Source organism: Bacillus bruguierae (assembly GCF_037104725.1).
In the GTDB taxonomy this organism is placed as follows: domain Bacteria; phylum Bacillota; class Bacilli; order Bacillales; family Bacillaceae_G; genus Bacillus_A; species Bacillus_A bruguierae.
The window spans coordinates 173,014-230,684 of the sequence record NZ_JBAWSX010000003.1; the positions used below are offsets into that span (position 1 = coordinate 173,014).

The following is a 57,671-nucleotide window of genomic DNA, read 5'->3' on the forward strand; positions in this document are numbered from 1 at the left end:
CAAGAATAATGAAACGTTACGAACGAAAGTGGAAACATATTTGTTTAAAGCGTGCTACACAACGAGCGGTACATGAAAACGCAGAGCAGAAAATAGAGAAAACTACAGAAGAGCGAGAAAAGCAACTTGTCTCGCAAAAGTAGCATCCACTTTTTTTCGTATATATTATAAGAAAGTATTACGTTCATTGGGGGATGGGCGTGAAGTAACTTTCAACTAAGGGGTATTAGTTCGATATATAAGTTTTACGGCTAAAAATAAGCGCAGAGCATACGGCAGCTCTGCGCTTATTTTTTTAACTTTTCCTATATATAAGTTAAAAAACGAAATAAAAAACCCCTTTCTTTTTAGGGAAGGATGAGAGCATCTGGCCGTGCATAGAAACTCCTGCTACATGCGAGGTTAGAACAAAGGAAGCAAGCAAGTAGCGGTTATGTTGTATTCTACATAGCGGCGATTTATATGTCGAAAAATTAAAATGGATATAGATAAGAATCAAGTGTAGATAAAAAGTCCCTCTTAAGTTAAAAATGAACTTAAGAGGGACTTGTTGATTTATTAAAACATCATACCTGCTACAGCAGCGTTTAAGAAGTTTGCTAATGTACCTGCAATTACCGCTTTAATTCCCAATTGCGCAATTTGTTGACGGCGTGAAGGAGCAAGTGTACCTGTCACACCTAATTGAATCGCAATAGATGAGAAGTTTGCAAATCCGCAAATTGCAAACGCTAAAATAATGTTTGTTTTATCAGAAAGCTCTGCCATATGCTTAGCTAAGTTTCCGTATGCAACGAATTCATTTACTGCAAGCTTTTGTCCGATATAGCCAGCAGCTTGAATCGCTTCATGAGGCGGAACCCCGATTAGTATAGCGAATGGAGAAAGGATGTAACCAAAAATTAAGTCAAGGCTTAATTTGATATCAAACAAAGAACCGATCCATCCTAGTAAACCGTTTAATACAGCGATTAATGCGATAAACGCCATAAGCATTGCTGCAACGTTAATAACAAGTTGCATCCCTTCAGATGCACCGCGTGCTGCTGCGTCAATAACGTTTGCATCTGTACGCTCTGTAGAAAGCTCTACGTCGTTATTTACTTCTTCTGTTTCAGGCATCATTAATTTTGCGATTAGTAAGCTTGAAGGTGCAGCCATAATAGCAGCTGCAAGTAAGTGTTCAAGTGGAATTCCCATTGCCGCATAACCAACAAGAACTGATCCGGCAACAGCTGTCATACCGCTCACCATAATAGCGAAGAATTCACTATTTGTTACGCGATCTAAGTAAGGTTTAATTAAAATCGGTGCTTCCGATTGTCCTAAGAAAACAGTTGTAACAGCATTTAAGCTTTCTGTTTTTGAAGTTCCAAGAAGTTTGCTTAACCCGCCGCCAATAATTGTAATAAACCATTGCATAATACCAAAATAATATAATACGGCTACGAGTGAACTAATAAATACAATTGGAAGTAATGCTTGAATAATAAAGACGAAGCCCCAAGGCCCTTTTGGGTTAGCTAAACCACCAACAATGAATCCAATTCCTTCATACGAGAAATTAATAAGAGTTTGTACGCCGTCAGCAGCATGCTTTAAAGCTGCTTTTCCTGCGTCCCATCTTAAGACGATGAAGGAGAAAGTAATTTGAAGTGCAAGCGCAATTGAAATTGTGCGCCAATTAATAGCTTTGCGATTGGAAGACAGTAAAACTGCAATTACCAAAATTCCAAGCACGCCGCCAATTCCCCATAAAACATTCATGCTTGTAAATCTCCTCTCTGAATTATCGAAACATTACAAATAGTAGAATTGCTCCGTTTCTCTGAAAACATTATCTTATGTAACTTATCACACCAGACATCAGAGGTCAAACGTCTGTAAAAAAGTCAGAATAGGAAAACAATAATTGGAGTAAACACATATACGATGAACAATTGAGATATAAATCCATTTTGATTTTTCAACATATAAGTTGCTGCTATACAGAAGTAATTTGCACTCGCTTTCCTCCTTTGTTTTAACTCGTGCCAGGAAAACCATCTAAAAGGAAAAGGGTTTTATATTAGTTTTTCCATTTGTCCTTATATATATACTGATTTTTATTTTTCATCATCTGAATCGCTGCCACGCAGAACGAAACAGGATCTGCACTCGCTATCTCCCTGTGTTTTAGCCCGTGCCCGTGGCAGGAAAAGATCCTGACCGCTTCTATGCATGGCCAGATGCTCTTGTCCATCTAAAAAAGAGGGGTTTCTCCATTTGTATATATAACAAAAGAGCCTTCTAGTAATCTAGAAGGCTCTGAAACTATTAATTAATAAGGCTTAGAATATCCTAAGAAATGGCTGCTCCAATATGAGTTACTTAATGATGCTACTTTAACTCCATTGTCCCCAGCTTGAATAAATCTGCCGCCGCCAAGGTAAATACCCATATGAGATGGACCAGATTTATATGTGTTTTTGAAGTAAATCAAATCGCCTGGCTGTGGGTTAGATGTATGTTGGAAGCTGCTCCAATATCCAGCCACGCTTTGACGACTGATTGAATAACCAAACTTTTTATATACGTGATAAATGTAACCACTGCAGTCAACACCGTTTGCAGAAGTGCCGCCCCATACATATGGAACACCTTCCATTGATTGTGCGTATGCAAGTAGTGATGAAGTATCACGAGAGTTATTGCTTGTATTGTTATTATTGTTGTTGTCAGATGGTTTATTACTTTGTGCACCATTTACAAGCGTTTTAGATAAGAAGCGAGTTCCTACATAGCCAGTGCGGCCGTTATAGTTAATTTTGCTCCAGCCGTATTCGTTTGCAAGTACTTGTACTTTTTGTCCTTGCGGCAACGCGCCGATTACACTGTAGTCCATCCCAGCGCCGCCACGTACATTTAGTGCGCTTGCATTGACGTAATATTCTCCGCTTCCTTGAGATGAAGTTCCGTTGTTATTGTTGTTATCAGCTGGTTTATTATTTTGTGCACCATTTACAGGTGTTTTAGATAAGAAGCGAGTTCCTACATAGCTAGTACGGCCGTTATAGTTAATTTTGCTCCAACCGTATTCGTCTGCAAGTACTTGTACTTTTTGTCCTTGCGGCAATGCACCGATTACATCGTAGTTCATCCCAGCGCCGCCGCGTACATTTAGTGCACTTACATTGACGTAATATTCTCCGCTTCCTTGAGATGAAGTTCCGTTGTTGTTTGCTGGCGGATTAGATGTAGAAGTACCGCCTTTTACAAATTTCACAAATTCGCTGCTAACATAACCTGTATTTCCGTTGTGCTTCACTTTGAACCAACCATTTTCAGCGCCAATAACGTTTAATGTTTGTCCGTTTAATACGCCGCCAATGATACTATGGTATGTAGCTGGGCCTGTACGAACACGTAAAGATGTAGCGTTTACAACATAAGTACCGCCTGTTTGAACTGTAACATTGTTGTTATTTTGTACAACGTTTGTATTAGAACCGCCTTTTGTTACATAGTCTTTGCTAACATAAGCGTTTTGTCCACCGTAGTTAATTTTGAACCAATCCTGTACTTCACCAATGACTTGTACAACTTGTCCTTTATGTATAGAGCCTAATTGTGTGTGTGACGTGCTAGGGCCTGTACGAACACGAAGGGAAGATACATTTACTGTATAGTTTCCACTTGCTTCTTTAACAGTTGAATTGCCTTGTGATTGAGAGCCTGTATTTACAAATTCGCCGCTAACGTAGCCGATTTTTCCATTATAGCTAATTTTGTACCAGCCGTTTTCTTGTCCAATTACGTTTAGTGTTTGTCCTTCATATACACGAGACGCAATGTCATAAGAGGTGCTAGGACCTGTACGAACGTGTAATACGTCTGCATTTACTGTGAATTTTGCATTACTTTTTGGAGCTGCTTGAGCTGTTTGCGTTGCGGGTTGTTGTGCATTTTGGTCAGGAGGTGCTGCTTGAGCTGTTCCCATTGCTGGGACTGCTGCACCTGCTACAGACACTGCTGCGAGACCAGCAAGATATTTTTTCATAGTTTGTCGATTCCTTTCTGTCTGTGTTTTAGGTGATGAAAAAATTACCAACTATAAAAAATTCTAAAATGGTTGTCGACTGATGTCAATGTTTATAACAAAATCCATATATGGTAAAAAAGGATATAAAAAAAGAAAGGTGCTAAATTGCACCTTATCTTGGGAATTAAATCTATATATTTACAAGAAATAGATATATCATTATTCGTTTTTAAGGTAAAAAGGCGTTGGAAGTCGAAAAGCTTTGCATAAATGTCTTTTGCAATAATTTTGTGACAGGACCTACTTGTCCGTTTTGAATAGGGGTTCCATCTAGATGGGTAAGTGGCATTACTTCAAAGGTTGTGCCTGTAAAGAAGCATTCATCTGCTTTATATACATCATGAATACTAAATAATTCTTCTTGCAGGGAAATATGTAATGTATGGGCAAGCGATATAACATATTGCCTAACAATACCATTTAAAATGAGATGGTTTGCAGGATGGGTGTATAGTATGCCATTTTTCACAAGAAAGAAGTTAGAATGACTACCTTCTGTGACAATGCCATTCCGAACGAGAAGAGCTTCTTTGCAGCCTTTTCGCTCTGCTTTTGTATTAGCTAGTATATTTGGTAACAAATTTAATGACTTAATATCGCAGCGAAGCCAGCGAATATCGGGTTCTGTAATCGCGCGAATTCCATATTCAATCCATAAAGCAGGTCGCTCTTTTTTTCGAATGTAAGCATAAATAGTTGGAGTTGTATCAAAAGAGAAGGCATGAACGCGAGGTTTGACACCGCGTGAAATTTGTAAATAAATGATGCCGTCTTCTTGAAATTGATTCTTTTCAAGTAGTTCGTATAAGGATGAGATAAGCTCAGCTTTTGAGAGAGTAAGGGATAGCTCAATTTCTTCCATAGAGCGGTATAATCTTGTTATATGTGGATCTAATAAGTGCAAAGTACCTTTGTAAATACGAATAACTTCATATATGCCATCACCGAACTGTAGAGCGCGCTCTTCTAAATCAATATGAGGTTGTTCTTTTTCTGTATCAATCATTTTTCCATTCCATAATACAAAGCGTTCAGGCTTCATGTTTTCCCCTTCCTTCTCCAAGTAGTGTTTGCACATACAAATTCGAAGGTTGAAAGACAGAATCCTGCTTTATGATACAAAAAAACAACGTTCTACTGTAGAACGTTGTATAAGGAGGATAGCTTGTTTATTAGGGACAAAGCTTATATGTTTTATTATAGATATGTTTCGTGAATTTTATGTAAAATTTTGGTGAAGGTTGTGTAATGATTACGTAGCATTTTTCTTGAATTGATGTCACCGCATAAAAAAAAACGCTGATTACTCAGCGTTTTTTTCTTTAATGGTTGTTTTGACTGTACCTGTTTTTATTTTGTTGCCTTCATAGAAACGAAGTAAGTCGCCTTCAATAATTTTATCTGACATGTGCAGTTCATTTTGTGCACGGTCGATCATTGCCTGTGCTTCAGCTTTTGGTACTTGCACAACTTCACCTGTCAGGCGGTTATAGAATGTGTTATTTGTGTACGTGTATTGATCTGTGATGAAGCTTCCATCACGTAATACGACAAATGGTTTTCGATCTAGTGCAAACAAGTCATGCCCGAAGCGAATGTCATTTGTTGTATCAACACCTAGTAAGTGAAGGATTGTTGGTTTTACATCAATTTCTCCAGCAGGTGCCGTAATTGTTTTACCTTCTTTTTGACCAGGAACGTGAATGAAGAACGGTGTACGTTGTAAGTTCATATGGTCAAATGTTGTAATTTCTTCTTTTCCTAAGAACTGTGCCATTGCACGGTTATGGTTTTCAGAAATACCATAGTGGTCACCGTAGAATACAATAACAGAGTTATCGTAAAGACCTTCTGCTTTTAAACGCTCAATAAAGTGTTTTAACGCCTCGTCTAAATAACGAGCTGTTACTACGTAATTGTCAAATACATCGTCACCAGAGTTATAAGGTTCAATTAATTTTGTTGCCTCGTTATAATCAAATGGATAATGGTTTGTTAATGTAAGGAAACGTGTATAGAATGGCTTCTTAACATTTTTTAACATATCCACTGATTGATCAAAGTACTCAATATCTTTTAAACCCCAACCTAATTTTGTTTCAGGTGTAATTTTATAATCTAATTCGTTAAAGTAACGATCGTAACCAAGTGCTGGATACACGATGTTACGGTTCCAGAACGTTGCGTTATTTGCATGGAATACAGCCGTGTAATAACCTTGCTGACGCAAGATTTCTGGTGTTGCAATAAATTCATTGTTACCGTGTGTAAAGAATACAGCGCCGCGATCTAATGGATATAATGAGTTGTCTACAAGAAACTCTGCATCAGATGTTTTACCTTGACCTGTTTGATGAAAGAAATTTTCAAAGTAGTAACTTTCTTTCATGAACTGGTTTAAGAATGGTGTCACTTCTTGGCCATTTACTTTTGAACCAAGTAAGAATGTTTGCATTGATTCAAGAGATACAACAATTACGTTTTTCCCTTTTGCTACGCCGAACATATTTGGATCTGGCTTTTCTTGTACTGTCTTCACATAGTTTTCTGTTTCTTGTAATTTACTTCCATCTGCAAATGCTTTTTGTGAACTTGATTTTGCTTGTAAACCAAGATCATATATTTGGTGTGTATATAAACCTAAGTTTTTCACGAGCATGACGCGGTCAAATGAACGCGTTAATAATTCAGGACGCTCTGTTTCTGCGAGTCCTAAGTTTGCAAAGAAAATTGCGATTGTTGATACAAAATATAGTGAGCGCATTGGACGTGAAACACGCTCTGTTTTTGCATAATCTTTCTTTTTCTTTAAAAGAATGAAGAAGAAGATAAGATCAGCAAACGCAACAACAATCTTGTAGTTAAAGAGCGATTTTACACTAGAACCAAGACTACCAAAGTTTGACGTTTGTCCAAGTACAGGTAATGTTACGAAGTCATTATAGAAACCATAGAACATTACGTTACCAACAAGAATAATGGTAAGGACAAAGTCTATTCCGAGTGCGATATAGTTTCGTTTCTTTCCTTTTGCAAATAATGCAAGACCCACTAGAAATAATGATGTTGCTAATGGGCTAATAAATAAAATAAATTCTTGCATGAAAGATTCTAATTTTAAGTCAAAGCTAGTACGTGTAATAATGTACGTTTTTAACCATAATGTAATGGCGATAAAGAACGTAAATCGCACGTTTTGAAATTGTAATTTCAAAGATTCCTTCATCCATTTTCACCCTTTCTCTATCAGGCTTGGTCAATTTTTGAGAGAACAATGCTAAAATAAAAAATACATAGTTTTCTTTGCCATGGATAGAGTTTTTTTCTTTCGTACATCCATATATGACTTGAACTATGCATACCTTTTGTTTTCCTGCTTCTATGTTGTTCCATAAGCACAACGTCATTTTTGTATTATACAACAAAATTTGGCTGTTAGGAACACACTGAAATCTTACATTTTTTTGTATTTTTTCCGTTGTAGCTGACAGTGAAAACTTTAACATTGGTTTATATGCTCGTCAACTAAAAAATATAACAAAAGTGGGAAAGAATATGTAGTGAGATTAAGTATTATAAATTGAGAAAAGTTTAAAAACATGAAACGAACACTTGTTCTTTTTGTGCTTATTTGTTATAATGAGAGCATATGATAAGTAACGTTGCCAAGCTAGAACCTACACTATATTGTATGTGTGTAAAGTTTGCTTATGTTGTAAATAAACTCGGTATATATAGAAATAATATGAAATTTCCATTAGCAGGAAATCCTCTCCTGCTAATGAAGTGCTCTTATCAAATTTCTTTATTTTGTCACAGATTGATCGCGAATAGCGGTATAAAAGAATAACGAGGGGAGATTTCATAGTGAGAGAGAAATTTTCGGTCGAAGCGTTTTGGAATAAAGTAAAATATGCGGCGATTAAGGCAGGACATTCGGTTATTTATACTAGTTTGCTCCTGTTTTATGTATTGCAAAAACGAGATGTTCCAAAACGAGTAAAGCTTGTAATTGTTGGTTCTCTTGCGTACTTTATTGCACCGCTTGATGCGATTCCTGATTTTGTAGCTGGACTTGGTTATACAGATGACTTAGGCGCATTAACAGCTGCACTCGTACAAGCTGCTATGTATGTTGACGAAGAAGTGAAAGAACAAGCGCGTACAAAACTGGGAGAATGGTTTGGTTCTGATGTGGATACGTCACTTATCGATCAAAAGTTAGATTAATGCAGTGAAACGTCTAACGGAAGGAATGGGATATGCCGTCAGGAAAAACACACACGAAGATAAACTTAGTTTCTCTTCCTATTGTATTATTTATGCTCGTTTCTTACGGGGTAACAAATTTTGATTTTTTGCTTACGTTTGCGATTGGATTTATTGTTGGAACTTATTTTTTAACACCCGATTTAGATATTCATAGTGCCGCTTATCGGAAATGGGGATTACTTCGAATCTTTTGGTATCCATATCAAATTGTGATGCCGCATCGATCACCGCTTACCCATACAATTATTATCGGTGATTTAATTCGTCTTCTCTACATGCTGCTTGTTTTCTCACCATTTTTATACATGTTAAATAAAACGGTGTTAGAGGGAAAGCTAGCAGAGATTGCAAAGGCACATGAGGTAGGAATTGTCACGTTTGTACTGGGTGTTATAGCTGCTAGCACATTACATATTATAGCGGACAGTGTGAATACAAGGCGGAAAAGGATGATGCACCGCAAACGGAGAAAGAGAAGATAGTAAAAGCACTTGCACACTGCAAGTGCTTTTATTCTTATATATACCGGATTATATTGAAAGTAAAATAGGGAGCTGACTAAAAAAGTTCATTTTTCGGTAAGATCCAGTTCAGCGGCTCGACTACTCATATGTTGAATATCATCGAAAGGTAGATATATTCTGTCGAAGCGTCGATATATCGGTGGACACGGAAAAAAGAACTGACTTCAAAAGGCACTTATGTGCCTTTTGGGCCAGCTCCTTGTTCCTTATATACAAATATACTATCTAGCTGTGACATCTTTCACTGCTTCAGAAATACGATCAACTGCTGCTTTTCCAGCATCTTCAACAGTATCGATAGCATTTTGCATTGCGTCACTTGTTGCTTCAATGCCGCGTTTTGTTTTATTACGCCCTTCGTCAATAGCAGATTGATTTCGGTCTTGCTTATCCATTCGCTATCCCTCCTAAAATCAGTTTTCAACTTTAGTATGAGAAAATATTATTTTACTATTCACGAATTAGAAAAGCTGTAAACAACACTGCTATTTGAACAAGTGCATCAGTTCCGGCTGTTATTTCCTATGTTTAGGTTATCATTTGTTGAAATTTGATAGAGGAAGATTTTCTTTATGTATTAAGTAATTAAAAAATGAACATATAATCATACCACAATTGTGAAGAAGTGAACAAAGAAATTGTGAATAAAATTCGAAAAATAGGATTGTAAATAAAGGAAAATATGATAAAGTATAAATAGCACATCGATGAAAACGTTTTCCTAAACGTTTTATTTTTAGACATAAAGGTCTGATGACCTGGTGGTCTACTTATATGATTGTTAGAGAACAGGGGATACTAGAGAGGAAGAGGGACTATGAGCACATGGACACAAATTTATGATCCGCTAGGTAACATTTGGCTTTCGGCAGCGGTTGCAATGATTCCAATTATATTTTTCTTTTTAGCGTTAGCGGTTTTTCGTATGAAAGGCTATGTTGCGGGATTTATTACAGTTGTATTAACAGTTATAATTGCACTTTTCGTTTATAAAATGCCATTTACGATGGCGATGGCAGCAACCAGTTATGGCTTTGCTTATGGATTATGGCCGATTGCGTGGATTATCGTTATGTCAGTGTTTTTATACAAAATCTCAGTAAAAACAGGACAGTTTGATATTATTCGTGCATCAGTTCTTTCTATTACAAGTGATCATCGTTTACTTGTCATCTTAATTGGCTTTTCATTCGGAGCGTTTTTAGAGGGGGCAGCCGGATTTGGGGCACCGGTAGCAATTACAGCAGCGCTTCTTGCGGGACTTGGTTTAAATCCGTTATACGCAGCCGGGCTTTGTTTAATCGCAAATACAGCGCCGGTAGCATTCGGAGCTATGGGGATTCCGATTTTAGTAGCTGGTCAAGTAACAGGTATTGACCCTCATAAAGTAGGGCAAATGGCTGGGCATCAATTGCCGCTTCTATCATTATTTGTTCCATTTTTCATCGTATTTTTAATGGATGGATTAAAAGGTGTGAAACAAACGTGGCCTGCATTATTTGTAGCAGGCGGCTCGTTCGGGGTTACGCAGTTTATTACAGCAACATACCTTGGGCCTGAGCTTCCAGACATTACATCGGCATTAGTAAGCTTAGTGAGTTTAGCATTATTCTTAAAAGTATGGCAACCAAAGGAGATTTATCGTTCTGGAAAAGGACAAGCAGAAGCTGCGGCAACGGTAGCTGCTGGTTCTACAATGAATTTAACAACAGGAAAAGTTTTAAAAGCATGGTCACCGTTTATTATCTTAACGGTAATGGTTGTTATATGGAGCCAGAAATTCTTTAAAGGTTTATTTGTTCCAAGCGGCGCGCTTGAAAGTTTAGTGTTTAAATTTAAAGTTCCGGGTCTGCATAATTTAGTAATGAAGGCAGAGCCGATTGTTAATAAACCAACGCCGTATGAAGCTGTATTGAAGCTTGATATTTTATCGGCAACAGGAACAGCAATTTTAATTGCATGTATCATTACAATGTTTGTTTTAAAAATGAGTCCAAAACAAGCAGTAGCTACATTTAAAGAAACGTTGCAAGAATTAAAAATGCCAATTCTATCAATTGGATTAGTACTTGGTTTTGCATTTATCGCAAATTACTCTGGACTTTCATCAACGTTAGCATTAGCGTTAGCGGGAACGGGAAGCTTATTCCCATTCTTCTCACCATTCCTTGGATGGATTGGGGTATTCTTAACAGGATCAGATACATCTGCAAACGCATTGTTCTCAAACTTGCAAGCAATTACAGCGCAGCAAGTAGGTGTAAAGGAAGTATTACTTGTTGCGGCAAATACAACAGGTGGTGTAACAGGTAAAATGATTTCGCCGCAATCGATTGCAATTGCATGTGCGGCAGTTGGACTTGCTGGGAAGGAATCGGATTTATTCCGCTTCACATTGAAACATAGCTTATTCTTTGTAACAATCATCGGCATTATCACATATATTCAAGCTTATTATTTAACTTGGATGATACCTTAAAAGGTAAAGGAGCTGACTTAAAAGGGGGAGAATTTCCTCTTTTGAGTCAGCCCTTTTATTATTTATGATTTTGATACGGAAAATGGATTGCTTTAATATGGTGTAAATTAAAATGAAAATGCTGGTTACGTGCTGTAATAAGTTCAATTTGATTGTCGGTCACTTCAACTAACTTTCCGATCTTATAATTTGTTGCACCTAAATCGAGTAAGATAATTTGTTGTTTTAGTTTTTTTATTTGCTCAGAAAACGTACGAGCAAGCGTAAGTTTGGAGGGTGCTGGCGATAGTTTCTCTCTTTCTAAGCCATAAGGCGTTTCTGCTTCTTTATACGGAATAAGATATTTTACGTGATGAAATGGGATGTATAACGTTTGATAGACAGGTGAGAGGAAGACAAAATAGTCATTCATAATATGAGTGACATACCCATGTAAGAAATGTTCATATGATAATGCAAGTTCAATAAATTGTCCTTTTGCTACTTGCAATGTTTTTCGAAGCGAAATGGCGGATTCAGTTGATATCATATCTTGTGGTAATAGAGATTCTGGAATTGTCAGATTATCAAATTGTAATGAGTCAATTATCGGAGTTAAGTGTTGAATGTGTAAACTAGAGATATACATGTATTTTTCTCCATCGTACAATACAATAATATCTGATCCTTTATCAATCATAATTCCTTCAAATGGAAGGTTTCCAGACAGCGTTACTTGCACGGGTTGATTGATATATTTTTGTAAATGAAGCATAGTAATCTCCCTTCTTGTAATTACATACGTTTTTTCTTCTAACTTTTAAGCTGCGAAGATAAAGTGAAACTTCCGTCAGTGGGGGTCTTACTGCCCGTTAATGCAGGATAAATGTAACCCAATAATATAAGCAAAATAGCGTGAAAATGACAGTTGGCGGAATGACGAGGAATGTGGCTTTCATATACGTGCCCCAGGTGATATTTACTTTTCCTTTCCTTGTAATAAACATCCACATTAAAGTTGCTAATGTACCGATTGGCAGTAGTAGTGAACCCATGTCACTACCGATGATATTTGCAAGATAAATCGTTTTCAATGTAATAGGATCTAGCCCCATTTCGGTAAGAGTGATTGTACCAATCATTAAGGCAGGATGGTTATTAAAAATGTTAGAGAGGACAGAGATTAAGCCTCCCATAATAAAGTTTGCATGAAATAAACTACTGGTGATGAGTGGATGAAGTTTTGTAACGAGCAGTTCAGTTAAACCGATGTTATGAAGTCCGTATACAATTACGTACATAGAAAATGCGAAAACTAACACATACCAAGGTGTTTTTTTAATCATATCAATCGGTGGGATGCGCAGTTTGTACCATCTCCAACCGAGTAAAATAATAGAGCCAATGACTGCTGTGATGGCGATGGAAAATTGAAAGTATGATGCGATAAACAAGCTGATACGAACGCATAGAACAAATAATAGAATTCTAAACATAAATCGTGTTCGCTTCCGATTTTCAGCTACCTCGGATCGTGGTTGCAAAGGATGAAAGGATTTTTTTACGAAATTTTCATCTAAATGTATCGGTAAGACCGGGAGTGTTTTTGGTAATTTTTTCTGATAGGTGAGGAATAATAGGGACGCCATAAAGAGGAGACCTAAAGTGGCAGGTACAAACATCATTGCTGTATGCATGTATAAATCCATATGAACAATTTTTAAGGCGATTAAATTTACAATATTGCTTACGCCAATCGGTACACTTGAGGCAGTAGCAATGAGCGCACCGCTTACTAAGTAAGGTGTTTTTTGATTATGTGTAAGTCGTAAATGGTGTAACAAAAGCAGTAAAATGGGAGTTGTAATTAAGATGCTACCATCGTTATTGAAGAATAATGTCATGAGAAAGCATAGAAGATTTGTATACCAAAACAGACGAATACCAGAGTTTTTTGCTTTTTTCGCAAGTTGAACGGCACACCAGTGAAAAAAGCCAAAACTCTCTAGTACGATTGCCATGACAATGGTAGCCATAATTGTTATGGCAGCGTCAATAATTTTTGAGCTAATATCACCTAAGTCGGTAAAAGAAACGGCACCGCTTAAAATGACAATCATTGCTCCAACTGTTGCTGGAATCGCTTCATTCATTCCTTTTGGTCGCGAAAAGATGATAAGCATAGTTACGAGAAAAGTGAGTATGGTTATAGTAGATTGTAGGTTTAGCAACTCTTTCACCCCCGTTCTTAAAGCGAAATGTCCGTACAAGACGTATGTCCTACACCAACTTATATTATATATGTATGAAGTGTGGATTCGGCTTGTACTAAGTGAAATAACTATTTTTTGAGTGAAAAAGAAAAAATGTAAATACCTTTGCATTTGTTAGACAATGATGTATGATAGGAGCGTAGTAAAAATTTAATCAGTGATAAACTAGGGGTGCCCAAGAGAGCTGGGCTGAGAGAGAAGCGTGTTGAAGCTTCTTAACCCTTTGGACCTGATCTGGTTCGTACCAGCGGAGGGAAGTTGTCGGCTTTACATAACAATGTCTTATGTTGCCAGGTCCTATTCTTTATTATGGGCCTGGCTTTTTTATTTGGGCATTGCTAGCCGCTAGTTCTCGTCCTTGTCGTAAGAAAGGTGGAGCCGACTGTTTAGACCCGTCGGCTAAGGTTCTTTCGCACAGAAAGCGCTTTTTGTTTTCTCGTGCGGAAGGTTCTTAGACGGAAGGGGTTAGGAGGCGAAACTGGATCTAAAGAAAAGCGAAGACACAGGGGAGGAAAAAATGATGAAACAATCTGTTTCAGCTGAGCAAATTGAGTTGAAGTCAAGTTTACCAGGAAGCAAGAAAGTATATGTAGAAGGTACGCGTGAAGGCATGAAAGTACCAATGCGTGAGATTGCACAAAGCGATACAAATGGTGTGCCAAACCCGGCTATTCGTGTATATGATACGAGCGGTCCTTATACAGATCCGAATTACAAAGTGGAGTTAGAAAAGGGATTGCAGGCGCCGCGCCGCTCATGGATTGTGGAACGAGGAGATGTAGAGGAGTATGAAGGTCGTGAAGTGAAGCCGGAAGATGATGGGGTGAAAGCAGCGTCTACACATACGCCTGTATTCCCGCAAATGGGACGGAAGCCACTCCGTGCAAAAGACGGGGCAAATGTTACGCAAATGCATTATGCGCGTAAAGGGATCATCACACCGGAGATGGAATATGTAGCAATTCGCGAAGGTATGGAGCCGGAGTTTGTGCGGAAGGAAATCGCTGAAGGCCGCGCTATTTTACCAGCAAATATTAATCACCCAGAAGCAGAACCAATGATTATTGGCCGTAACTTCCATGTGAAAGTAAATGCGAATATTGGGAACTCAGCTGTTTCATCATCTATCGCTGAAGAAGTTGAGAAGATGACGTGGGCAACGCGCTGGGGTGCTGATACAATTATGGACCTTTCTACCGGGAAAAATATTCATACGACGCGTGAATGGATTATACGAAATGCTCCTGTACCAGTTGGAACAGTGCCAATTTATCAAGCGCTTGAAAAGGTAAACGGAATTGCCGAAGATTTAACGTGGGAAGTATACCGTGATACGCTAATTGAACAAGCAGAGCAAGGAGTAGACTACTTTACAATTCATGCTGGTGTACTGCTTCGTTACATTCCGCTTACAGCAAAGCGTGTAACAGGAATTGTATCACGCGGCGGTTCGATTATGGCGCAGTGGTGTTTATACCATCATCAAGAAAACTTTTTATATACACACTTTGAAGAAATTTGTGAAATTATGAAGAAGTATGATGTTTCCTTCTCTTTAGGAGATGGATTGCGCCCTGGTTCAATTGCGGATGCAAACGACGAAGCTCAATTTTCTGAGCTTGAAACATTAGGGGAACTTACGAAAATTGCTTGGAAGCATGATGTTCAGGTGATGATTGAAGGGCCAGGACATGTACCGATGCATTTAATTAAAGAGAATATGGATAAAGAACTCGACATTTGTCACGGTGCACCGTTTTATACGCTTGGACCGTTAACGACAGACATTGCACCTGGTTATGATCATATTACTTCGGCAATTGGTGCAGCGATGATTGGCTGGTTCGGTACAGCCATGCTTTGCTATGTAACACCGAAAGAACATCTTGGCCTGCCAAACAAAGATGATGTTCGTGAAGGTGTTATTACGTATAAAATTGCCGCGCATGCTGCTGACCTTGCAAAAGGTCATAAAACAGCACATCAGCGCGATGACGCTCTTTCAAAAGCGCGCTTTGAATTCCGTTGGCGTGATCAATTTAATTTATCATTAGACCCTGAGCGTGCAATGGAATACCATGATGAAACATTGCCAGCAGAAGGAGCAAAGACAGCGCATTTCTGCTCTATGTGTGGTCCAAAGTTTTGCAGTATGAGAATTTCGCATGATATTCGTGAGTATACGAAGGAGAATGATTTAGAAACAACAGAAGCAATTGAGAAAGGTATGAAAGAAAAAGCAGAAGAGTTTAAAGAAGCAGGTAGTCAGTTATATAGATGAGTAGAAAGACTGAAATGAAAAACCTGAAGTATATAAATGCAAATTGAAAAACCGACATAAAGATCCCTTTTTTAGGGGTGGGCGAGAGCGTCTGGCTATGCATAGAAGCGGTCAGTGCCTTATTCTGCCCCGTGCGATATAAAACAAAGGTAGAAGGCAAGTGGAGAGCCTGCTTTGTTTTGTGTGCTAGGGTTTTAAATAGATTTATGTAGAAAGTGCCTTTCTGAACACCTTTTCAATCTATGATCACGTGTACCTAACCTAATATAGATAATCATCCCCCTGCTGAGCGAGAGCAGGGGGATTTTGTTTCGTTTGATAAGTTAACGAGCAAAGACGAGCTGTACCCAGTAGAATAAGAGAAAGAGGGTTACGATTGTGGTGAGTGGAATGACAATTAAGGAGACGTTCAAGTAATCTTTCCATTTTATTTTAATTTTATTTTGCTTTAGGATATGCATCCAAATAAGAGATGCAAGTGTACCGATTGGTAATAACAATGATCCTATGTCGCTACCAATGATGTTTGCAAGGTAGATTGTTTTGAGGGTAATAGGATCTAATCCCATTTTTGTTAAGGTAATGGTTCCAATCATTAGGGCAGGATGGTTGTTAAAAATGTTTGATAGAATTGAAACGAGTCCGCCCATGATAAAACTTGCGTATAATAAACTTTGATTCACAATCGGTTCGCATACTTGCACAAGCCAAGTTGTTAATCCAGCGTTATGGAGTCCGTAAATAATAACGTACATGGAAAAAGCAAAAACGAGAATGTGCCACGGTGTCTTTTTTAATATATCGACTGGATTTGTTCGTAAATAATACCATCTCCATAGGAGCAGAACGAGAGAGCCGATTACGGCAACAATTTCAATCGGAACTGCAAAGAATGAGGCAACGAAAAGGAGACAGCGCATAAGAAAGACAAACAGTAACACTTTTAACATAAATTTGGAGCGTTTGCTTTTTGTATCAATAGAATCTGTCCCTTTTAATGGGTGAAACTGTTTTGTGAAAAAGACTTCTTCAATGTCATAAGCGGATGTTGGTAGTTTTTTTGGTAATTTCTTTTTCACAACCATATACATGAGCCATGACATAAAGAGGAGCCCTAACGTTGCAGGTACAAACATCATCGCTGTGTGCATATAGAGTGTCATATGAACGATATTTAGTGCAATTAAATTTACAATATTACTAACGCCAATTGGAGCACTAGAAGCAGTTGCAATTAATGCGCCGCTTAATAAATATGGAATTTGTTGATGTGGTTTTAATTGGAGGTTTTTCAGAAGCAAAATTAAAATTGGTGTTGTTATTAAAATACTACCATCGTTATTAAACAACAATGTCATGAGAAAACAGAGTAATTGAATGTACCAATATAGACGACGCCCGGAGCCTTTTGCTAAGTTTGCGAGCCTGGCCGCTGCCCAGTGGAAGAAACCAAAACTTTCTAATATAACAGCCATAACAATTGTGGCCAGAATGGTAATAGAGGCGCCGCCAATTTTACCAATGATATCTGCAATGTCACTGCGTGATACGAGCCCGGTAATAATGATAATCCCCGCTCCAACTGCAGCTGGCCATGCCTCATTTAATCCTCTTGGCCGCCAGAAGATGATGAGCATGGTGAGGAGAAAAACGAAAACCGTAATCCAAATTTCAATACCCATAGCTAGCCTACCCTTCTTGATTCTTTAGTTTGAACAAGGGGATTTCAACTTGTCCGAGACTTTCTACTTAATTATATTCAAATTGTTAAAAGAAGGCTTGAGGCATTACACTAACTATTGTAAATATGGGCGTTTGATACTTTAGGGAAAAGACATAGCATATAGGGAATATTGAATGAAAATAGGCGCATATCCAGTATGTGCCTATTAGGTATTTATAAGAGAAAAGTTGCTACGTGCATCTACCTAATTTTCTTTTGGTAGGTAAATGTGGAGAGAAATATGCTACTTATTTCGTGGTAGATGATGTTTGACTAAGTATTTTTATTATATAACCGACAAAAAACTCTTTTTTTAGGCGGGCGGGAGCGAGTGGAAGTTTCACTTTATATTTTGTTGAAACGCCGATATATCACAAATAACGTCGATATATCGGCAGCCTCTGTAGTGAACCGTTCGTTTCACTTTAAAAATGATCGATCTTTCAAGAATAAGTTCCAGAAGAAGATGAATCCTGGTAATAAAATTGCGATCCCGATTGCATAGAGGACGAGCAGTGCATAAAACGTTTCTGTCGTTGTAAAACTTGTGAACACGGTCACTTCTGGGTAAATAATATACGGAAGATGTGCAACGCCGTAAGCATAGCTTGCAAATCCATACTGGGCAACAACAGAAAGAACAGCGATACGCGGCCAGCCTAGTATTCCTTGTTTTTTGTTCGTCCACCAAAGTGAGGAATAGCCAATGATAAAAAAGATAATTGAGATTGTAAACCATAGGAACTGTTTAATTAAACCATCCATGAGCCAATGTGTTTCCGGTTCCATTACGACAAGTGCGATGATAGCGGTGACAAGCGTGGCAGGGCCGAGTAAGATGGCATTTCTTCGATAGAGACGATATGTATCTTGAGATCCTTGTTCGCTAGCAAAGTCAGCGAGAAAGAGTGCTGATAAAAAGAGTTCGGATGTTAAGCCAAAGAGCATGTACCAATATACGACCGGGCTTGATAATAACTTCCCATATAGTAGCGTTTCTTTCCCGTTAGCAGTCGTAATGAAAGCTCCTTCTGTTACAGGGAGAACTGTAATTAAGAGAGCTGGAATTAATAGACCTGTAATGCCTGAAATCGTGCGCAGTACACGCTCGTACTTTGGCACAGAGTAAGCGAACACCATAAAGGTACTGCGAATGGTAACGAGAATGAGAATTAAGGTAACAGGTACAAACATTGCTGTTGCAAGTGTAAATGCAGCCTTTGGAAAGAAGCCGAGAAACGCGACAACGACAAAGACTAGAAATGTATTCGTAACTTCCCACGTTGGAGACAAGTAGCGATTCGCAAGTTTTCCAGCAAGTGTTGGATGCTTTGCGTATACCATCCCCCAAAAGCCAGCTCCGAAATCAATTGAGCCTAAAATACTGTATACAAAAATGACAGCCCAGAGAATGATAATAGCGATACTTGCTTCATGCATGTGAATCCCCCCTGTTCGTTTGTAAGTCGGCCTTTAATGGATGACGTTTAAAGAATGTTCGTAATACGAAAATAGTTAAAGCACCAAGTGCAATATAAAGGATGACAAATACGATGAATAATGGTCCGACGAAATCGGCGCGCGTGGCAGCATCTGTCGTCCGTTGAAAACCGTAAATCGTCCAAGGCTGCCGGCCGCTGCAGCTGAAAATCCAGCCAAATTCAATGCCAAGAAGCATAATCGGACCGCAAGCCGCAATGGCCCAAAGCATCCATTTTGGCAATTGTCCTCCTTTTTTTCGGTAAATGAAGTACCAATATCCAAGTGCAATTGCAGCGACGGCGAATGTAAATGTAGCCGCTCCGACCATTAAATCAAAGAATAGATGTGTGTAAAAAGGCGGCCACGTTTCTTGTGGAAATTCATTTAATCCTTTTACAACTGTATTTGGAGACAGACCGACTAACATACTGAGCAGGTTTGGAAATTCAATTGCGTATTTTAATTTGTTTGTTTCTGGATCGAGAATGCCTCCAACGGCTAGCGGTGCATGTGACTGTGTCTGAAATAATGCTTCTGCTGCTGCTAATTTCTCCGGTGAGTGCTCATGCAAGGCAATCGCAGATTCATGTCCAGAAAGCCACATAATTGCGCCTGTAATAAATGTGACGATTAAACCTAAATATAATCCTTTTTTATGATAGGTAATCTCCTGTGCACTTTTATTTCGTTTTAATAATTTAAACCCGGCAATCGAAGCGATGACAGCAGCTCCTGTTGCATAAGCTGTAATGACAACATGAATGGAGCTTGTGAAAAAGCTTGGATTAAAAAAGGCTTTCCAAGGATCGACATTATAGACTGAACCGTCTGCAGCCATTGAAAATCCCGCTGGTGTATTCATCCATGTATTTGCTGATGTAATAAGTACAGCAGATGCAGTTGCCCCGAACATCACAAAAAAGAGCGATATTAATCGCATAAATGGTGGTAATTTATCTGCAGCATACACATAAATGGACATGAACAATGCTTCTAGGAAGAAGGCAAAAATTTCAATTTGAAATGGGACGGAAATGACTTGTCCGACAATCTTCGCAAAGCCAGGCCAAAGTAAGGAAATTTGGACGCCCACAATTGTTCCTGTTGGAATGGCAACACCAAGAAGAATCGCAAATGCTTTCGTCCATCTTTTTGCCATCACAGAGTAATCGGGGTCCTTTTTCCAGTGATATAATACCTCGCTTATAAAAATCATTAAGGAAAGACCGATTCCTAGCGTTGCAAAAATAATATGGAAGGCTAACGATGATCCAAAGAAAGCGCGTGATAATGTAACAGTATCCATATGCCTACTCCTCTTCTTTTTTGCCATTATTTTCTTACCGTTATGGAAAATTTATTCAAAAAAGTGACAAAAAATATGTATGTACTTTAGGGAAGATTATGATATTATAATGTTGAAATGTTCAGGGAATAAATAAAAAGAAGAATTAACATTTTAGAATTGTACTTTGAAGAAAAATATTTTATAATTCTTATGCGAACATAAGTTCTATTTGTTTGGTTTTTACAAACTATACAAGTCAGAAACGCTAATGTTTACTGGATTTAGTCTTATTCATGAAACGGAGGGGAAAGTTTTCATGTATCCAGAAATCATTAAAAAAATGGCATTTTCGAAAGAGCATAAAGATTTATTGTTAAAGCTATATAATAAAGAAATTACAAGGCGTGAATATGATCGTCTCGTACAAGCATTATATCGGCCGGCAAAAGAGAGTGTGTAAAATCCATTCTTAGTGATTGGATAACTTCATTCTATAGCAATAAAGGAAAAGAGGTAATCTGAAAAGGTTACCTTTTTTGTATGGTGATGTTTGGTACCTTAACGAGGCACGTTAAAAACAGCAAGTAATGGCTACTTGCTGTTTTTTAATGCTATTTGCAAAATAGTAAGTCCTTCTTGATGGAAGCTTCACTTAATGATAAAGAAAGTGAGAGAAAGCGAATGTAGCATAGAGAATTTTTTGTTCATATGCTCGTCATATGAGAATTCCCCTAGACATATATATAGGTTAGCTTAACCTTATGGGGAGCTATAAGAGCTAATGAGAAAGGGGGGCGTCATATGAATATTTTGCTGTGCTGTGCTGCTGGCATGTCAACGAGTTTGCTTGTAACAAAGATGGAGAAAGCAGCAGAGGCGCAAGGGATAGAAGCTAGAATTTGGGCTGTATCTGGGTCGGAAGTGCGTAATCATATTGATGAAGCAGATGTATTATTACTCGGCCCGCAAGTGCGCTATCTATTACCGAAAATGCAAGAGCTCTGTAAAGAAAAAGGTGTACCCGTGAATGTCATTCAATCTGTACACTACGGACTTTGTAATGGGGAAGCGGTGTTACAAGCAGCATTGTCAATGAAGGCATAAGGGGAGTGGAGAGGATGACGGGATTTTTAGAGAGATACGTTATGCCTGTAGCAGGAAGAATCGCGGAGCAGCGTCATTTACAAGCTGTTCGAGACGGAATTATTTTAACGATGCCTTTCTTAATTATCGGATCCTTTTTCTTAATTATTAGTGCGTTGCCGATACCTGGATATAATGATTTTATGGCCAATTTATTTGGATCGGGCTGGCAAAAAGCATTAGGGTATCCGGTAAGTGCCACATTTAATATTATGTCTTTAATCGCCACTTTTGGAATCGCTTACAGATTGGCAGAACAGTATAAAGTAGATGCATTAGCATCAGGGGCGTTGTCACTTGTATCTTTCTTATTAGCAACACCATTTCAAGTTTCACATATTGCAGAAACGACGAAGGAAAGTATTTTAGTAGAAGGTGTGATTCCAACTGTACTTACTGGCAGCCAAGGTTTATTTGTGGCGATGATTTTAGCACTTATATCTACAGAAATATACCGCGTTATTATACAGAAAAATATTGTGATTAAAATGCCAGAAACAGTACCACCAGCAGTGTCGCGTTCGTTTGTTGCACTGATTCCTGGTTTTGTTGTGATTACTGTAGTATGGATTTTACGGTTAATTCTAGAACACACTTCATTTGGAAGTATTCATAATATTGTGGGACAATTGCTACAAGCGCCGCTTAGCACACTGGGTGCTAGTATATTTGGAGCTGTGATTGCGATTATTCTTATTCAATTATTGTGGGCATGCGGGATTCACGGAGCGGCCATTGTTGGCGGAGTGATGGATCCAATTTGGCTCTCATTAATGGATCAAAACCGCGTCGCCTTTCAAGCTGGGCAGGAAGTACCAAATACAATTACAAAGCAATTCTTTGATTTATGGATTTATATGGGTGGTTCTGGTGCAACGCTCGCACTTGTCATAGCGATGTTACTATTTGCACGAAGTCAGCAATTAAAAAGTTTGGGCAGGCTATCTATTGGACCAGGTATTTTTAATATTAATGAGATGGTGACATTTGGAATGCCGATTGTGTTAAATCCCCTTCTTCTGATTCCATTTATCCTTGTTCCCCTTGTTCTAACGATTGTGACTTATTTTGCGATGGAATGGGGATTTGTGGCGCGGCCAAGCGGCGCAGCTGTACCGTGGACAACACCGATTCTGTTTAGCGGCTATTTAGCAACGGGCGGTAAGATTTCAGGTGTTGTGATGCAGTTAGTAAACTTCTGCTTAGCTTTTTTCATCTATTTCCCGTTCTTAAAAATGTGGGATAAGCAAAAGTTGGCAGAAGAAAAGGGGGAGCAATAGAGGGAAATGGATACGATAGAGACAACGGCTTTTCATTTAATTTTACATGGGGGAAATGCGAGAAGCTCAGCGATGGAGGCAATTCAATTTGCAAAACAAGGAAAACTTTCCGAAGCGGACGGAAAATTGCAAGAAGCAGACAGCGAGTTAAAGGAAGCGCATCGCTTACAAACAACATTGATTCAACAAGAGGCAGGCGGCGAACGGGTCGAACTTACGTTACTGTTCGTTCATGCGCAGGATCACCTTATGAATGCTATAACAATGAAGGAATTAGCGAGTGAGTTTGTTGATTTATATAGGAAGATGTTAGATAGAAAATAGGCCTTGCGGGTGCAAGGTCTTTTTTATGTATTGAAAATGACAAGTTAAACAAATAACTGGACCACTTATGTACATATCCATTTATTTTTTCCACATTTATGTAAAAATGAAGTAGTAAAGGGGGGGCGATATGAAGGTTCATATTGATTTAGACCCAGCACATGAAGAACTAGAAATCGTGATAAGGACGAAAGAAATGACTGAAGATGTTCAGCACATTTTGAAAATATTAGAAGGGGGGACGATCAAGCAAATTGTTGGAATAGAAGATCAGCAGTTTTATTTATTGGAGTTTAAGGAAATATATTGGTTCTATTCGGAAGGCAGAAAGGTATTTGCCCAAACGACAAAAGGAAACCTTGAAGTAAAACACCGGTTGTATGAATTAGAGAGTGCCTTACAGCGAGAAGGATTTGTTAGGTTCTCAAAATCGACAATTGCAAATATAAAGCATGTGAAAAGTTTTGAAATGTCGTTTAGTGGCAGCATGTGTGCTCATTTTTCAAATGGGATGAAAGAGTACGTTTCGCGAAAATATGTTCCGCTTATTAAAGAAGTTTTGAATATAGGAGGTTAGTATGATGATGGATAGAATAGGTGCAAAGTTGGCAGCTGGTATGGGGATGGCGATGTTTTATAGCTTATTATTTTTGGGGATCGGTTATGCGAATGGGATGGAGACAATAGAGATAAGGACATTGTTAATTCAACTTGTTGCAGCAAATATAATTGGGATGATCTTCTCTGTTGCTTCTTTTGTTTTTGAGAGGGAAGAATGGAGCCTGTTAAAACAAACAATCATTCATTTCATTATATTACTAGGAACATTTCTTCCAGCGGCAGTATGGATGGGATGGGTTCCTAATCATGTAAGTGCCATTCTCATTTGCGTAGGAAGCTTTATTATCATTTACTTCATGATATGGTTTGCAATGACAATGTATTGGAAGAAAAAGATTGAGAATTTAAATAATCAGCTTAAATAGAAAAGAGAAAAAAGTACGCCAGGTGTGAAAAGCACTTGGCGTACTTTTTAATTGCTTTAGCTGAAGAAGCACGGGAAACGATGAATGAAGCGCATCATTTCCAATATGAGCTCATACAATCAGAAGCAAGAGGAGAAAAAATAGAAATTACAGTACTACATTGAATAAACTTTCTAGTTATAAAAAAATCAATGCGAAAGGGGAACGTGTAGTATGTGTGGAATAAAAATTACAACAATTGGCGGTGGCTCTAGTTATACACCGGAGTTAATTGAAGGTTTTATTAAGCGCTATCATGAACTTCCTGTTCGTGAAATTTGGTTAGTTGATGTGGAAAAAGGAAAAGAAAAGTTAGAGATTGTTGGTAACTTAGCAAAGCGTATGGTGAAAAAAGCAGGAGTTCCAATTGATATTCATCTTACACTAGATCGCCGCGAAGCGTTAAAAGATGCGGACTTTGTTACAACACAATTTCGCGTTGGGTTATTAGCAGCGCGCGGAAAAGACGAAGCCATCCCGTTAAAATATGATGTGATCGGCCAGGAGACAAATGGTCCTGGCGGTTTATTTAAGTGCTTAAGAACGATTCCTGTTATTTTAGATATTTGTAAAGAAATAGAGGAGCTTTGTCCAAACGCATGGTTAATTAATTTTACAAATCCAGCGGGGATGGTAACAGAAGCTGTTCTTCGCTATACAAACATTCAAAAGGTTGTCGGGTTATGCAACGTTCCGATCGGGATTCATATGGGATTAGCAAAGATTCTCGATGTAGATCCAAGTCGTGTACATGTTGATTTTGCGGGTTTAAACCATATGGTGTATGGATTGGATGTCTATTTAGATGGTGTGAGCGTCATGGACCGTGTGCTGGAATTAGTAACAGATCCAGAGAAACAAATTACGATGCAAAATATTGCAATGCTTGATTGGGAACCCGATTTCATTCGCGCGCTTCGTGCAATTCCATGCCCATACCACCGTTATTACTACAAAACACGCGAAATGTTAGAAGAAGAAAAGCAAGCGTCACTGGAAAATGGTACACGTGCAGAAGTAGTGAAGAAGCTAGAGAATGATCTGTTTGAACTGTATAAAGATCCGAATTTAGATAGTAAACCACCGCAACTAGAAAAACGCGGCGGAGCATATTATAGTGATGCTGCATGCAGCTTAATTACGTCTATTTACAACAATAAAGGCGATATTCAGCCTGTAAATACAAGAAATAATGGTACAATCGCAAGTTTACCAGCTGATTCTGCTGTTGAAGTAAACTGCGTCATTACAAAGGATGGCCCAAAGCCGATTGCGGTTGGGGACTTACCGGTACCAGTTCGTGGTTTAGTACAACAAATTAAATCGTTTGAACGTGTAACAATTGAAGCAGCTATAACAGGTGATTATCATAAAGCGCTGCTGGCGATGACGATTAATCCGCTTGTCCCATCTGATAAAGTGGCAAAACAAATGTTAGATGAAATGCTGGAAGCTCATAAAGAGTATCTTCCGCAATTTTTCAAGAAAGTGGAAAACTAAAAGCGGCGCAGTTCAGCTCGCTTTTTTTCAGTTTGAATTCAAATTGAAAAAACCCCTTTCTTTTTTAGGTGGTCGAGAGGGACTGGCCGCGTGTAGAAGCGGTCAGGGCCTTTTTCTGCCACGTGTCATGTGAAAAAAATGTAGGGAATAAGTGTAGGTGACTTTTTGTGTTGTGTACCAGGAAAGTATCTATTGAAGAATTAAAATAGATGTATATAGGAGGGGACGTAATGATTCAATTAATTGTAAACGCAGATGACTTCGGATTAACACGAGGGGTAAACTACGGTATTATTGACGCGCACGTGAATGGGCTTGTTAATTCTACAACGATGATGATGAATATGCCGGGGGTAGAACATGCAGTGCAACTAGCGAAGGAATATAAGACGCTTGGAGTTGGTGTGCATCTTGTATTAACTGCAGGAAAACCGCTTCTTTCTGATGTACTCTCTCTTGTGAAAAAAGATGGTTCGTTTCATTCGCAAAGTACCGTGTGGGAAGGAAGGATAGATCCATATGACGCCGAGCGAGAGTGGGCCGCGCAAATTGAAAAGTTTTTATCATATGGCTTAACACCGACGCATCTTGATAGTCATCATCACATTCACGCACTGCCAATTTTGCATGACGTCTTAGAGCGATTAGCAGAGAAATATCATCTTCCGGTGCGCCGCTGTGAACAAGAGTGTGCAGTACGCCCATTTTCTGATGTGTTTTTTCACGATTTTTACGGAGATGGTGTAACGAGCGATTACTTTACAAAACTAAATGGGCGTGTACAGGACGGGATAACCGTTGAAGTTATGGTGCATCCAGCTTATATAGATGCAGAGCTGGTGAAACGTTCGTCTTATGTCATGAAGCGTGTTGAAGAGTTACGTATTTTAACAGAGAGTAAGCTTCCAAGTGGGATGGAGCTTGTGAAGTTTTAGGAGTGGTAAAGAAATGAAATTGACCAAAAAAGTCCACTTTTCGGTGTGATCCAGTTCTAGTGAATGGGCGATTCGCATGTTGAACGTTGTCGTAAGGTCTTTATACCTTGTCGAATCGCCGATAAATGTATCATTTCCGCCGATATATCTGGTGTGCTCCTATTATTATTTTGTCCAAAGTTTTACTGATTCTAAATCACTAGTTGAATATTTCTTTTTTCCGTAACGGACTTTTTCATAGATCGGTATAATATTTGTTGGCTTATTAAGCCTTAATAGCCACTGCTGCAAGGTCTCACATGGTTTTCTTTTGTTATGTTTGGGGAGCTTTTTTTCCCATTTTATTAGTTCTAGTCGGATTTCATTGTGAATCGAATGGATGTCATTGTTATGTTCATCTGCTATTGTAGTAGTTTCTTTGTGAGTTTGTTGTATAGAATATACATTAGAAATGGATTCGGCTGATTTCTTCTTTTTGAAATATAGGAAAGCAAGAATGATAGTTGATGTGATAATTATGATGGTTATCCATGATTTTTTGTTATTTTGAATGGTTTTATTAATAGTATCTAAAATCTTATCTAAAATCTTATCCTTCCACGACATTTGAATTGGGGATTCTTTATCGTTATCATCGCTTTCAATTTCTGTTGGGTCACCATGTGGTGCTGGTAGTTGTGGTGCCCGATCTACTTCATAGTCAGTGTATTGTCCCCAGCCTATGAATTTTCTAAACTCCTGTTGTGTAAATAAAGAAAATGTAGATAGTCCCCATGAAATGATTACAAACATCACAACAATAATCATTCGAGAGAACCAGAGCCGATTTTTAGGCATGCGCAATGCAACTGCTACTAAAAACATATACAAATGTATACTCTTAGAGTTTTCTTGCTTCTACGAACCCCATTTCGCTACTATCTTGCTACTTTGGTTTATATGGTTCTCCACAGGCGTTAATTCCGATGTAGCCCACCGTACATATATAAGTTAGTATGGTATATTCTTTTGCTTGTAAAAGGTTGATGGATGCGTTTAAATCTCTATCTATTTCATTTCCACACTCGCATGTAATTTTTGTACTCTAAGAATATTTTTATCTATATTCGCTCTTTTGTTAGTAGCAGATTTTTCACCTCTCTTTTTTAGATTTTTATACTTTCGCGATAAAGAGCGCTGCTCACGTTTTAATTTTCTTTCTAGCTTTCTTACTTTTCCTGTTTTGTTAATGTTTTCATGAACTTCCCCATTACTACAAATAGCAAAATCTTTAATCCCTAAATCAATCCCTAATCCTGTTTCTTCTAGCTTTGGTTTTACTTGTGTTTCCTCTACTTCACAAAGTATGGATACATAATATCTCCCTGCTTTTTGAGAAACTGTCCCGCTTTTCACAATGGCGTTTTTAGGGATATAACCTTACTCTTTCAATCTTACAAAGCCAAGAGTAGGTATTTTCACTCGATGTCTTTCAATCGTCCAGTCTGTTTTGTTATTTTTAGGGAAGTAGCATTTTACATCTTGCTTTTTCTTCTTTTTATACTTAGGGAATTTAGATAGTCCTTTGAAAAAGTTTTTAAATGCTTTTTCTCCGTTCATAATCGCTTGTTTTGTAGCTTTAGAAGATACTTCTTTTATCCAAGATTTATCTGGATTACTAGGTATAAATTCGTTGTTTAACCACTTGGAAAAATCCATACCACTTACAAATCTACCTTCTATTTCTAAATTTGTTTGCTGTATAGATCGTAACATAATTTGTAAGAATAATAAATTGAATATTAAGAAAACTATAATGATAAAATCCCCCATACATTTGATTGTAAGGAGGGCGTAAAACTAGCTTTTATAGTACCGACAAAATCATCCCGCTGATCGCACCAATTATAACAATAACCCCCGGCGGCATTTTCCAAAAGGCAAGCATTGTAAATAAGAGTAATGCGACAACGAAATCAGCGGGCTCTATAACCGAGCTTGTCCAAATTGGATGATAAAAAGCGGCGAGTAAAATGCCGACAACCGCTGCATTTATACCAAACATAGCTCCTTGTACGTACGGTTTGCGGCGCAGTGCATCCCAAAAAGGCAATACGCCGACAACGAGTAAGAAGGCGGGAAGAAAAATAGCAATTGTCGCAATTGTTGCCCCGGCGGCTCCGTTCATAATTGCTCCGATATAAGCGGCGAATGTAAATAATGGTCCAGGAACGGCTTGCGTCATTCCATAACCAGCGAGAAATTGTTCTTTCGTTATATAGCCATTTGACACAAATTCATTTTCTAGGAGCGGAAGAACAACATGACCGCCGCCAAAGACGAGAGAACCTGAGCGATAGAAACTATCAAACATAGCAATCCAGTGCGAGAAAGGGCGTAATATCGGTAATAGTATGAATAAGAGAAAGAACAAAGATAGGCATAGCGCTGCGACTTTGCGTGAGATGGGAATAGATATTTCTGTTTCAGTTGTTATTGTGTGCTCCCTGTATAAGAGCCATCCCACGATGCTCGCGAATAGAATAACGATGATTTGTATCCAAGCTGTTTGGAATAATAGAACGATAGCCGCTGCGATAACTGCAATCGTTGCGCGGCTCCGGTCTGGTGTTAGCTTTTGCACCATTCCCCATAATGCATGAGCGACAATCGCTACGGCCACTAGTTTTAAGCCGTGAATCCATCCCGCGTGTGCAATATCAATCTGCTGCAGTAACGAAGCAAACAGGACGAGCGCAAGAACGGAAGGGAGCGTAAATCCAAGCCAAGAAACAATAGCTCCAAGTATACCACCCCGTGATAATCCAATTCCGATTCCAACTTGACTACTAGCGGGGCCGGGAAGGAATTGACAAAGTGCTACAAAATCGGCATAGCTTCTTTCATCCATCCATTTTCGCTTCTGAACGTATTCGTTATGAAAATAGCCAAGATGTGCAACAGGTCCTCCGAAGGAAGTGAGTCCAAGTTTTGTGGAAATGAGAAAGATTTCCGTTAATATTTGTAAGTGTTTTGCGATACTTTGTTTAGAATTCATAGTGATAGGAGTCACCTTTTTCTCGAATAAATTTTTCTATAAATCTAGCGACCGCTTCTATACACGGTCAGACGCTCTCGCCCACTAAAAAAAGGGGCAGTTTTCCAATTTGTACTTATATATCATATCGAATCTATGTAAATAGGAAAATGACAAGAATGTAATGAATATGTAAAATTGCATATTTGAGAAGTAACTTTTTATGTTACAGTGAAAACGTAAGAAGATAGCCTCCTAACTATCTTTGAGCCAACGGATAATAGTTCTGCAAAATGACTTGTCATTGAGAAAGAACGAAAGGAACCTCTTCATTGAGGTTTTTTTGTTTTTTTCTTCTTTCTGAACGAATTGATTTTTAATAAAGGAATTCATTATAAAAACCACTTCAATCAATTTCAAGTGCTTTTCAATTGGTTGAAGTGGTTTTTATTTTCACATGTTTTAAGGTATTTTTTGTGGTTATATCAAAATATATAAATATGATTTAATGTTTCGACATATAAGTCGCTGTTATGCAGAATAATCATGACCTGCACTTGCTTGCTCCCTTTGTTTTAAAGCACTGCATGTGGCAGGAAAAGGCCCTGCCCACTCCTGTGCAAGGCCAGATGCTCTTGTCCTCCCGTAAAAAGAAAGTGGTTTTATGTCGGTTTTTTAATTTATATACATATAAAAGTTGAACAGCTTTAGTAGAGGCTAAAGCTGTTACAATCTCGCGTCCTTCCAAAAATTAACTTCTAAATGAGAGGAAGGATTGTAAGGGAGAAGTGTATATCCTTGTGAATGAAGATAGTCAATGACTTTTGGTAAGATTTGTACAGTGACATTTGAATCATGCATTAAAATGACTTCGACTGGATTATCACTTTGATTTATTACTCGTTCCAATACGGCAGATGGATTATGAGCGCTTTTCCAATCGTATGTATCGATTGTCCAGTCCCACATTTTATAGCGAGATGCAACGAGAGCGTCGCGATAATTTTTCTTTAAATAGGGCATGCTGCCATAAGGAACACGAACGAGGTGTGTGTCAATTCCAGTGATGACCCGAACAATCTCCCGAGCTTGTTCCATTTCAGAAACTAAAATAGAGGGATCACCATTATAGAGGTACTTTGCATTATGAGACATACTATGTAATCCGAGATAATGACCTTCTTCAATGATTCGCTTTGTTGTTCGAGGGTAACGAGAGACGCGTCCACCGATAACAAAGAAAGTTGCTTTTCCATTTTTTTGCTTTAAGATATTTAAAATTTGTGCTGTATATTTGTTTGGTCCATCATCAAATGTCAAATAAGCCACTTTTGTTTGCGGAGTAGCTGTATATTGATGAGGCAGTTGTGTTTCAAAATGAGAGATAGGGCGATTCTCATGTGAAGGTACAACAGCAGCCTGCATAGGTGATAGAAAACATAAGATGATAGTAGAAAACAAACAAATAAGTAAAAGTGTTCGCTTAATCATGATGCTCACCCTAATTTGAAGATTGTACTGTTATCTTGCTCCAAGGTGGGTATTCTCAAACGAACTATATTTTGGAAAACAAAAAAACAGGAGAATTTCTTTAAAGAGATTGTCCTGTTTGTATATTTTTATTGTGTATTGGTTATATTACTTTTATTCTTCACGTCTTTTTACTTTTTTATAGACTGAAATAATTGGTTTATAGCGATCATGGACAAGACCGATAATCTCTGCCACAATTTCAGTAATTAAAATAAGAAGGAATAGAAGAACAATGGAGAGCCATAATGTTGCTTTTGAAAAAATAATGGCATTCACACTAAAGAAAATACCAAATGCATAAATAATTAGCACCGTTGTTCGATGAGAGAACCCTATTGCGAGTAAACGGTGATGCAAATGCGATTTATCTGGTGCTGAAATTGGTTTCTTATTTACAACGCGGCGAATAATCGCAAATGTTGTATCAAAGATTGGTACCCCTAAAATAATGATTGGAACGATAAAGCTAAACAATGTTACGCTTTTGTATAGGCCAAGTAATGATAGTACCGCAATACAATATCCTAAAAACAGAGCCCCTGTATCTCCCATAAAGATTTTCGCTGGATGAAAGTTATAGAATAAAAATCCAATTGTACTTGCTAATACGATGAGTGCAAGCGGTAAAATGATTGCACTACCGGCACCAGTTACACTAGTAGCAGCCATGTAAGCTAACGTTGCAAGAACAATGGAAGAAATGCCAGCTGATAGTCCGTCAAGTCCGTCAATTAAATTAATAGCATTTGTAATACCAACAATCCAAAACACTGTAATTGGATAAGATAGCCATCCAAGTTCAGTTTCTCCTAAAATTGGAATGTAAAGCACTGGTATTTGTAAGTTTTTCACGATTAACAATGCGACTGCAAGTTGTCCGCCGAATTTTACTTTTGCAGATAATTCATACATATCATCTAATATCCCAATGATAATGATGATGACAGCACCTATACTAATCGATACGATCCGCTGTTCATACAAGCCGCTAACGAAGCATCCTATAACAACTCCGATAAAGATTGCCAGTCCGCCAAGACGAGGCATAATGTTTTGATGTACTTTACGAGCATTTGGCTTGTCTGTTGCCCCAATCTTAAAGGCTAATTTAATTACGAAAGGGGTAGCAATCAGTACGGTAATGAACGATGCCAAAACTGCATAAATAATTCGTGAGTCCATTAATACCCCACCTTTTATATTTTAACGTATTGAAATCTCTCTTTTACTTCAAAATTCAATATATGTTTTTGGCTCATAACATATGGTATCATAAAAAGAGTGGATTTCAATCTTTTTTTCGCGTGACTTTAAATTGTAATAACTGAAATATATGACATTTTTAAAGCGAATTATAGATGAAAAATTAGTCTTAATATGGATGTTTTACAGAAAAATATGTATGTTCCTTATTTAATTATATGAAGGTTATGATAGGATTGTGTAAATATATGTGTTGAGGGAATAGCAGAATAAAGGTGGATGCTTTTCGTGTTACGTGCTATTAGAAGAAGGTTGATTTTACAGGTAGGAATTGCTGTATAATTAATATAGAGCTATATAATGATATATTTTTTATAGGGGGAGAAACCATGATTTTAGTTGTTGGTGGAGCAGGATATATCGGAAGTCATACAGTAAAACAATTGTTAGATCAAAAATTTGAAGTGGTTGTATTAGATAACTTATCAACTGGTCATCGTGAAAGTGTTGATGAGAGAGCGATCTTAGAAGTAGGAGATTTAAGTAACGCGGCAGATTTAGATCGTGTATTTAGTAACTATTCTATTGATGCTGTTATGCATTTTGCGGCAAATAGTCTTGTTGGTGAATCTGTTTCCAATCCATTGAAATATTATAAAAATAACGTGACGGCAACGATTACGTTGCTAGAGAAAATGATGGAGCATGGCGTAACATCATTTATTTTCTCTTCAACAGCGGCAACGTACGGAATTCCGGAGACAGATATGATTACAGAAAAAACTGCAACAAATCCAATCAATACATATGGACGCTCTAAATTAATGGTTGAGCATATTTTACAAGATTTTCATGCTGCTTATGGCATGAAATATGTTGTACTTCGCTACTTTAATGCAGCGGGAGCTCATGTATCAGGAACAATTGGAGAAGATCATACGCCAGAGACACATTTAATTCCGCTTGTGCTGCAGCACTTATTAGGAAAACGTGAATCGATTGCTGTCTTTGGTACAGATTATGATACACATGATGGTACTTGTATTCGCGATTATATTCATGTGACAGACTTAGCGGAAGCGCACATTTTAGCGCTGCAAAGTTTACAAAATGAACAAAAAACAAATGAAGTATACAACTTAGGAAACGGAAAAGGCTTTTCTGTAAAAGAAGTAATTGAAACGTGTGAACGTGTAACTGAGAAGAAAGCAAATGTGATTCACGCAGAGCGCCGCGCGGGAGATCCAGCAAGGCTTATCGCTTCATCAGAGAAGATTTATAACGAATTAGATTGGAAGGCAAGGTATTCGCTTGAAGAAATGATTCAAACAGCTTGGGAATGGCATACATCCCATCCGAATGGATATAGTAAGTAAAAACAAGTCAGCTGCTTACCTGCAGCTGACTTGTTTTTTTACAAAAGCTTAAAAATGAAGCGAAGGATGTCTCATATAATAAAGTGAAACGAACCATAAGGAGGAGGTGTGTGTATGAAAATTACGGTGGTAGGTACTGGATATGTCGGGTTAGTGACAGGGATTGGATTAGCGACACTCGGGCACTCTGTGACTTGTTTTGATATTGATGAACAGAAAATACGGTTGTTAGAGGAAAATGAACTGCCGATATATGAACCGGGGTTACAAAAATTATTGGAAGATGCTGTTTTAAAGCAGAAGCTATCGTTTACTTCAAAGAGAGAAGAAGCTTACGAGGCAGTTGAGTATATTTTTGTGGCGGTTGGTACACCTTCCTACTCAGATGGATCTGCAAATTTAACACATATTGTAAATATGTGCCGTGATATTGGGATGTATGCTAAACAAGATGTGATCGTTGTGACAAAAAGTACGGTTCCTGTTGGAACAAATGATGCTATGAAAGAATGGATTCAGGCGGCATTGCAAACAGATATAAGTGTCCATCTTGTATCAAATCCGGAGTTTTTACGAGAAGGCTGCGGCGTGCACGATTTCTTTCATGGTGATCGTATTGTAATTGGAGCGGAAAAAACAGAGATTGCGAAGCGGGTTGCGAATCTTTATAAGTTGTTGTCAATTGAAGTGTTTACAACGGATGTACGTAGTGCGGAGATGATTAAGTACGCATCGAATGCCTTTTTAGCGACGAAAATTAGCTTTATCAATGAAATTTCAAGTATATGTGAAAAAGTACAAGCTGATGTGACAGAAGTGGCAGCTGGGATGGGGATTGATAAACGAATTGGTCCTCATTTTCTGCAAGCGGGTATTGGGTATGGCGGTTCTTGTTTTCCGAAAGATACAAATGCACTTGTGCAAATTGCAGGTAATGTGGCTCATGATTTTAGGTTGCTAAAAGCGGTTATTGAAGTGAATAATAAGCAGCAAGCTTCACTTGTGGAAAAAGCAGAAAAGGTCATGAATTTACAAGGGAAACGAGTTGCTGTTCTCGGTCTTTCGTTTAAACCAAATACAGATGATATACGAGAAGCTCCGTCTCTTCTAATTATTGAGCAGTTATTGGCACGAGGAGCTCATGTTATTGCGTATGATCCGAAGGCGATTTTACATGCAAAGCGCATCTTTATGAACCGAGTACAATATAGCATGGATATAAGCGAAGCAATTATAAAAGCGGACGTAGCATTTATTGTAACGGAGTGGGAAAGTATTCGAACGTATCCGATTGCGAAATATGTACAGCTTATGAATGAGTCAATTGTATTTGACGGAAGAAATTGTTATGCATTAGAAGAAGTGGAGCAATATGCTGTTGATTACTATTCCATTGGTAGAAGGGTAATTCGAAAGCGAGATGTTTCACATATCTTTTAGGAAATATTTCCTTTTGTCATTTCAGATTCTCATATATAATAACAATTGTTATCGTACATGATGAATTGAGACATTGAAAGAAGAGAGGAATTGAATATGACAGAGCGCATTAAAGTAATGACGATTTTTGGAACGCGTCCGGAAGCTATCAAAATGGCTCCTCTCGTGTTAGAATTGCAAAAACATTCACAGCAAATTGAGTCTATTGTGACAGTAACAGCGCAACATCGTCAAATGCTGGATCAAGTGTTAGATATTTTTGATATTAAGCCGAATTATGATTTAAATATTATGAAAGACCGTCAAACGTTAATTGATATTACAACTCGTGGTTTAGAGGGTTTAGATAAGATTATGAAAGAAGCGAAACCAGACATCGTTCTTGTACATGGTGATACAACGACAACATTTATTGCAAGTCTTGCTGCCTATTATAATCAAATTCCAATCGGTCATGTGGAAGCTGGTCTTCGTACGTGGGATAAATATTCTCCATATCCAGAAGAAATGAACCGTCAATTAACAGGGGTAATGGCAGATCTTCATTTTGCACCAACAGCGAAGTCTGCAACAAACTTACAACAAGAGAATAAAAAAGAGACAAACATTTTTATTACAGGAAATACAGCAATTGATGCGTTAAAAACGACAGTAAAAGAATCGTATACACATCCGGTGTTAGAGAAGGTTGGAGATGATCGTCTTGTTCTCATGACGGCACATCGCCGTGAAAATTTAGGTGAGCCGATGCGTAATATGTTCCGTGCCATTAAACGTCTTGTTGAGACACATGAAGACGTGCAAGTTGTATATCCAGTACATATGAATCCTGTTGTTCGTGAAATTGCCGGAGAAATTTTAGGGAAGCATAATCGCATTCATTTAATTGAACCGCTTGATGTCATTGATTTCCATAACTTTGCAGCACGTTCATACTTAATGTTAACAGATTCTGGCGGTGTGCAAGAAGAAGCACCATCACTTGGTGTGCCAGTTCTTGTTCTACGTGATACAACAGAGCGTCCAGAAGGTATTGAAGCAGGTACATTAAAGCTTGCTGGTACAGATGAAGAAACAATTTTCAGCTTAGCAAACGAGCTATTATTAGATAAAGAAGCGCACAGCGCAATGGCAAAAGCATCGAATCCATACGGTGATGGTCAGGCGTCAGGGCGTATTGTGAAAGCAATTGTAGAATATTTTAATAAATAATAAATTTTATTTTTGGTAAGAGGAAAAAACAGCTGCCCCTGGAGAGGAGACAGCTGTTTTTTAGTGTGCGGACATTTGCCATTCTTCATCTGACTCATGATTGGATGGAGGTGTCTTTTGTGTATTTGAATTATGATTCGGTTTAGTTGTTTCCTGTTTTCCAGCCTGTGTATTTGAATTGTGATCAGGTTTAGTTGTTTCTTGCTTTCCAGCCTGTGTATTTGAATTATGATCAGGTTTAGGTAGCTCTTGCTTTCCCTCGTCTGTATTTGAGTCATTAGCTGGTTTAGCTGGTTCTTTTGTTTCAGGTTGTTTTTGTGTATCCGGAGCAGGAGCTTGTGCTTCAAGTTCTAAGTTTTGCATAAAGGTCTGGCGAATTTCTTGAATGCTTACTTCGTTTGGAACGAAATAATAAATGCCATCTATTTTCGTATCTTCGCCTTCCAATTTTACGGTTTGAATGTTAGATGGATTAAAGCCAGAGAATTTCTTATAGAGTGCAAGACCATCGGATACAGGTATGTCAGTTTTGACATATTTCCCAATTGCTTTTGCGAGATCATTTATTTTAAATACAGTAGAAGCTGAATTTAACTCCTGTACGACCGCTGCAAGTACTTGACGTTGACGAGCGGCGCGTCCAAAATCACCATTTGGATCTTGCTTTCTCATCCGAACATAAGCTAATGCTTCTTCTCCGTTTAAATGCTGTTGTCCTTTTTTAAACTCAATCTTTTTGTAATAGTTCACATCAGATCGTTCCCAAAAATCAAACGGAACATCCACTGTAACGCCGCCAACAGCATCGACAATACCTTTGAACCCTTTAAAATCCAGTTTTACATAGTGATCTACAGGTACTTTTAAAAAGTTTTCGACCGTGTCTTTTGCCATTTTTTCGCCGCCGTAGGCATGAGCTGCGTTTATCTTATCTTTTTTATCACGCCCCACGATTGTCACACGTGAATCACGCGGGATGCTCATTAAAGATACTTTTTGTGAATTTGGATTAATTGTCGCAAACATTAAGGAATCAGTTCGTCCATTTTCGCCGCCTGTTGCATAATCTTCAATTCCCATAATTAAAAGACTAAATGGTTTTTTTGTAATTTCTACATCTTCTGTACGGAGTTTAGATTTATCGTGCTGCAACCCGCTGTAAATTCCCATTAAGGAAGAATAGGAATTATAAGCATAAACTCCTCCGCCTCCAATAAGGAGAGCGAAAAAGAGGTATATAAGCCCTCTGCGTCTTCTTTTCTTTTTTGTTCTTCTATTCTGGAGATGACGATAACGATCTTCCATAAATAATCTCCTTTAAGTATAAATTAGTGTTGCACTATATCTTGTTCTAGATATAGCATCTCATCTTCGTTAATTGTACATTTCCCATTTGTGATTTCAATCATCCATTCTGTAAATGATTGTTTTTGATCTTCCTCCACATATGTATCGAACGTGACGTAATCTAAGTAGTGTATGTCTTTAATAGCATATATAGAGTTGCGTAGTTCATTTTCAACTTTTCCAAGCAATGTATAATCAATTTTTGTTTTCATGACGCGCATCAATTTTCGTTCAACGATGCCGACATAATTGAGACCTTCACTTGTACATTTCCCGTATGCACGAATTAAACCGCCTGCTCCTAGTTTAATGCCACCGAAATAACGTGTGATAACGACCACAGTATCTTTTAAGTGCCGCTTCTTTAATACTTCTAGAATGGGTACACCAGCTGTGCCGCTCGGTTCTCCGTCGTCGTTTGCTTTTTGGATTTGGTCATGTTCACCAATTAAGTAAGCGGAGCAGTTATGGGTTGCATTCCAATGTTGTTTTTTTATTTTTTGGATAAATTCTTGTGCTTCTTCTTCTGTTGTTGCGCGGCTTACATAGCAAATAAAGCGAGATTTTTGAATAGCTATTTCATGTTCGCCATATCCTTTTACTGTGAAATATTGTAATAGCAATGATATACGCTCCTATCTTTGTAAATTGCAACTTTGACCCAAGCTGATCGTTAATCCTATGAAATCGGACTTTGATTCTATCTTAATTTTTTTTCATTTCCTAGAAGGTGAAGGACTTACAAGATAAATAATCAGCACTTTTTATTCTAAAAGGGCTAGTTTTGAGTTTCAAATCTTTTTTGTAGAAGTTTAACTATTTCTATTATAATTTGAATTTTTTTATTGTAAATTGGTGAGATAGTATTTATAATTTTAACCTCTCGTTTTTTCGTCAGTTAATGCACCTTTTTCCATTTTCATGTACAATAAATAATAAAACTGTTTATAAGGTAGGTACGAAAATGAAAATAGCTATTGTAACTGATAGTACGGCATATATACCAAAACATGTACGTGAAGAATTAAATATATATATGATTCCTTTGAATGTTATTTTAGGAAATGAATCTTATCAAGAAGAAGTGGAAATTACAGCAGAAGATTTTTACGAGAAAGTCAGGGGCCAAGAAGAACTGCCGAAGACATCACAACCAGCTATCGGGAAGTTTGTTGAGTTATTTGAAGAACTGGGGAAAGGGTATGATGCGGTGATTTGCATACATCTTTCTAGCGGTATTAGTGGTACATATCAGACGGCAACGACAGCGGGTCAAATGGTAGAAGGAATCGATGTATATACATATGACTCAGAAATTAGCTGTGAAGTACAAGGGTTTTATGCACGTGAAGGTGCAAAAATGGCGAGTGAAGGAAAAAGTCCAGAAGAGATTATTGCTCGTTTTAATGAAATGAAGAAAACAATAGAAGCGTACTTCGTTGTTGACGATCTACATCATTTGCAGCGGGGTGGACGTTTAAATGGTGCACAAGCATTTCTTGGAAGTTTATTACAAGTAAAGCCGGTATTATATTTCCGTGATAAAGTTATTATTCCATTTGAAAAAATCCGTACGCGTAAAAAAGCATTAAAACGTATTGTAGAAATCTTTGATGAACAAGCAAGTAAAGGTGTCCCGGTGGAAGCTGTTATTATTCATGCGAATCGAGAAGAAGAAGCAAAAGAATGGGAGCGGGAATTGAAAGAAATATACCCGCATGTTGAATTTCGAATCGGTTATTTCGGACCAGTAATTGGGACACATTTAGGTGAAGGTTCACTTGGATTAGGTTGGTATACAAAATAAAATGAAGCTCTCTTTCAAGTAGAGAGCTTTTTTGGGTAAAAATATAAAAAATAAGTTTTATTACTTACTTTTTATAAGAAACTATTTTATAATAAAGGTGAGGTGAAACATATGGAACATAATCCGTGTTTATGTCCAAAGTTCGAGTCTGCTTTTACACTTCTTAGTAAAAAGTGGACAGGTTTAATTATTAAATCATTATTAGAAGAACCGAAACGATTTCGCGAAATTGCTGATATTATTCCAAATATGAGCGATCGTATGTTATCAGAGCGCTTAAAGGAATTAGAAAGTGAAGGAATTGTTGTACGTGCCGTTTATCCAGAAGTGCCAGTACGTATTGAATATGGTTTAACAGATAAAGGGAAAGCGCTAGAGAGTGTCATGCAAGAAGTGCAAAAATGGGCAGAGAAATGGGTTCATTAATAAAGTGAAATTGTAATGAGTGGGAGCTTCATACTAGTCGTTGAATCACTCGGAATTTTATTGCTAAAAAGTGCAAGGAGGTACCCTTGCACTTTTTATTTTTTCTGGTGATGAAAGTATTTGGCCGTGCATAGCAGCGAATTATATGTTGAAAAATTAAAATGTTATATAAAAATAATAGAAAAAAGGTGGACTGGTAAATTATTCTATGTAATAATAAGGGAGTTTGAGAGTGTTACATAATTGTAAAAGAACTGAAATTATACGACAAAAGAAAAAGAATTATTACTCCATTTCCTTACTTAATCTACAAAAAAACACAATATTAGAATGGAAGTGTCAAAAAACTACAAGCAGAATATTACATTTCTTTTACAAAACCGTAACATTACAAAAAAACATTGGTAATTATGGTATAAATTTATTAGATAAATTCGGGAAAATAAGAAAAAAGAAAGCGGTGTAAAACACAATGAAAAAAATAAAAATCGCATCTTGTGCATTAGCTGCAGGATTTATGATGTTTTCAGTAGTAACACCAAACGCATTTGCTGAAGATGTAAATACACAAATTCAACAACAAAAAGACACTTTACATAAACAACAACAAGAACGTGATGAAATCCAAAAACAAATGGATGAATTAAAGAAGAAAATTCAAGAGTTAGATAAGTCTGTTCAAGATAACGAAGCAAAACTTGCTGAGACGGTAAAGCAAGTAGAAGAAGCACAAAAACTAATTGAACAAAAAGATAAAGAAATTGCAGAGTTACAAACGAAAATTGCACAACGTGAAGAACTGTTGAGAAAGCGCTTAGTTTCTCTTCAAGAGAAACCAAACACAAACGTTGTAACAGAAGTAGTTGTAAACTCTAAAAGTCTTGCAGATTTAGTTGATCGTTTAACTTCTGTTTCACAAATTCTTGCATCTGACCAAGATATTATGAAAATGCAACAAGATGATCAAGCTAAAGTGAAAAAAGATGTAGCACTTATAAAAGAAAAACAAAAAGACTTAAAAGAAGCACAAGCAAAAATTGAAACTGCGAAAAAAGAACTTGATACTGAGAAAGCGAAAAAACAAGCAGCAATAGACGAGTTAAGTGCAAAAATGCAAACGGTTGTAAATGGAATGACTAGCACAGAGAGTCAATTAAAAGATCTAGAAAAACAAGCTTTATATTTACAAAGCTTAGCTGAGAAAGCAGCACAACCAACGCAACCAGCAGCGCAACCAGCACAACAACCAGCAAATAATGGCAGCGGACAAGCTAAAGATCCTAAGCCAGCAAAACAAGGTGGAGATAATCCGGCTCCGGCTCCTAAGGGTGGTATAATTGAAAAAGCGGAACAATACCTTGGCAAGCCATATGTTTGGGGTAGTGCAAGCCCATCTAACGGTGGATTTGACTGTAGTGGATTCATTTCTTACATTTACGGTGTAGGTCGTCAAGATGTAGCTGGATATTGGAATTCTACTCAGCATATTAGCGATCCACAACCTGGTGATTTAGTATTCTTCCAAGGTACGTATAAAGCAGGTCCATCTCATATCGGTATTTATGCTGGTAATGGACAAATGATTCACGCTGGTGATAGCGGAATTGCATATTCTAGTTTGAGCAGTAGCTACAACCAAAAACATTTCTTAGGATACGGTAGATTCTAGGATTTATAATGAAATAAATTACGTGTATAAAGTCGATAGCTTACTATTTTAAGAGTAGGTTATCGGCTTTTTTGCTGTTTTACAAACTCTTTCCATGTTTTTATAGTAAAAGCAGAAAGGGGGAGGAGGATGCTAGAAGGTCGTCAATTATTGTTAGAGGAAGTATCTGTGTCAAAAGAAGAACTGTATCAGCTCGAGCGAGAAGGTTATATTCGTTATGAGAAAGGTGTTGTAAAGAAAAACTCTTGTTATATGTGTCAGCGCTGCGGAAATAAGGAGCGGCAATTATTTTTTTCATTTTTATGCTATCGCTGCAATAAGGTTTGTGCGTATTGCCGCAAATGTATCATGATGGGAAGGGTGAGTGAGTGTACAGAGCTCGTTCGTTGGACTGGTCCTATACAAAACGAAGTGATCACGAATTGTTTGGAGTGGAACGGTCAGCTATCAGGAGGACAGCAAAAGGCTGCAGACGGAATTGCCTGGGCGGTAGAGCGAAAAGAATCGTTTTTTGTCTGGGCCGTGTGCGGTGCGGGGAAAACAGAGATGTTATTTTATGGTATACAAGAAGCGCTGCATAAAGGAGAACGCATTTGTATTGCGACGCCGCGGACAGATGTGGTCCTCGAACTTTATCCGCGTTTACAAGAAGTGTTCCCATCGGTTTCGATTTGCGCATTGTACGGGGGGAGTGACGACTTCTCCAAAAGTGCCCAGCTTGTTATTTCGACAACGCATCAACTTCTTCGTTATTACAGATCGTTTGATGTAATGATTGTGGATGAAATTGATGCTTTCCCTTATTCAATGGACGACACGCTGCAGTACGCAGTTCGCTTTGCTAGTAAGGAAAACGCTTCGTTTATTTATTTGACAGCGACGCCGTCTAAAGAGTGGCAGAGAAAGCTTCGTAACGGAAAACAAGACGGCGTGATTATTCCGGCCCGCTATCATCGTTATCCTCTCCCTGTACCTATTTTTCGCTGGTGTGGGAATTGGCGAAAATCTATCGAAAAGAAAACTTTACCTCTCGTCATTTTGCGGTGGCTCCACATCTATTCAGAAAAACAATATCCTATGTTTTTGTTTGTTCCTCATGTTTGTTATGTGGAAGAAATCGTTTCTATTTTAAAATGTATCGATCATCGTATAGAGGGGGTACATGCGGAAGATGCAAAGCGGAAAGAGAAAGTGGCTTCGTTTCGAAAAGGAGAGATTCCGCTATTAGTAACGACAACGATTTTAGAGCGGGGCGTTACTGTTTCGAATTTACAAGTGGCAGTGTTAGGAGCAGAAGAGCATGTGTTTTCAGAAAGTGCACTCGTTCAAATTGCAGGACGAGCAGGGCGCAGTCGTCATGCTCCTTTTGGAGATGTCATCTATTTTCATTACGGCAAGACAGAGGCGATGGTTGCAGCGAAAAAACAAATTCAAATGATGAATAAACGAGCGAAGCAAGAAGGATTAGTTGACTAATGCATTGTCTTCTTTGCGACGATGTTGTCTCTGCTTTGCCAAGCTGGTTTTCTTTTTTTGTTGAACAAGATAAGAGATATGCATGCACGTACTGCGAACAAAAATTTTCTTATATTATCGGAGATATTTGTGCAGATTGCGGAAGATCGTTTCAATGTCTAGCAGATGAATATAAGAAAGGAGAGTATTGTCAGGATTGTTTGCGCTGGAGGCAAGATCCGTATTTTCAGCATGTATATGTAAAAAATCGTTCTGTCTATGTATATAATGATTGGATGAAAGAAGTGTTAGCTCGTTTTAAGTTTCGCGGTGATGCGGCTCTTGTGCAACTATTTGCTGCTGCTTTTGCGAATGCTTTTCGGCAGTATTTTTCGCATTGTGATTGTATTGTTCCTATTCCGCTTAGCTTATCACGTCAATATGAACGAGGATTTAATCAAGCAGAATTATTAGCGGCATGTTTATCTATTCCGGTGATGAAAACATCTCTAATGAGAAGCGATGCAGAGAAGCAAAGTAAGAAAACAAGAGCAGAGCGATTGAAGCGTTCTCGGCCTTTTTATTTTACGGCGGAAGAGTCTTTTCATGGAAAGAATATTGTCTTAATTGATGACGTGTATACAACTGGTATTACGGTGCGTCAAGCGGCGCAATGCTTCTACGAAAGAGGTGCAACGAACGTTTCGTCTTTGACGTTATGCCGCTGATTCTTCATTTGGTCTCCTTCTTACTCATATATTTTGGCGCAAGTGGGCTTTCAAAGTGTTTCTATATAGGGAGAACAACACATCGCCATCAAGTTAAGAAATTCATTGTTCCCAAAAACGAAAAAACGCTATTCTTTTTGTAGAAATATGCAGAAAGGATGGTGTCTTTTTATTCTTGGGTGTAGTTACTATTTTTAAAACGCATTTTAATATGTAATATTGCATATTAAAATGTATTGATAAAAATGTAAGCGCTTACTATAATAAGAGTATAAAGATGAAACACATCGTAATACCACAAAAGAGGAGGAAACGTTATGGCAATCGCAATGGCAGTTTTAAAATTTGTAGGTGGATTACTTCCATTCGTACAAGAGCTTTTAAAAGCATTTATGTAAGTTCATATTCAGCAATCATTTATAAAAATGATTATAAAAATAATCTGTATAGCAAAGATGAATTGATGTGCAGACCAGAGGAGGAAACGTTATGGCAATCGCAATGGCAGTTTTAAAATTTGTAGGTGGATTACTTCCATTCGTACAAGAGCTTTTAAAAGCATTTATGTAAGTTCATATTCAGCAATCATTTATAAAAATGATTATAAAAATAATCTGTATAGCAAAGATGAATTGATGTGCAGACCAGAGGAGGAAACGTTATGGCAATCGCAATGGCAGTTTTAAAATTTGTAGGTGGATTACTTCCATTCGTACAAGAGCTTTTAAAAGCATTTATGTAAGTTCATATTCAGCAATCATTTATAAAAATGATCTGTATAGCAAAGATGAATTGATGTGCAGATCAGAGGAGGAAATCGCATGGCAATCGCAATGGCAGTTTTATCATTCTTAGGTGGACTACTTCCATTAGTAGCAGAACTTTTAAAAGCAGTAATGTAAGTTCATTATTCCGCAATTATTTATAAAAAACTATCATACAAATGATCTGTATAGCAAAGATGAATTGTTGTGCAGATCATTTGTGTGAGCCAAGTCCCTTTAGTATTATGAAGGGATTTTTTTTAGGTTTCTATATACCTGGACTGCTGATAAGTATGATTATGGTAGTAAGACAAAATCATATCCCCAAAACGAAAAATTTATCTTTCTGTAATTGTCCATGAGAATTCAGTTTATTTTTTCGTTTTGGGGGTATTTAATTTCGTTAGGTTGATGGGGATGCGGCGAGACCCCTAAAATGAAATGTTTACCTAAACAAAAAAGAATCCATTTTGATTAATCTTTGTTCAAAATGGAATTATTTTTTGTAACTATTCACAGCTTTATCAAAAGTCATTACAAAAATGATTACCAAATACTTTTACCAAAAGATTTTCCAGGATTACCAAATACAATCGCCCGCTAATAAAAGTATTATCTTACTTATTTTGTAGTTTACAGCAAGAATCCTATCACTAGGCCAATTAGTTAAACATCAGAATAATTATTTTTATTCTCGGTTGTATAACTTTTAGGGTTTACCTTAAAATCAATTATAATGGAGGAAACTAGAGTAAGAGTACATATACCTAACAAGACCATTAAACTTCTATATCCTATTTGATCTAGTAAAAATCCAATTAACACCAAGCATAGTTGCATAATGGTTCGATCTAACATCGTTTTAAATGAAAAAAATCTTCCATGAATACTTGCAGGAACCTTTTGTTGTGCATATGTGTATAAAAGAGGATTAAACATGCCATATGCCAAACCAAATACACTAAAAGAGAAAATAGTTAGATAAAAATTTGTCAATGATAATAAAATTTGAGCTATACCCATCAAACAGCAAGCAAATAAAAGGATACGCACTTGCTTTTGATATCGTTTTATTATTTTTTTGATAAACAATCCTGCAATTAATATACTTGCCCCTTCCATAAAATAGAGTATGCCCATGATTGAACCTGGTTGTCCCTTTCCAATCTCAATAACAAATAAATTAAAGCCTGAAATAAAGATTAGAGGGATAATGGATAACGTAAGAACTACTTTAATAGAATGATTCTTTATAATAACAGGGAAAATATCCTTAAAATTAGTCTTGAGTTTTTTAGGATTCAATCGTACATCGTTTGGAATGACTAATAAAAAATTGATAAAGTATAAGGTTACATAAGCAATAAGAGCAATAATAAATAATGTATATAGAGGAGCGACTGTTAATAAAAGACCAGCTAATACAGCTCCAAAAATTCTTGATAAGGTGATAATATTTATATTGATAGCATTAATCGTAATTAAGTCATCTTCTTTAACTAAAGCGGGCAATATTGTTTGTATAGTGGGATTAAAAAAAGAGGCTGAGCAGCCAATTCCTATACTATAGATAACCATCCAATAAATTGACCCCGTATATATGGCAACTAACATTGATAAAACAGATGCAATTCTCATCAATCCGACTAATTGTAATACTTTTAATTTAGAAGTAGAATCTATATAACGTCCTGCATAAGGGCCTATTATAACCCCAAGGACACCACCGATAACAAGAAAAAAAGCCTGAAGAACATGAGATTTTATATGTATTTGTAAAAATTGCAAATTACCAATTGTACCGAACCATATCCCTAATTGAAAGACTAGTTGACTTCCTAATACAATGCATAAATTTTTATTATGTATAATGGCTTTAAAGGATTTCAATTCAAATTCTCTCCTCTAAATCTAAAATTTCTCCCATGTTTTTGAGCTTCATCACTAATATGTCCTATTCCAGAAAGTCCGCAAACAATTTCTTTTTCTTTATCTATACATAACCTTTCTTCTACTAATTCGTCTTTAAGGTGTCCAGTAAAAAACGCACCTAATTTCAACCATGAAGCAACTAAATAGAAAGTTTGACTTAAATGACCTACATCCTTCATAACAATACGATATCCCCTTGGAGTTTTATATTTCCACATAGGTCGTTCCATTCTTTGAATAAACCTAAGATAGGGAAAACGGAAAGCTCTAAGCTATATTGTTCGTGTCTAATAAAATCATCTATTATAAGATGACCATTTTTCCGAAAATATATCATATTTTCAGATATTTTTAACTGCATATCAATGTCTCCCAACTTAAAAAATATGTATATCTTTTTTAACGATAAATGACTGCCCTACTAGAGCAGTCATTTAAGCAATTCAATTATTTTGATGGAGAAGTCTCACTATGTTCTGAATTAATACGGTTTGCGTACTCATTTTCGCTAGGTTTGAAAATTTTCATTTTTCTCATCTTCTCTCAGTAATTAGAAAACTATTACAATTTGTATTTTTCCATAATAGTGTTTTTTTGTCAAATAATAGTTTGTAAATAATGTTTATTCGTAATTTTGGACCCTATAAAACCAACTAGGTTATGAAAAAAGAAGAGTTAAAGATTGTTTTTTGTGCTTAGTTTATTGGGAGTATCATACATGTCCATTAAGCTAAAGGGGAATTGTATCCATAAAACGAAAAAAACGCTATTCTTTTTGTAGAAATATACAGAAAGGGTGGCGTTTTGATGTGAATTTATCGATTTCTGATGAATTAAAATTGTTTTCTAAAGAATTGCAACGATATATGTCATCGCATGCTTTAGAACAGTTAGCTAGGGAAACAGGGTTTGTCCAACGAAGAAGTAAATACCGTGCACAAGATTTGGTGGCTCTGTGTGTTTGGTTAAGCCAAAATATAGCTCATACTTCATTAACACAACTATGTAGTGTGACCGCCAATCTTATTTAGCGGTTACATTACATCGTTCACTCTATACTTTCTATGGCCACGTTTGTTCTTTGTGAAGGTATATCCCTCTTTTTCTAAACATTTGTATACTTACGTAATATAGATGATTGGATACCTAATTGCTCCGCCACATCATTAGACGTCTTCATAGTGTTTCACCTCAAAAATATATTCGCGATATATTTCTTTATACGACAATTTCAACATACAATAACTTCAACGATTTTTACATGTGTAATATATTTACTTTGAATTATAGTGCCAAGCTTTTTGATGAGGATTGGCTTTTCCTTTTCTATTAAGCCTTCTATTGCCTTTAAGTATGTTTCTGGATCTTCATGATGTGTAATCCTCCCACTTACTTCCTTACCGTTAGATAAATAAAAGGAAACACGATATGCATATTGTTGTTTTGACATCATAATCCCTCGCTTTCTAGATATAAAGATGTAAATATATATTCTTGCATAAAAAAGACATGCTAGTCCACGTCTTTTTTATAAGAAAAACTTTTTTCATTTGTCTGCAATCGTAATAAGACTAACTATTCATCCAATACAAGTAGCGAAAAATATAAATAATGTCATGGTTTGCACCTCCTTTTTCTATTGGTGTAAACTGTCAGGTGGTCACAATATGTAATATTGCATATTAAAATGTATTGATAAAAATGTAAGCGCTTACTATAATAAGGGTATAAAGATAAACCACATCTTAACACCAAAAAAGAGGAGGAAATCATATGGCAATCGCAATGGCAGTTTTAAAATTTGTAGGTGGATTACTTCCATTAGTAGCAGAACTTTTAAAAGCAGTAATGTAAGTTCATATTCCGCAATTATTTATAAAAATGATCATACAAATAATCTGTATAACGAAGATGAATTGACGTGCAGATTAGAGGAGGAAATCATATGGCAATCGCAATGGCAGTTTTAAAATTTATCGGTGGATTACTTCCATTCGTACAAGAGCTTTTAAAAGCATTTATGTAAGTTTGTTATTCCGCAATTATTTATAAAAATGATCATACAAATGATCTGTATATCAAAGATGAATTGAGGTGCAGATCATTTGTGTGAGCCAAATCCCTTTAGATATTATGAAGGGATTTTTTTTAGGTTTCTGTATACTCGGACTGCTGATAAATGTGATTATGGTAATTTCGTTTATATAGAATATACAATGTAAATTGGTTCACATATGTTAATGTGGAATAAAAAGTATTAAAGGGAAGTCTAGATGAAACAAATTTTGGGATATATTTCATTAGCATGTTTATTAGTTTCAATTTGCTCCTTTATTTGTTTAGTAAATGGATATTCGAAAGTTTCCATTCATGTTTAACTAGAAAAACAAAAAGAACTTATAGTAATAACTACAAGTTCTTTTTGAGATAATATTAATAAGAGTAAAACAAACTATCTTAATAAACAAAACAGGGGAAACCACCTAGGTGATTCTTTGATAAGTCTATTATATAACAAATATTAACATTTAAAGGTTATAGTTTTGAAAATTTTGTGAATTAAGGAAATCGAACAATTTATTACGTTTTTATTCATTCAACAAACTTTTTTCATTTCATATAAAAGTCTTTAAACCAACATCTATATAAATACAAATTAAAAAATCGACATATAAACCCTCTTTCTGTTTAGGTGGGCGAGAGCATCTGGCCATGCATAGAAGCGACTTATATGTCAAAAATTTAAAGTAGATTTATATATATTCGATTATTATTAATTACAACAACTAAATATAATTTTTCAATATGTATACAAAAACATTTTTTGTTATATCTAGCCTCACACAAATAATCTGTATATCAATTCACCTTTGATAGACAGATCATTTGTACGATAATTTATTATAAGTACGAGAAGATTAGATGAATGCTTTTAAAAGAGTTGTGATTAATGGAATTAATCCACCTAAAAATGATAAAACTGCAATTGCGATCGCCATAATAATTCCTCCTCTGTTATTTTCTGAATATTAATAATTTTATGATTTTATTTTATTATAGATTTAAGAATATGACAATATATTTTTTTATTTTTCTACTCTAGTTGGAAGAGAGAGTTTTATTCTTAAGAAGATGTATTTAAATCATGAAAAAAAGATTTTTACATATGAATACTAATGGTTAGCAAATTGATGGGCATGCAGGTGGTGAAATTAAATGTTAATAAGACTGAAGATTCTAACTTTTTATCATGTGTCTATTATTTAATTAACTACAAATGATGGGATGAACCTGGGCATAAGATAATTGTATGAAGGGTGTAATTTAAAATTCAATAAGGGGGTCTGTTATGTTGCATAAGTTCAAACGTTTCTTTGCATTATTAACTGTTTTTATTTTTATTTCTTGTTCTTTTCCTATTTCATCCGCTTTCGCTAGTTCTGTACAAATATCTGGGGGGATTTTTCCGCCATCAGAATCGTTTACTCCTGGGAGTTGGTTTTTAGGGGCAACTCCTGAGAATAGTTCAAATAAATCACCTATCGTATTTGTTCAAGGTAAGAATGGAAATGCTAAGAACTGGTATGGTGAAACAGTCTATCACGGTATGAACAATATGTATAACTATGCTTACGACGCAGGGTATCAAACTGTATTTGTTCAGCTGTATGATGCGGCGGGAAAAGGTTCAGCAAGTGAATGGGATAATGGGCGTTTGCTCGCTTCTATGCTGGAGCAAATCTATAATCATTTTGGGAAGAAGGTTAATATTGTTGCGCACAGTAAAGGTGGACCAGATACGCAAGCAGCGCTTATTCATTACGATGCCAGCCGTTTTGTTGGAAATGTAGTAACGCTTGCCTCACCGCATTATGGATCGAATCTAGCAGACTTAGCCTATAGCTGGTGGGCAGGGTGGCTTGCTTCCTTACTAGGACAGCAGGATGCGGGGACGTACTCTCTGCAGACAGGGGAAATGGCGCAGTTTCGTAATATAACGGATAGTAATCCAAAAGCTAAATTGAACCGTTATTATACAGTGGCGGGCACAAGCTGGGGACCAGCCTTCTCTGCATTGTCTATGGGTGGATTTTACCTCTCTTGGTATGGCGCTAATGATGGATTAGTTAACGAATGGAGTACGAAATTGCCTTATGGAAAACATCTATTCACAGATTCTAGTCTCGATCATGATAGCATTCGAATGGGATCAGCAGTATTTTCACGGATTGAGCCTTATTTGCGTAGTACTTCACCATCTCCTTCTATCGTAAATGAAAATATGTTAGAAGAATCAAAGGAAAGTCTAGATGCTAATGCTAATCAAACGGTATTTGGAGGGGAGCTCCCAGCAAATAGCTGGGTGGAAAAAAACTTTGCGGTGGATACTGTAACAGATGGAAGTATTTCTGTATTGACTGCAAATCCAAATGTGCAAATACAACTTATTGCTCCATCTGGTAAGGTATACACAAATCAAAATAGCAAAGCAACAATTGGAGAAGAGTATGCTTATTTTAATGGAGCAAACATCCGAACATTCCAAATGGACCAAATGGAAGAAGGTGAGTGGCGCTTGAAAATGATGTCAAAGGAAAAGAGCGATGCGTACATGATGCTCGCTAATTATAAACAAGCTGCACCTTTTACATTAGAAATGCCAGGTAAAGTTAAACAAAACAAAGCAGAATTTAAGTTAACGAAATCCCCAAAGCGCTCCTTAAAACAAGAAAACTTATCCTTTGATGTACACGTTGTAGATCGGAATGGGAAGTTAGTTTTGCAGTCTAATAAACTGCAAAAAGAAGATGCAGCCACATTCACCGGGAAGTTGCCAACTGTTGAGAAATCAGGTGTGTATAACGTAACGATCGATATTAAAGGGAAGAATAAAGAAGGAAAAGCATATACTCGGACGATTGTGCGTTCTGTGTATATTGAAAAATAAAATATGTCGAAAGGTACAATAAAAAGACGATAAGTCTTCTTTGACTTTCCATTTTCTAATTCGTTATAGTCAAAGTACGGGGCAGATGCCCTTACTTTAAGATTGAAGGGAATGGAACGATCATGCAAGGAAAAGTAAAATGGTTTAATGCAGAAAAAGGTTTTGGATTTATCGAGCGTGATGGCGGAGATGATGTTTTTGTTCATTTTTCTGCGATTCAGCACGATGGATATAAAACGTTAGAAGAAGGACAAAAAGTGGAATTTGAAATTGTAGACGGTGCGCGTGGTCCGCAAGCAGCAAATGTTGTAAAGTTATAATAAAAGTATCTAAGAAACATGGTGCGTTTTAAAGACCAGCGTTTCACATAGGAGAACCTCCGTTGCATAGCTAACGGAGGTTTTATCATAAAGAAAACGTTGTCAAAAAGTTGTAGCAATTTTGTAACTGATTCTTCATATCTACATACAGTAAGTATGATGTGAATAGGATAAAATAAGAGTAGGAAAGATAATATATTTTCTTTTCTACAAAAATCGATAAAAAATATCGATTTTATCAAAATTTTTTAAAATGTAGGAAGGGTTTTTGATACCTTTGTCGAAAATCTTATACATAGGCTTGAAAGGAGGAGTTCATCTATGAAATTCAACATTCGCGGTGAAAATATTGAAGTAACTCCAGCATTAAAGGAATATGTAGAGAAAAAGTTAAGTAAGTTAGAACGCTATTTCGATACTTTTCCAGAAATTAAGGTAAACTTAAAAGTATACTCTGACAAGCAAAGGGTGGAAGTAACAATCCCGTTTCCAGATTTATTACTTCGCGCTGAAGAAACAAATAGCGATATGTACGCTGCTATTGATTTAGTAGTAGATAAACTGGAAAGACAAATTCGTAAACATAAAACAAAAGTAAACCGTAAGTTACGTGAGAAAGGCTCTATAAAAGCAATGTTGATTCTTCCAGATCAACCAGCTGTGCAAGAAGAGGTTGCTGAAGATGAATTAGAGCTTGTCCGTACAAAACGATTTGACTTAAAACCAATGGATGTAGAAGAAGCGATTTTACAAATGGATATGTTAGGTCATAACTTCTTCGTCTTTACAAATTCAGAAACAAATGAAACAAATGTTGTATACGGCCGTAAAGATGGAAAGTATGGTTTAATCGAAACTAAATAATATAAAGGAAAACGCAGCTGTCATGGCTGCGTTTTTTTAGGTTCTATATGAATGTGAGCAGACGGCTTCTTTACTTTCCTGTAGATGCATTTGGCCGATTGTTGTCATACATATAAAACAAGTGTTACAATTGTTAGTAGGTTTATACTTTTTTAGTAGGCGAAAGAATTCTATTTTTCATACAAAAATGAAATTGAGTGTTATAGCGACCAAACAGTGAAAAGAAAAAAGACACTGATGGAAGTTTTATTTTAATAAAAGAGGAGCGTATTCTCATGATCGGTATTTTAAAAAAGGTGTTTGATACAAATGAACGTCAAGTAAAACGTATGCAAAAAACCGTGGATAAAATAGAAGCATTAGCAGATAAAGTGTCACCACTGACAGATGAACAGTTAAAAGGAAAAACAGTAGAGTTTAAAGAGCGATTAACAAAAGGTGAAACAGTAGATGATTTGTTGCCAGAAGCTTTTGCTGTTGTGCGTGAAGCGGCAACACGTGTACTTGGTCTGCGTCCATATCCTGTTCAATTAATGGGTGGTATTGCCCTGCATGAGGGAAATATCTCTGAGATGAAGACAGGGGAAGGTAAAACGTTAACTTCTACTTTACCAGTATACTTAAATGCTCTTACAGGAAAAGGTGTTCACGTTGTTACAGTCAATGAATATTTAGCACAGCGTGACGCAGGTGAAATGGGACAACTACATGAGTTCCTTGGTTTAACAGTTGGTATCAATTTAAATCATATGTCACGAGAAGAGAAGCAGGCTGCATATGCTGCTGATATTACGTACAGCACGAATAATGAGCTTGGATTCGACTATTTACGTGATAACATGGTGCTTTATAAAGAACAGTGTGTACAGCGTCCACTACACTTTGCCATCATCGATGAAGTAGACTCCATTTTAATTGATGAAGCACGTACACCGCTTATCATTTCTGGACAAGCGCAAAAATCTGCAGAATTATATATATTTGCGAATGCATTTGTACGTACGTTAACAAATGAAAAAGAATATACATTTGATGTGAAAACGAAAAATGTTATGTTGACAGAAGAAGGGATCAACAAAGCAGAAAAATCGTTCCACATTGAAAACTTATTTGATTTAAAACATGTAGCGCTTCTTCACCATATTAATCAGGCGCTTCGTGCTCACGTTGTAATGCAGCGTGATACAGATTATGTTGTGCAAGAAGGCGAAATCGTAATTGTTGACCAATTTACAGGTCGTCTTATGAAAGGTCGCCGCTACAGCGAAGGATTGCATCAAGCGATTGAGGCAAAAGAAGGCGTAGAAATTCAAAATGAAAGTATGACGCTTGCGACGATTACATTCCAAAACTACTTCCGTATGTATGAGAAGCTTTCTGGAATGACAGGTACAGCGAAAACAGAAGAAGAAGAATTCCGTAACATCTATAATATGCAGGTTATTGTTATTCCGACGAATAAGCCGGTTATTCGTGATGACCGTGCAGATTTAATTTTTAAAACGATGGAAGGAAAATTTAACGCTGTTGTAGACGATATCGTTGAGCGTCATAAAAAAGGACAACCTGTTCTTGTTGGTACAGTAGCAATTGAAACATCTGAGTTAATTTCGAAGATGTTAACGAGAAAAGGTGTACGCCATAATGTCTTAAACGCGAAAAACCATGCGCGCGAAGCAGAAATTGTTGCTGAAGCAGGTCATCAAGGTTCAGTGACAATTGCGACAAACATGGCGGGACGTGGTACGGATATTAAACTAGCAGAAGGCGTACGTGAAATCGGCGGTTTAGCTGTTATCGGTACAGAGCGTCATGAAAGCCGACGCATCGATAATCAGCTGCGCGGTCGTTCTGGACGTCAAGGAGATCCAGGTGTGACGCAATTCTATCTATCAATGGAAGATGAACTGATGCGTCGTTTCGGTGCTGATAATATGAAAGCGATGATGGATCGTTTAGGTATGGATGATACGCAGCCAATCGAAAGTAAAATGGTATCTCGCGCTGTTGAATCTGCACAAAAACGAGTAGAAGGTAATAACTACGATGCGCGTAAGCAGCTTCTTCAATACGACGATGTACTTCGTCAGCAGCGTGAAGTTATTTACAAACAGCGTCAAGATGTAATGGAATCAGAGAATCTGCGCGGTATTATTGAAGGAATGATGCATTCTACAGTAGAGCGCGTGGTAGCTCTTCATACGCAAGATGAATTAGAAGAAGAGTGGAACATTGCTGGTCTTGTTGAGTACTTAAATACAACTCTTCTACGAGATGGTGATGTGAAAGAAGAAGAACTACGCCGCTTAGCGCCAGAAGAAATGATCGATAGCATCTTTGCGAAAGTGAAAGAGCGCTACGACGAGAAGGAAACGCAAATGCCAGAAGCACAAATACGTGAATTTGAAAAAGTAGTTGTATTCCGCGTTGTAGACTCGAAATGGATGGATCACATCGATGCAATGGATCACTTACGTGAAGGTATTCATTTACGTGCGTATGGTCAAATTGATCCACTTCGCGAATATCAAATGGAAGGCTTTGCGATGTTTGAGGCGATGATTGCTTCTATTGAAGAAGAGGTTTCTCGTTACATCATGAAGGCGGAAATCGAACAAAACTTAGAACGTCAAGAAGTAGCGCAAGGAGAAGCAGTTCATCCGAAAGATGGCGATGAACTTGCAAAAAAGAAACCAGTCGTAAAAGGTGACCAAACAGGCCGCAACGACTTATGCGCATGCGGCAGCGGGAAAAAATACAAAAACTGCTGTGGAATCGGGAGATAAAGAAAAGCGGAAGCGGCTCGTTCAGAATCGCAGGACGTTGGAGCTCCCGACAGAGAGGCGCTTTTTGCCTCGTCCGAGGGAGCGAAACGACCGGAGATTCTAGCCGCAGGAGCTGGATAAAAAGAAAAGCGGAAGCGGCTCGTTCAGAATATTTTTCTCATGAATGGAAAATTTTAATAAACATTCATATAATAACAAGAGATGAACTCTCTCTCGCAAAAGCAGAGAGAGTTTGCCTTGTTGTTAGGATAAAGTAGTGAAGGGCTTACTGCTCATTCATATGGGATAAATGAAGTAATTACATAGAGGTGACAAAAATGGAATTAGTAGAAATTAGACAAGAACTAGAGAAAATGGCTAAGAGATTAGCGGCGTTTAGGGGGTCTCTTTGACCTCGCTGGAAAAGAAAAGCGAATCGCAGAACTAGAAGAAATTATGATGGGAGCAAGCTTTTGGGATGATCAAAAGAGTGCGCAAACAGTCATTAATGAAGCGAATGCGTTAAAAGATATGGTTGGTAAGTTTAACACGCTTAATGAAACGTTTGAAAATCTGGAAGTAACACATGAACTTGTAAAAGAAGAATATGATGAAGAATTGCATGCAGAGCTTGAAACTGAAGTGAAAACTTTATCTGCAGATATGAACGAATACGAACTTCAACTATTACTAAATGAAGAACACGACAAGAATAATGCGATTTTAGAGTTGCACCCAGGTGCAGGTGGAACAGAATCACAAGATTGGGGTTCTATGCTGCTTCGTATGTATACACGCTGGGCGGAAAAACGCGGCTTTAAAGTAGAAACGTTAGATTATCTTCCTGGAGATGAAGCTGGGATTAAAAGCGTTACGTTATTAATTAAAGGACATAATGCTTACGGTTATTTAAAAGCAGAAAAAGGCGTACACCGTCTTGTACGTATTTCACCATTCGATTCATCTGGCCGTCGTCATACATCTTTCGTATCTTGTGAAGTGGTACCAGAGTTTAACGATGATATTGAAATTGAAATACGTACAGAGGATTTAAAAATAGATACGTACCGTGCAAGTGGTGCGGGTGGACAGCATATTAATACGACGGACTCAGCAGTTCGTATTACGCATATTCCAACAAATGTTGTGGTAACATGTCAATCTGAGCGTTCTCAAATTAAAAACCGTGAGCATGCAATGAAAATGTTGAAAGCGAAACTGTACCAACAAAAATTAGAAGAACAACAAGCAGAGCTTGATGAAATTCGTGGTGAGCAAAAAGAAATTGGCTGGGGCAGTCAAATTCGTTCATACGTATTCCATCCATACTCTCTTGTAAAAGATCATCGTACAAATACAGAGATCGGGAATGTGCAAGCAGTTATGGACGGAGAAATTGATGCATTTATTGATGCATACTTACGTTCCCGTATTTCGTAAAAGGATTATTTTTTATTAATAAAAAATGCCAACAGGGAGTTGGCACATACGAGAGAAAATCCGAAGTATACCTTCTATCTAGAGGGAGAGAAAGAGGAGAGAAGTTGTATGGCAACTTCTCTTTTTGGTGGGTGTAGTTGTAGCATACAAGCTGTATATTACTTTGTAAAAAGTAGAAAATAATAAAATGTTGAATGTGATAGAACAAAAAATAGAGTACATTTTAGATACTTTATACTATATAAATACAAATTGAAAAACCGACATAAAAATCTTTCTTTTTAAATGGGCGAGAGCATCTGGCCATGCTTTATTCTGCATAGCAACGATTTATATGTCGAAAAATCAAAATGAATGTATATAGAGAACATTTATGTTTTGCACCCTATCCATTTGTTCACGAAATTGAAACAATTACTGAGAAGCCTTGAGCCTGCAAGAGATTATCCATATTTAGGATAATACTGGGTATGCAGGTAAGTTTTGAAATTGCAGGGAAATCATTATAATGCTATTGAGGGATCAATTAACAGTGGGGAGTGATATAGATGAAAAAGAAATTATTGATGATTGTATTAGGCACATCGTTAGCTCTTACAGTAGGAGCATGTGGAAAAAAGGAAGAAAGTAAACCTTCTAGTCCTGGTCAAGGAGCAAGTGCTGATAGTGCTGAGAAAGTATTCCAAAAAAGCTGCGCAGGTTGCCACGGTAATGACTTACAAGGATTATCTGGACCAGCTTTACAAAAAGTAGGCGGAAAGTACGGGAAAGAAGATATTGAAAAAATTATCACGAAAGGCCGCGGCGCTATGCCAGCTGGTCTAATCCAAGGCGAAG

46 protein-coding genes, 5 pseudogenes and 1 riboswitch (1 of these 52 running past the window's edge) are annotated in these 57,671 nt (G+C 37.3%); of the genes and pseudogenes, 29 read left to right on the forward strand and 22 right to left on the reverse strand.

The genetic code is table 11. The features are described 5' to 3' along the window. The first annotated feature begins 8 nt into the window (after positions 1–8). Complete coding sequence (locus WAZ07_RS07525; protein WP_090918060.1) at positions 9–143, forward strand: hypothetical protein; 135 nt, start codon at positions 9–11, stop codon at positions 141–143. 415 nt (positions 144–558) lie between these two features. Here WAZ07_RS07525 and WAZ07_RS07530 read toward each other — a convergent pair whose 3' ends face one another. The 4 genes from WAZ07_RS07530 to WAZ07_RS07545 all read right to left on the reverse strand — a co-directional run bounded on the left by WAZ07_RS07530 (position 559) and on the right by WAZ07_RS07545 (position 7,307). After that, a complete protein-coding gene (locus WAZ07_RS07530) occupies positions 559–1,767 on the reverse strand; it encodes a NupC/NupG family nucleoside CNT transporter (RefSeq protein WP_336471953.1) in 1,209 nt (402 codons plus the stop codon). A 553-nt stretch (positions 1,768–2,320) separates the two neighbouring features. After that, positions 2,321–4,039 (reverse strand): C40 family peptidase, encoded by a 1,719-nt coding sequence (locus WAZ07_RS07535; RefSeq protein WP_336471954.1) that lies wholly within the window; start codon positions 4,037–4,039, stop codon positions 2,321–2,323. Positions 4,040–4,250: 211 nt separating this feature from the next. Next, on the reverse strand, positions 4,251–5,123 hold the full coding sequence (locus WAZ07_RS07540; protein WP_090918055.1) for a D-amino-acid transaminase: 873 nt from the start codon (positions 5,121–5,123) through the stop codon (positions 4,251–4,253). 261 nt (positions 5,124–5,384) lie between these two features. Next, on the reverse strand, positions 5,385–7,307 hold the full coding sequence (locus WAZ07_RS07545) for an LTA synthase family protein (protein ID WP_090918054.1): 1,923 nt from the start codon (positions 7,305–7,307) through the stop codon (positions 5,385–5,387). A gap of 641 nt (positions 7,308–7,948) precedes the next feature. Here WAZ07_RS07545 and WAZ07_RS07550 point away from each other — a divergent pair. Next, entirely contained in the window at positions 7,949–8,311 is a 363-nt protein-coding gene (locus WAZ07_RS07550; protein WP_336471955.1) for a YkvA family protein, read from the forward strand. A 32-nt stretch (positions 8,312–8,343) separates the two neighbouring features. Then, positions 8,344–8,835: a metal-binding protein gene (locus WAZ07_RS07555; protein WP_336471956.1), complete on the forward strand. Its 492-nt coding sequence runs from the start codon at positions 8,344–8,346 to the stop codon at positions 8,833–8,835. Between the two features lie 263 nt (positions 8,836–9,098). On the opposite strand, the gene WAZ07_RS07560 is transcribed toward WAZ07_RS07555, so the two are convergent. Then, positions 9,099–9,272, reverse strand: coding sequence for a hypothetical protein (locus WAZ07_RS07560; RefSeq protein WP_170857764.1), 174 nt, complete (start codon positions 9,270–9,272; stop codon positions 9,099–9,101). Between the two features lie 422 nt (positions 9,273–9,694). Between WAZ07_RS07560 and WAZ07_RS07565 the strand changes: the two genes are divergently transcribed. Continuing rightward, the gene (locus WAZ07_RS07565) at positions 9,695–11,356 is read left to right on the forward strand and encodes a lactate permease LctP family transporter (RefSeq protein ID WP_336471957.1); all 1,662 of its coding nucleotides are present in this window, start codon (positions 9,695–9,697) and stop codon (positions 11,354–11,356) included. Positions 11,357–11,414: 58 nt separating this feature from the next. On the opposite strand, the gene WAZ07_RS07570 is transcribed toward WAZ07_RS07565, so the two are convergent. Together WAZ07_RS07570 and WAZ07_RS07575 are read right to left on the reverse strand one after the other, a co-directional pair. Further along, positions 11,415–12,110, reverse strand: coding sequence for a DUF2642 domain-containing protein (locus WAZ07_RS07570; RefSeq protein WP_336471958.1), 696 nt, complete (start codon positions 12,108–12,110; stop codon positions 11,415–11,417). Positions 12,111–12,207: 97 nt separating this feature from the next. After that, the gene (locus WAZ07_RS07575; protein ID WP_336471959.1) at positions 12,208–13,566 is read right to left on the reverse strand and encodes an arsenic transporter; all 1,359 of its coding nucleotides are present in this window, start codon (positions 13,564–13,566) and stop codon (positions 12,208–12,210) included. Positions 13,567–13,765: 199 nt separating this feature from the next. Beyond that, positions 13,766–13,881: riboswitch (TPP riboswitch) on the forward strand. Positions 13,882–14,128: 247 nt separating this feature from the next. Here WAZ07_RS07575 and thiC point away from each other — a divergent pair. Continuing rightward, positions 14,129–15,889: a phosphomethylpyrimidine synthase ThiC gene (gene thiC, locus WAZ07_RS07580; protein WP_336472105.1), complete on the forward strand. Its 1,761-nt coding sequence runs from the start codon at positions 14,129–14,131 to the stop codon at positions 15,887–15,889. 323 nt (positions 15,890–16,212) lie between these two features. On the opposite strand, the gene WAZ07_RS07585 is transcribed toward thiC, so the two are convergent. The 3 genes from WAZ07_RS07585 to WAZ07_RS07595 form a co-directional block, all read right to left on the reverse strand. Continuing rightward, positions 16,213–17,571 (reverse strand): arsenic transporter, encoded by a 1,359-nt coding sequence (locus tag WAZ07_RS07585; RefSeq protein ID WP_336471960.1) that lies wholly within the window; start codon positions 17,569–17,571, stop codon positions 16,213–16,215. A gap of 461 nt (positions 17,572–18,032) precedes the next feature. Next, positions 18,033–19,052: a cytochrome d ubiquinol oxidase subunit II gene (locus WAZ07_RS07590; protein ID WP_336471961.1), complete on the reverse strand. Its 1,020-nt coding sequence runs from the start codon at positions 19,050–19,052 to the stop codon at positions 18,033–18,035. After that, positions 19,045–20,400, reverse strand: coding sequence for a cytochrome ubiquinol oxidase subunit I (locus WAZ07_RS07595; RefSeq protein WP_336471962.1), 1,356 nt, complete (start codon positions 20,398–20,400; stop codon positions 19,045–19,047). Before WAZ07_RS07595 ends, WAZ07_RS07590 begins: the two co-directional genes overlap by 8 nt. Before the next feature lie 298 nt (positions 20,401–20,698). Here WAZ07_RS07595 and WAZ07_RS07600 point away from each other — a divergent pair, with 298 nt between their 5' ends. The 9 genes and pseudogenes from WAZ07_RS07600 (at position 20,699) to chbG (ending at position 26,589) form a co-directional block, all read left to right on the forward strand. Beyond that, positions 20,699–20,842: a hypothetical protein gene (locus WAZ07_RS07600; RefSeq protein WP_242216789.1), complete on the forward strand. Its 144-nt coding sequence runs from the start codon at positions 20,699–20,701 to the stop codon at positions 20,840–20,842. A gap of 341 nt (positions 20,843–21,183) precedes the next feature. Continuing rightward, positions 21,184–21,486: a PTS sugar transporter subunit IIB gene (locus tag WAZ07_RS07605; RefSeq protein WP_336471963.1), complete on the forward strand. Its 303-nt coding sequence runs from the start codon at positions 21,184–21,186 to the stop codon at positions 21,484–21,486. A 14-nt stretch (positions 21,487–21,500) separates the two neighbouring features. After that, positions 21,501–22,805 (forward strand): PTS cellobiose transporter subunit IIC, encoded by a 1,305-nt coding sequence (celB, locus tag WAZ07_RS07610; protein WP_336471964.1) that lies wholly within the window; start codon positions 21,501–21,503, stop codon positions 22,803–22,805. 6 nt (positions 22,806–22,811) lie between these two features. Further along, entirely contained in the window at positions 22,812–23,129 is a 318-nt protein-coding gene (locus WAZ07_RS07615) for a PTS lactose/cellobiose transporter subunit IIA (protein WP_336471965.1), read from the forward strand. 130 nt (positions 23,130–23,259) lie between these two features. Continuing rightward, entirely contained in the window at positions 23,260–23,706 is a 447-nt protein-coding gene (locus WAZ07_RS07620) for a LytTR family DNA-binding domain-containing protein (protein ID WP_090918026.1), read from the forward strand. 4 nt (positions 23,707–23,710) lie between these two features. Beyond that, on the forward strand, positions 23,711–24,115 hold the full coding sequence (locus WAZ07_RS07625; protein ID WP_336472106.1) for a DUF3021 domain-containing protein: 405 nt from the start codon (positions 23,711–23,713) through the stop codon (positions 24,113–24,115). Positions 24,116–24,180: 65 nt separating this feature from the next. After that, positions 24,181–24,273, forward strand: a pseudogene (locus WAZ07_RS07630) (PTS lactose/cellobiose transporter subunit IIA); the annotation flags it as partial. A gap of 55 nt (positions 24,274–24,328) precedes the next feature. After that, positions 24,329–25,654 carry a 6-phospho-beta-glucosidase gene (locus WAZ07_RS07635; protein WP_336471966.1) on the forward strand — a complete coding sequence of 442 codons (1,326 nt, stop codon included), beginning with the start codon at positions 24,329–24,331 and terminating at the stop codon, positions 25,652–25,654. Between the two features lie 230 nt (positions 25,655–25,884). Continuing rightward, on the forward strand, positions 25,885–26,589 hold the full coding sequence (chbG, locus tag WAZ07_RS07640) for a chitin disaccharide deacetylase (protein WP_336471967.1): 705 nt from the start codon (positions 25,885–25,887) through the stop codon (positions 26,587–26,589). 165 nt (positions 26,590–26,754) lie between these two features. Here chbG and WAZ07_RS07645 read toward each other — a convergent pair whose 3' ends face one another. The 5 genes and pseudogenes from WAZ07_RS07645 to WAZ07_RS07665 form a co-directional block, all read right to left on the reverse strand. Then, positions 26,755–27,453 (reverse strand): hypothetical protein, encoded by a 699-nt coding sequence (locus WAZ07_RS07645; RefSeq protein WP_336471968.1) that lies wholly within the window; start codon positions 27,451–27,453, stop codon positions 26,755–26,757. 201 nt (positions 27,454–27,654) lie between these two features. Continuing rightward, positions 27,655–28,344 (reverse strand): annotated as a pseudogene (locus tag WAZ07_RS07650) (RNA-guided endonuclease InsQ/TnpB family protein); the annotation flags it as partial. Positions 28,345–28,435: 91 nt separating this feature from the next. Beyond that, positions 28,436–29,626: a chromate transporter gene (locus tag WAZ07_RS07655; RefSeq protein WP_336471969.1), complete on the reverse strand. Its 1,191-nt coding sequence runs from the start codon at positions 29,624–29,626 to the stop codon at positions 28,436–28,438. A gap of 705 nt (positions 29,627–30,331) precedes the next feature. Next, positions 30,332–31,096 carry a polysaccharide deacetylase family protein gene (locus tag WAZ07_RS07660; RefSeq protein WP_336471970.1) on the reverse strand — a complete coding sequence of 255 codons (765 nt, stop codon included), beginning with the start codon at positions 31,094–31,096 and terminating at the stop codon, positions 30,332–30,334. A 153-nt stretch (positions 31,097–31,249) separates the two neighbouring features. Beyond that, positions 31,250–32,320: a glycosyltransferase family 4 protein gene (locus WAZ07_RS07665; RefSeq protein ID WP_306199092.1), complete on the reverse strand. Its 1,071-nt coding sequence runs from the start codon at positions 32,318–32,320 to the stop codon at positions 31,250–31,252. A 410-nt stretch (positions 32,321–32,730) separates the two neighbouring features. On the opposite strand from WAZ07_RS07665, the gene galE reads away from it, so the two are divergent. From galE to wecB, 3 genes are all read left to right on the forward strand, one after another. Beyond that, positions 32,731–33,717, forward strand: coding sequence for a UDP-glucose 4-epimerase GalE (gene galE, locus WAZ07_RS07670; protein WP_336471971.1), 987 nt, complete (start codon positions 32,731–32,733; stop codon positions 33,715–33,717). Positions 33,718–33,831: 114 nt separating this feature from the next. Then, a complete protein-coding gene (locus tag WAZ07_RS07675; protein ID WP_336471972.1) occupies positions 33,832–35,157 on the forward strand; it encodes a UDP-glucose dehydrogenase family protein in 1,326 nt (441 codons plus the stop codon). 96 nt (positions 35,158–35,253) lie between these two features. Continuing rightward, positions 35,254–36,369 carry a non-hydrolyzing UDP-N-acetylglucosamine 2-epimerase gene (wecB, locus tag WAZ07_RS07680; protein ID WP_090918008.1) on the forward strand — a complete coding sequence of 372 codons (1,116 nt, stop codon included), beginning with the start codon at positions 35,254–35,256 and terminating at the stop codon, positions 36,367–36,369. Between the two features lie 60 nt (positions 36,370–36,429). Here wecB and WAZ07_RS07685 read toward each other — a convergent pair whose 3' ends face one another. After that, a complete protein-coding gene (locus WAZ07_RS07685; protein WP_336471973.1) occupies positions 36,430–37,674 on the reverse strand; it encodes an LCP family glycopolymer transferase in 1,245 nt (414 codons plus the stop codon). A 23-nt stretch (positions 37,675–37,697) separates the two neighbouring features. Then, entirely contained in the window at positions 37,698–38,339 is a 642-nt protein-coding gene (locus WAZ07_RS07690; protein WP_336471974.1) for a YigZ family protein, read from the reverse strand. 341 nt (positions 38,340–38,680) lie between these two features. Between WAZ07_RS07690 and WAZ07_RS07695 the strand changes: the two genes are divergently transcribed. The 5 genes and pseudogenes from WAZ07_RS07695 (at position 38,681) to WAZ07_RS07715 (ending at position 43,801) form a co-directional block, all read left to right on the forward strand. After that, positions 38,681–39,523 carry a DegV family protein gene (locus WAZ07_RS07695; protein ID WP_336471975.1) on the forward strand — a complete coding sequence of 281 codons (843 nt, stop codon included), beginning with the start codon at positions 38,681–38,683 and terminating at the stop codon, positions 39,521–39,523. A 111-nt stretch (positions 39,524–39,634) separates the two neighbouring features. Beyond that, positions 39,635–39,949: a winged helix-turn-helix transcriptional regulator gene (locus WAZ07_RS07700; protein WP_020062835.1), complete on the forward strand. Its 315-nt coding sequence runs from the start codon at positions 39,635–39,637 to the stop codon at positions 39,947–39,949. Between the two features lie 322 nt (positions 39,950–40,271). After that, a pseudogene (locus tag WAZ07_RS07705) lies at positions 40,272–41,618 on the forward strand (C40 family peptidase). 129 nt (positions 41,619–41,747) lie between these two features. Beyond that, complete coding sequence (locus WAZ07_RS07710) at positions 41,748–43,094, forward strand: DEAD/DEAH box helicase (RefSeq protein WP_336471976.1); 1,347 nt, start codon at positions 41,748–41,750, stop codon at positions 43,092–43,094. Continuing rightward, entirely contained in the window at positions 43,094–43,801 is a 708-nt protein-coding gene (locus tag WAZ07_RS07715; protein WP_336471977.1) for a ComF family protein, read from the forward strand. The genes WAZ07_RS07710 and WAZ07_RS07715 overlap by 1 nt, the downstream gene beginning before the upstream one ends. Before the next feature lie 1,430 nt (positions 43,802–45,231). Here the strand turns inward: WAZ07_RS07715 and WAZ07_RS07720 are convergent. The 3 genes from WAZ07_RS07720 to WAZ07_RS07730 are packed head-to-tail and all read right to left on the reverse strand — an operon-like array spanning position 45,232 to position 46,858. Beyond that, positions 45,232–46,455 (reverse strand): MFS transporter, encoded by a 1,224-nt coding sequence (locus WAZ07_RS07720; protein WP_336471978.1) that lies wholly within the window; start codon positions 46,453–46,455, stop codon positions 45,232–45,234. Further along, the gene (locus tag WAZ07_RS07725) at positions 46,452–46,727 is read right to left on the reverse strand and encodes a nitroreductase family protein (protein WP_336471979.1); all 276 of its coding nucleotides are present in this window, start codon (positions 46,725–46,727) and stop codon (positions 46,452–46,454) included. Before WAZ07_RS07725 ends, WAZ07_RS07720 begins: the two co-directional genes overlap by 4 nt. Further along, positions 46,673–46,858: a hypothetical protein gene (locus tag WAZ07_RS07730; protein ID WP_336472116.1), complete on the reverse strand. Its 186-nt coding sequence runs from the start codon at positions 46,856–46,858 to the stop codon at positions 46,673–46,675. The genes WAZ07_RS07725 and WAZ07_RS07730 overlap by 55 nt, the downstream gene beginning before the upstream one ends. 448 nt (positions 46,859–47,306) lie before the next feature. Here WAZ07_RS07730 and WAZ07_RS07735 point away from each other — a divergent pair. Further along, positions 47,307–47,507 (forward strand): annotated as a pseudogene (locus tag WAZ07_RS07735) (IS4 family transposase); the annotation flags it as partial. A 27-nt stretch (positions 47,508–47,534) separates the two neighbouring features. Here WAZ07_RS07735 and WAZ07_RS07740 read toward each other — a convergent pair. Together WAZ07_RS07740 and WAZ07_RS07745 are read right to left on the reverse strand one after the other, a co-directional pair. After that, positions 47,535–47,677 (reverse strand): annotated as a pseudogene (locus WAZ07_RS07740) (DUF3967 domain-containing protein); the annotation flags it as partial. A 51-nt stretch (positions 47,678–47,728) separates the two neighbouring features. After that, positions 47,729–47,950, reverse strand: a complete 222-nt coding sequence (locus WAZ07_RS07745) for a hypothetical protein (RefSeq protein ID WP_336471980.1) — start codon at positions 47,948–47,950, stop codon at positions 47,729–47,731. Positions 47,951–49,846: 1,896 nt separating this feature from the next. Between WAZ07_RS07745 and WAZ07_RS07750 the strand changes: the two genes are divergently transcribed. The 6 genes from WAZ07_RS07750 to cccB form a co-directional block, all read left to right on the forward strand. After that, entirely contained in the window at positions 49,847–51,445 is a 1,599-nt protein-coding gene (locus WAZ07_RS07750; RefSeq protein WP_336471981.1) for a lipase family alpha/beta hydrolase, read from the forward strand. A 119-nt stretch (positions 51,446–51,564) separates the two neighbouring features. Continuing rightward, entirely contained in the window at positions 51,565–51,765 is a 201-nt protein-coding gene (locus tag WAZ07_RS07755; RefSeq protein WP_336472107.1) for a cold-shock protein, read from the forward strand. 321 nt (positions 51,766–52,086) lie between these two features. Then, complete coding sequence (gene hpf / locus WAZ07_RS07760; RefSeq protein WP_090920283.1) at positions 52,087–52,629, forward strand: ribosome hibernation-promoting factor, HPF/YfiA family; 543 nt, start codon at positions 52,087–52,089, stop codon at positions 52,627–52,629. Between the two features lie 275 nt (positions 52,630–52,904). Continuing rightward, positions 52,905–55,415, forward strand: coding sequence for a preprotein translocase subunit SecA (secA, locus tag WAZ07_RS07765; RefSeq protein ID WP_336471982.1), 2,511 nt, complete (start codon positions 52,905–52,907; stop codon positions 55,413–55,415). A gap of 317 nt (positions 55,416–55,732) precedes the next feature. Next, positions 55,733–56,834, forward strand: a protein-coding gene (prfB, locus tag WAZ07_RS07770; RefSeq protein ID WP_336471983.1) for a peptide chain release factor 2 whose coding sequence is annotated in 2 segments (ribosomal slippage) — positions 55,733–55,804 and positions 55,806–56,834 — 1,101 coding nt in all. Because the reading frame shifts where the segments join, the coding sequence is not laid out codon by codon here. A 548-nt stretch (positions 56,835–57,382) separates the two neighbouring features. Continuing rightward, a protein-coding gene (gene cccB, locus WAZ07_RS07775; protein WP_336471984.1) for a cytochrome c551 crosses the window boundary here: on the forward strand, positions 57,383–57,671 show its 5' portion. It continues 41 nt past the right edge of the window; 289 of the gene's 330 nt are visible here — the first part of the coding sequence; the start codon lies at positions 57,383–57,385; its stop codon lies off the right edge, out of view.

What these genes read in the sequence shown, in the direction of transcription:
- WAZ07_RS07560 (WP_170857764.1), bottom strand. Translation starts at nt 9,272, where the DNA reads ATGGATAAGCAAGACCGAAATCAATCTGCTATTGACGAAGGGCGTAAT.
- WAZ07_RS07725 (WP_336471979.1), bottom strand. Translation starts at nt 46,727, where the DNA reads ATGGAACGACCTATGTGGAAATATAAAACTCCAAGGGGATATCGTATT.
- WAZ07_RS07540 (WP_090918055.1), bottom strand. Translation starts at nt 5,123, where the DNA reads ATGAAGCCTGAACGCTTTGTATTATGGAATGGAAAAATGATTGATACA.
- WAZ07_RS07530 (WP_336471953.1), bottom strand. Translation starts at nt 1,767, where the DNA reads ATGAATGTTTTATGGGGAATTGGCGGCGTGCTTGGAATTTTGGTAATT.
- WAZ07_RS07685 (WP_336471973.1), bottom strand. Translation starts at nt 37,674, where the DNA reads ATGGAAGATCGTTATCGTCATCTCCAGAATAGAAGAACAAAAAAGAAA.
- WAZ07_RS07620 (WP_090918026.1), top strand. Translation starts at nt 23,260, where the DNA reads ATGAAGGTTCATATTGATTTAGACCCAGCACATGAAGAACTAGAAATC.
- WAZ07_RS07615 (WP_336471965.1), top strand. Translation starts at nt 22,812, where the DNA reads ATGGATACGATAGAGACAACGGCTTTTCATTTAATTTTACATGGGGGA.
- WAZ07_RS07665 (WP_306199092.1), bottom strand. Translation starts at nt 32,320, where the DNA reads ATGGACTCACGAATTATTTATGCAGTTTTGGCATCGTTCATTACCGTA.
- thiC (WP_336472105.1), top strand. Translation starts at nt 14,129, where the DNA reads ATGAAACAATCTGTTTCAGCTGAGCAAATTGAGTTGAAGTCAAGTTTA.
- WAZ07_RS07570 (WP_336471958.1), bottom strand. Translation starts at nt 12,110, where the DNA reads ATGCTTCATTTACAAAAATATATCAATCAACCCGTGCAAGTAACGCTG.
- WAZ07_RS07525 (WP_090918060.1), top strand. Translation starts at nt 9, where the DNA reads ATGAAACGTTACGAACGAAAGTGGAAACATATTTGTTTAAAGCGTGCT.
- WAZ07_RS07700 (WP_020062835.1), top strand. Translation starts at nt 39,635, where the DNA reads ATGGAACATAATCCGTGTTTATGTCCAAAGTTCGAGTCTGCTTTTACA.
- WAZ07_RS07730 (WP_336472116.1), bottom strand. Translation starts at nt 46,858, where the DNA reads ATGCAGTTAAAAATATCTGAAAATATGATATATTTTCGGAAAAATGGT.
- secA (WP_336471982.1), top strand. Translation starts at nt 52,905, where the DNA reads ATGATCGGTATTTTAAAAAAGGTGTTTGATACAAATGAACGTCAAGTA.
- WAZ07_RS07625 (WP_336472106.1), top strand. Translation starts at nt 23,711, where the DNA reads ATGATGGATAGAATAGGTGCAAAGTTGGCAGCTGGTATGGGGATGGCG.
- WAZ07_RS07590 (WP_336471961.1), bottom strand. Translation starts at nt 19,052, where the DNA reads ATGCATGAAGCAAGTATCGCTATTATCATTCTCTGGGCTGTCATTTTT.
- WAZ07_RS07585 (WP_336471960.1), bottom strand. Translation starts at nt 17,571, where the DNA reads ATGGGTATTGAAATTTGGATTACGGTTTTCGTTTTTCTCCTCACCATG.
- WAZ07_RS07710 (WP_336471976.1), top strand. Translation starts at nt 41,748, where the DNA reads ATGCTAGAAGGTCGTCAATTATTGTTAGAGGAAGTATCTGTGTCAAAA.
- chbG (WP_336471967.1), top strand. Translation starts at nt 25,885, where the DNA reads ATGATTCAATTAATTGTAAACGCAGATGACTTCGGATTAACACGAGGG.
- WAZ07_RS07545 (WP_090918054.1), bottom strand. Translation starts at nt 7,307, where the DNA reads ATGAAGGAATCTTTGAAATTACAATTTCAAAACGTGCGATTTACGTTC.
- WAZ07_RS07565 (WP_336471957.1), top strand. Translation starts at nt 9,695, where the DNA reads ATGAGCACATGGACACAAATTTATGATCCGCTAGGTAACATTTGGCTT.
- WAZ07_RS07695 (WP_336471975.1), top strand. Translation starts at nt 38,681, where the DNA reads ATGAAAATAGCTATTGTAACTGATAGTACGGCATATATACCAAAACAT.
- WAZ07_RS07715 (WP_336471977.1), top strand. Translation starts at nt 43,094, where the DNA reads ATGCATTGTCTTCTTTGCGACGATGTTGTCTCTGCTTTGCCAAGCTGG.
- WAZ07_RS07750 (WP_336471981.1), top strand. Translation starts at nt 49,847, where the DNA reads ATGTTGCATAAGTTCAAACGTTTCTTTGCATTATTAACTGTTTTTATT.
- WAZ07_RS07595 (WP_336471962.1), bottom strand. Translation starts at nt 20,400, where the DNA reads ATGGATACTGTTACATTATCACGCGCTTTCTTTGGATCATCGTTAGCC.
- WAZ07_RS07535 (WP_336471954.1), bottom strand. Translation starts at nt 4,039, where the DNA reads ATGAAAAAATATCTTGCTGGTCTCGCAGCAGTGTCTGTAGCAGGTGCA.
- galE (WP_336471971.1), top strand. Translation starts at nt 32,731, where the DNA reads ATGATTTTAGTTGTTGGTGGAGCAGGATATATCGGAAGTCATACAGTA.
- hpf (WP_090920283.1), top strand. Translation starts at nt 52,087, where the DNA reads ATGAAATTCAACATTCGCGGTGAAAATATTGAAGTAACTCCAGCATTA.
- WAZ07_RS07645 (WP_336471968.1), bottom strand. Translation starts at nt 27,453, where the DNA reads ATGTTTTTAGTAGCAGTTGCATTGCGCATGCCTAAAAATCGGCTCTGG.
- WAZ07_RS07675 (WP_336471972.1), top strand. Translation starts at nt 33,832, where the DNA reads ATGAAAATTACGGTGGTAGGTACTGGATATGTCGGGTTAGTGACAGGG.
- WAZ07_RS07660 (WP_336471970.1), bottom strand. Translation starts at nt 31,096, where the DNA reads ATGATTAAGCGAACACTTTTACTTATTTGTTTGTTTTCTACTATCATC.
- WAZ07_RS07600 (WP_242216789.1), top strand. Translation starts at nt 20,699, where the DNA reads ATGTATCCAGAAATCATTAAAAAAATGGCATTTTCGAAAGAGCATAAA.
- WAZ07_RS07555 (WP_336471956.1), top strand. Translation starts at nt 8,344, where the DNA reads ATGCCGTCAGGAAAAACACACACGAAGATAAACTTAGTTTCTCTTCCT.
- WAZ07_RS07635 (WP_336471966.1), top strand. Translation starts at nt 24,329, where the DNA reads ATGTGTGGAATAAAAATTACAACAATTGGCGGTGGCTCTAGTTATACA.
- celB (WP_336471964.1), top strand. Translation starts at nt 21,501, where the DNA reads ATGACGGGATTTTTAGAGAGATACGTTATGCCTGTAGCAGGAAGAATC.
- WAZ07_RS07655 (WP_336471969.1), bottom strand. Translation starts at nt 29,626, where the DNA reads ATGAATTCTAAACAAAGTATCGCAAAACACTTACAAATATTAACGGAA.
- WAZ07_RS07605 (WP_336471963.1), top strand. Translation starts at nt 21,184, where the DNA reads ATGAATATTTTGCTGTGCTGTGCTGCTGGCATGTCAACGAGTTTGCTT.
- wecB (WP_090918008.1), top strand. Translation starts at nt 35,254, where the DNA reads ATGACAGAGCGCATTAAAGTAATGACGATTTTTGGAACGCGTCCGGAA.
- WAZ07_RS07745 (WP_336471980.1), bottom strand. Translation starts at nt 47,950, where the DNA reads ATGATGTCAAAACAACAATATGCATATCGTGTTTCCTTTTATTTATCT.